Source organism: Paenarthrobacter sp. GQ52 (genome assembly GCF_059759005.1).
This window is the reverse complement of record NZ_JCAXEJ010000006.1, coordinates 56,285-111,684: the sequence shown is the minus strand read 5'-3', so window position 1 is coordinate 111,684 and position 55,400 is coordinate 56,285. Positions and strand designations below refer to the sequence as shown.

Annotated in this window: 56 protein-coding genes (2 of these 56 running past the window's edge); 31 read left to right on the top strand and 25 right to left on the bottom strand. The window is 62.1% G+C overall.

Annotation, left to right across the window (positions count from 1 at the left end):
• Positions 1-85: the start of a DoxX family protein gene (locus tag AC6CH8_RS10420; protein WP_178994563.1), read on the bottom strand. Its footprint begins 350 nt before the window's first position; 85 of the gene's 435 nt are visible here — the first part of the coding sequence; its start codon is at positions 83-85; its stop codon lies off the left edge, out of view.
• A gap of 77 nt (positions 86-162) precedes the next feature.
• On the bottom strand, positions 163-741 hold the full coding sequence (locus tag AC6CH8_RS10415) for an antibiotic biosynthesis monooxygenase (RefSeq protein WP_364308541.1): 579 nt from the start codon (positions 739-741) through the stop codon (positions 163-165).
• Between the two features lie 41 nt (positions 742-782).
• On the opposite strand from AC6CH8_RS10415, the gene AC6CH8_RS10410 reads away from it, so the two are divergent.
• The 3 genes from AC6CH8_RS10410 (at position 783) to AC6CH8_RS10400 (ending at position 3,130) form a co-directional block, all read left to right on the top strand.
• Positions 783-2,123 (top strand): MATE family efflux transporter, encoded by a 1,341-nt coding sequence (locus tag AC6CH8_RS10410; RefSeq protein ID WP_498190369.1) that lies wholly within the window; start codon positions 783-785, stop codon positions 2,121-2,123.
• Between the two features lie 9 nt (positions 2,124-2,132).
• The gene (locus AC6CH8_RS10405) at positions 2,133-2,717 is read left to right on the top strand and encodes a DUF308 domain-containing protein (protein ID WP_243836631.1); all 585 of its coding nucleotides are present in this window, start codon (positions 2,133-2,135) and stop codon (positions 2,715-2,717) included.
• 68 nt (positions 2,718-2,785) lie between these two features.
• Complete coding sequence (locus AC6CH8_RS10400; RefSeq protein ID WP_091464094.1) at positions 2,786-3,130, top strand: hypothetical protein; 345 nt, start codon at positions 2,786-2,788, stop codon at positions 3,128-3,130.
• A 57-nt stretch (positions 3,131-3,187) separates the two neighbouring features.
• Here AC6CH8_RS10400 and AC6CH8_RS10395 read toward each other — a convergent pair whose 3' ends face one another.
• Together AC6CH8_RS10395 and AC6CH8_RS10390 are read right to left on the bottom strand one after the other, a co-directional pair.
• Positions 3,188-4,693, bottom strand: coding sequence for a SpaH/EbpB family LPXTG-anchored major pilin (locus AC6CH8_RS10395; protein WP_498190366.1), 1,506 nt, complete (start codon positions 4,691-4,693; stop codon positions 3,188-3,190).
• A 178-nt stretch (positions 4,694-4,871) separates the two neighbouring features.
• Positions 4,872-5,420 (bottom strand): CGNR zinc finger domain-containing protein, encoded by a 549-nt coding sequence (locus tag AC6CH8_RS10390; RefSeq protein ID WP_091464089.1) that lies wholly within the window; start codon positions 5,418-5,420, stop codon positions 4,872-4,874.
• 71 nt (positions 5,421-5,491) lie between these two features.
• On the opposite strand from AC6CH8_RS10390, the gene AC6CH8_RS10385 reads away from it, so the two are divergent.
• Positions 5,492-6,532, top strand: a complete 1,041-nt coding sequence (locus AC6CH8_RS10385; protein ID WP_498190364.1) for an EamA family transporter — start codon at positions 5,492-5,494, stop codon at positions 6,530-6,532.
• 129 nt (positions 6,533-6,661) lie between these two features.
• Here AC6CH8_RS10385 and AC6CH8_RS10380 read toward each other — a convergent pair whose 3' ends face one another.
• On the bottom strand, positions 6,662-6,925 hold the full coding sequence (locus tag AC6CH8_RS10380; protein WP_011776688.1) for a WXG100 family type VII secretion target: 264 nt from the start codon (positions 6,923-6,925) through the stop codon (positions 6,662-6,664).
• A gap of 157 nt (positions 6,926-7,082) precedes the next feature.
• Here AC6CH8_RS10380 and AC6CH8_RS10375 point away from each other — a divergent pair, with 157 nt between their 5' ends.
• A complete protein-coding gene (locus tag AC6CH8_RS10375) occupies positions 7,083-7,355 on the top strand; it encodes a DUF2277 domain-containing protein (RefSeq protein WP_011776687.1) in 273 nt (90 codons plus the stop codon).
• 31 nt (positions 7,356-7,386) lie between these two features.
• On the opposite strand, the gene AC6CH8_RS10370 is transcribed toward AC6CH8_RS10375, so the two are convergent.
• From AC6CH8_RS10370 to AC6CH8_RS10360, 3 genes are read right to left on the bottom strand one after another with little or no spacing between them, the layout of a single operon-like run.
• Complete coding sequence (locus AC6CH8_RS10370; RefSeq protein ID WP_498190362.1) at positions 7,387-9,894, bottom strand: heavy metal translocating P-type ATPase; 2,508 nt, start codon at positions 9,892-9,894, stop codon at positions 7,387-7,389.
• Positions 9,895-9,902: 8 nt separating this feature from the next.
• Complete coding sequence (locus AC6CH8_RS10365; protein WP_043471595.1) at positions 9,903-10,136, bottom strand: heavy-metal-associated domain-containing protein; 234 nt, start codon at positions 10,134-10,136, stop codon at positions 9,903-9,905.
• A gap of 49 nt (positions 10,137-10,185) precedes the next feature.
• Positions 10,186-10,551: a metal-sensitive transcriptional regulator gene (locus tag AC6CH8_RS10360; protein WP_420179463.1), complete on the bottom strand. Its 366-nt coding sequence runs from the start codon at positions 10,549-10,551 to the stop codon at positions 10,186-10,188.
• Positions 10,552-10,831: 280 nt separating this feature from the next.
• On the opposite strand from AC6CH8_RS10360, the gene AC6CH8_RS10355 reads away from it, so the two are divergent.
• From AC6CH8_RS10355 to AC6CH8_RS10325, 7 genes are read left to right on the top strand one after another with little or no spacing between them, the layout of a single operon-like run.
• Positions 10,832-12,124 (top strand): extracellular solute-binding protein, encoded by a 1,293-nt coding sequence (locus AC6CH8_RS10355; protein ID WP_498190359.1) that lies wholly within the window; start codon positions 10,832-10,834, stop codon positions 12,122-12,124.
• A gap of 31 nt (positions 12,125-12,155) precedes the next feature.
• Positions 12,156-13,148, top strand: a complete 993-nt coding sequence (locus tag AC6CH8_RS10350) for a carbohydrate ABC transporter permease (RefSeq protein ID WP_420179461.1) — start codon at positions 12,156-12,158, stop codon at positions 13,146-13,148.
• Positions 13,145-14,056, top strand: coding sequence for a carbohydrate ABC transporter permease (locus AC6CH8_RS10345; protein ID WP_420179460.1), 912 nt, complete (start codon positions 13,145-13,147; stop codon positions 14,054-14,056). Before AC6CH8_RS10350 ends, AC6CH8_RS10345 begins: the two co-directional genes overlap by 4 nt.
• The gene (locus tag AC6CH8_RS10340) at positions 14,053-15,675 is read left to right on the top strand and encodes a beta-N-acetylhexosaminidase (RefSeq protein ID WP_498190357.1); all 1,623 of its coding nucleotides are present in this window, start codon (positions 14,053-14,055) and stop codon (positions 15,673-15,675) included. Before AC6CH8_RS10345 ends, AC6CH8_RS10340 begins: the two co-directional genes overlap by 4 nt.
• Entirely contained in the window at positions 15,676-16,491 is an 816-nt protein-coding gene (locus AC6CH8_RS10335; protein ID WP_420179458.1) for an IclR family transcriptional regulator, read from the top strand. It begins immediately after the preceding gene.
• Positions 16,488-16,898 (top strand): rhodanese-like domain-containing protein, encoded by a 411-nt coding sequence (locus AC6CH8_RS10330; RefSeq protein WP_498190355.1) that lies wholly within the window; start codon positions 16,488-16,490, stop codon positions 16,896-16,898. The genes AC6CH8_RS10335 and AC6CH8_RS10330 overlap by 4 nt, the downstream gene beginning before the upstream one ends.
• 16 nt (positions 16,899-16,914) lie before the next feature.
• The gene (locus AC6CH8_RS10325) at positions 16,915-17,565 is read left to right on the top strand and encodes an alpha/beta fold hydrolase (RefSeq protein WP_498190353.1); all 651 of its coding nucleotides are present in this window, start codon (positions 16,915-16,917) and stop codon (positions 17,563-17,565) included.
• A gap of 8 nt (positions 17,566-17,573) precedes the next feature.
• Here the strand turns inward: AC6CH8_RS10325 and AC6CH8_RS10320 are convergent, their stop codons facing one another.
• Both AC6CH8_RS10320 and AC6CH8_RS10315 read right to left on the bottom strand, forming a co-directional pair.
• Positions 17,574-18,236, bottom strand: coding sequence for a hypothetical protein (locus AC6CH8_RS10320; protein ID WP_498190351.1), 663 nt, complete (start codon positions 18,234-18,236; stop codon positions 17,574-17,576).
• A gap of 101 nt (positions 18,237-18,337) precedes the next feature.
• Positions 18,338-20,380 (bottom strand): beta-galactosidase, encoded by a 2,043-nt coding sequence (locus AC6CH8_RS10315; protein WP_498190349.1) that lies wholly within the window; start codon positions 20,378-20,380, stop codon positions 18,338-18,340.
• Positions 20,381-20,574: 194 nt separating this feature from the next.
• Between AC6CH8_RS10315 and AC6CH8_RS10310 the strand changes: the two genes are divergently transcribed.
• From AC6CH8_RS10310 to AC6CH8_RS10290, 5 genes are all read left to right on the top strand, one after another.
• The gene (locus AC6CH8_RS10310) at positions 20,575-21,900 is read left to right on the top strand and encodes an ABC transporter substrate-binding protein (RefSeq protein WP_498190347.1); all 1,326 of its coding nucleotides are present in this window, start codon (positions 20,575-20,577) and stop codon (positions 21,898-21,900) included.
• Between the two features lie 111 nt (positions 21,901-22,011).
• Positions 22,012-22,977, top strand: a complete 966-nt coding sequence (locus AC6CH8_RS10305; RefSeq protein ID WP_420181212.1) for a carbohydrate ABC transporter permease — start codon at positions 22,012-22,014, stop codon at positions 22,975-22,977.
• Positions 22,978-22,979: 2 nt separating this feature from the next.
• Positions 22,980-23,897 (top strand): carbohydrate ABC transporter permease, encoded by a 918-nt coding sequence (locus AC6CH8_RS10300; protein ID WP_420179452.1) that lies wholly within the window; start codon positions 22,980-22,982, stop codon positions 23,895-23,897.
• Positions 23,898-23,916: 19 nt separating this feature from the next.
• Complete coding sequence (locus AC6CH8_RS10295; protein ID WP_498190345.1) at positions 23,917-24,933, top strand: LacI family DNA-binding transcriptional regulator; 1,017 nt, start codon at positions 23,917-23,919, stop codon at positions 24,931-24,933.
• Positions 24,934-24,978: 45 nt separating this feature from the next.
• Positions 24,979-25,989 (top strand): YdcF family protein, encoded by a 1,011-nt coding sequence (locus AC6CH8_RS10290; RefSeq protein ID WP_498190343.1) that lies wholly within the window; start codon positions 24,979-24,981, stop codon positions 25,987-25,989.
• A gap of 6 nt (positions 25,990-25,995) precedes the next feature.
• On the opposite strand, the gene AC6CH8_RS10285 is transcribed toward AC6CH8_RS10290, so the two are convergent.
• Positions 25,996-28,038, bottom strand: coding sequence for a glycoside hydrolase family 3 protein (locus AC6CH8_RS10285; RefSeq protein ID WP_498190341.1), 2,043 nt, complete (start codon positions 28,036-28,038; stop codon positions 25,996-25,998).
• Positions 28,039-28,092: 54 nt separating this feature from the next.
• Positions 28,093-29,385 (bottom strand): exo-beta-N-acetylmuramidase NamZ family protein, encoded by a 1,293-nt coding sequence (locus tag AC6CH8_RS10280; RefSeq protein WP_474661868.1) that lies wholly within the window; start codon positions 29,383-29,385, stop codon positions 28,093-28,095.
• A 177-nt stretch (positions 29,386-29,562) separates the two neighbouring features.
• Between AC6CH8_RS10280 and AC6CH8_RS10275 the strand changes: the two genes are divergently transcribed.
• Positions 29,563-30,465, top strand: a complete 903-nt coding sequence (locus AC6CH8_RS10275; protein ID WP_498190340.1) for a MurR/RpiR family transcriptional regulator — start codon at positions 29,563-29,565, stop codon at positions 30,463-30,465.
• Between the two features lie 33 nt (positions 30,466-30,498).
• On the opposite strand, the gene AC6CH8_RS10270 is transcribed toward AC6CH8_RS10275, so the two are convergent.
• The 4 genes from AC6CH8_RS10270 to AC6CH8_RS10255 all read right to left on the bottom strand — a co-directional run bounded on the left by AC6CH8_RS10270 (position 30,499) and on the right by AC6CH8_RS10255 (position 34,035).
• Positions 30,499-31,722 (bottom strand): MFS transporter, encoded by a 1,224-nt coding sequence (locus AC6CH8_RS10270; protein ID WP_498190338.1) that lies wholly within the window; start codon positions 31,720-31,722, stop codon positions 30,499-30,501.
• Between the two features lies 1 nt (position 31,723).
• Entirely contained in the window at positions 31,724-32,557 is an 834-nt protein-coding gene (locus AC6CH8_RS10265) for a hypothetical protein (RefSeq protein WP_498190336.1), read from the bottom strand.
• A complete protein-coding gene (locus AC6CH8_RS10260) occupies positions 32,535-32,837 on the bottom strand; it encodes a hypothetical protein (RefSeq protein WP_498190334.1) in 303 nt (100 codons plus the stop codon). The genes AC6CH8_RS10265 and AC6CH8_RS10260 overlap by 23 nt, the downstream gene beginning before the upstream one ends.
• A 160-nt stretch (positions 32,838-32,997) precedes the next feature.
• Positions 32,998-34,035, bottom strand: a complete 1,038-nt coding sequence (locus tag AC6CH8_RS10255) for a TOMM precursor leader peptide-binding protein (protein WP_498190332.1) — start codon at positions 34,033-34,035, stop codon at positions 32,998-33,000.
• 267 nt (positions 34,036-34,302) lie between these two features.
• On the opposite strand from AC6CH8_RS10255, the gene AC6CH8_RS10250 reads away from it, so the two are divergent.
• The 4 genes from AC6CH8_RS10250 (at position 34,303) to ppk2 (ending at position 37,119) form a co-directional block, all read left to right on the top strand.
• Positions 34,303-34,854: a GNAT family N-acetyltransferase gene (locus AC6CH8_RS10250; RefSeq protein ID WP_498190330.1), complete on the top strand. Its 552-nt coding sequence runs from the start codon at positions 34,303-34,305 to the stop codon at positions 34,852-34,854.
• A gap of 53 nt (positions 34,855-34,907) precedes the next feature.
• Positions 34,908-35,366 (top strand): hypothetical protein, encoded by a 459-nt coding sequence (locus AC6CH8_RS10245; RefSeq protein WP_139025116.1) that lies wholly within the window; start codon positions 34,908-34,910, stop codon positions 35,364-35,366.
• Complete coding sequence (locus tag AC6CH8_RS10240; protein WP_091464040.1) at positions 35,363-36,040, top strand: hypothetical protein; 678 nt, start codon at positions 35,363-35,365, stop codon at positions 36,038-36,040. Before AC6CH8_RS10245 ends, AC6CH8_RS10240 begins: the two co-directional genes overlap by 4 nt.
• A 134-nt stretch (positions 36,041-36,174) precedes the next feature.
• Positions 36,175-37,119: a polyphosphate kinase 2 gene (ppk2, locus tag AC6CH8_RS10235; protein WP_091464038.1), complete on the top strand. Its 945-nt coding sequence runs from the start codon at positions 36,175-36,177 to the stop codon at positions 37,117-37,119.
• A 147-nt stretch (positions 37,120-37,266) separates the two neighbouring features.
• On the opposite strand, the gene treS is transcribed toward ppk2, so the two are convergent.
• Together treS and AC6CH8_RS10225 are read right to left on the bottom strand one after the other, a co-directional pair.
• Positions 37,267-39,558, bottom strand: coding sequence for a maltose alpha-D-glucosyltransferase (gene treS, locus AC6CH8_RS10230; protein ID WP_498190328.1), 2,292 nt, complete (start codon positions 39,556-39,558; stop codon positions 37,267-37,269).
• 261 nt (positions 39,559-39,819) lie between these two features.
• The gene (locus tag AC6CH8_RS10225; RefSeq protein WP_139025115.1) at positions 39,820-40,065 is read right to left on the bottom strand and encodes a hypothetical protein; all 246 of its coding nucleotides are present in this window, start codon (positions 40,063-40,065) and stop codon (positions 39,820-39,822) included.
• A 114-nt stretch (positions 40,066-40,179) separates the two neighbouring features.
• Between AC6CH8_RS10225 and AC6CH8_RS10220 the strand changes: the two genes are divergently transcribed.
• Both AC6CH8_RS10220 and AC6CH8_RS10215 read left to right on the top strand, forming a co-directional pair.
• Entirely contained in the window at positions 40,180-41,148 is a 969-nt protein-coding gene (locus tag AC6CH8_RS10220) for an NAD-dependent epimerase/dehydratase family protein (RefSeq protein ID WP_498190325.1), read from the top strand.
• A gap of 179 nt (positions 41,149-41,327) precedes the next feature.
• The gene (locus AC6CH8_RS10215; RefSeq protein ID WP_498190323.1) at positions 41,328-42,644 is read left to right on the top strand and encodes an LssY C-terminal domain-containing protein; all 1,317 of its coding nucleotides are present in this window, start codon (positions 41,328-41,330) and stop codon (positions 42,642-42,644) included.
• 131 nt (positions 42,645-42,775) lie between these two features.
• On the opposite strand, the gene AC6CH8_RS10210 is transcribed toward AC6CH8_RS10215, so the two are convergent.
• From AC6CH8_RS10210 to AC6CH8_RS10200, 3 genes are read right to left on the bottom strand one after another with little or no spacing between them, the layout of a single operon-like run.
• Positions 42,776-43,180, bottom strand: a complete 405-nt coding sequence (locus AC6CH8_RS10210; protein ID WP_024818727.1) for a RidA family protein — start codon at positions 43,178-43,180, stop codon at positions 42,776-42,778.
• Positions 43,177-43,983: an IclR family transcriptional regulator gene (locus tag AC6CH8_RS10205; RefSeq protein ID WP_474661878.1), complete on the bottom strand. Its 807-nt coding sequence runs from the start codon at positions 43,981-43,983 to the stop codon at positions 43,177-43,179. Before AC6CH8_RS10205 ends, AC6CH8_RS10210 begins: the two co-directional genes overlap by 4 nt.
• A complete protein-coding gene (locus AC6CH8_RS10200) occupies positions 43,943-44,950 on the bottom strand; it encodes a sugar kinase (protein ID WP_498190320.1) in 1,008 nt (335 codons plus the stop codon). Before AC6CH8_RS10200 ends, AC6CH8_RS10205 begins: the two co-directional genes overlap by 41 nt.
• A 176-nt stretch (positions 44,951-45,126) precedes the next feature.
• Here AC6CH8_RS10200 and AC6CH8_RS10195 point away from each other — a divergent pair, with 176 nt between their 5' ends.
• The 4 genes from AC6CH8_RS10195 to AC6CH8_RS10180 are packed head-to-tail and all read left to right on the top strand — an operon-like array spanning position 45,127 to position 50,156.
• Positions 45,127-46,449 carry an alanine racemase gene (locus AC6CH8_RS10195; RefSeq protein ID WP_498190318.1) on the top strand — a complete coding sequence of 441 codons (1,323 nt, stop codon included), beginning with the start codon at positions 45,127-45,129 and terminating at the stop codon, positions 46,447-46,449.
• 9 nt (positions 46,450-46,458) lie between these two features.
• Entirely contained in the window at positions 46,459-48,117 is a 1,659-nt protein-coding gene (locus AC6CH8_RS10190; RefSeq protein ID WP_498190316.1) for an N-acyl-D-amino-acid deacylase family protein, read from the top strand.
• Positions 48,107-48,742 carry a bifunctional 4-hydroxy-2-oxoglutarate aldolase/2-dehydro-3-deoxy-phosphogluconate aldolase gene (locus tag AC6CH8_RS10185; protein ID WP_498190314.1) on the top strand — a complete coding sequence of 212 codons (636 nt, stop codon included), beginning with the start codon at positions 48,107-48,109 and terminating at the stop codon, positions 48,740-48,742. Before AC6CH8_RS10190 ends, AC6CH8_RS10185 begins: the two co-directional genes overlap by 11 nt.
• Before the next feature lie 22 nt (positions 48,743-48,764).
• On the top strand, positions 48,765-50,156 hold the full coding sequence (locus AC6CH8_RS10180; RefSeq protein ID WP_498190312.1) for a GntP family permease: 1,392 nt from the start codon (positions 48,765-48,767) through the stop codon (positions 50,154-50,156).
• Between the two features lie 338 nt (positions 50,157-50,494).
• Here AC6CH8_RS10180 and AC6CH8_RS10175 read toward each other — a convergent pair whose 3' ends face one another.
• Positions 50,495-51,001 (bottom strand): universal stress protein, encoded by a 507-nt coding sequence (locus tag AC6CH8_RS10175; protein ID WP_498190310.1) that lies wholly within the window; start codon positions 50,999-51,001, stop codon positions 50,495-50,497.
• A 128-nt stretch (positions 51,002-51,129) separates the two neighbouring features.
• Here AC6CH8_RS10175 and AC6CH8_RS10170 point away from each other — a divergent pair, with 128 nt between their 5' ends.
• Positions 51,130-51,330 (top strand): hypothetical protein, encoded by a 201-nt coding sequence (locus AC6CH8_RS10170; RefSeq protein ID WP_011776649.1) that lies wholly within the window; start codon positions 51,130-51,132, stop codon positions 51,328-51,330.
• A gap of 59 nt (positions 51,331-51,389) precedes the next feature.
• Here the strand turns inward: AC6CH8_RS10170 and AC6CH8_RS10165 are convergent, their stop codons facing one another.
• Entirely contained in the window at positions 51,390-51,734 is a 345-nt protein-coding gene (locus AC6CH8_RS10165) for a CBU_0592 family membrane protein (RefSeq protein WP_420179433.1), read from the bottom strand.
• Positions 51,735-51,914: 180 nt separating this feature from the next.
• On the opposite strand from AC6CH8_RS10165, the gene AC6CH8_RS10160 reads away from it, so the two are divergent.
• Positions 51,915-52,838: a LysR family transcriptional regulator gene (locus tag AC6CH8_RS10160; protein WP_091464020.1), complete on the top strand. Its 924-nt coding sequence runs from the start codon at positions 51,915-51,917 to the stop codon at positions 52,836-52,838.
• Positions 52,839-52,906: 68 nt separating this feature from the next.
• Here the strand turns inward: AC6CH8_RS10160 and AC6CH8_RS10155 are convergent, their stop codons facing one another.
• Complete coding sequence (locus tag AC6CH8_RS10155) at positions 52,907-53,686, bottom strand: isocitrate lyase/PEP mutase family protein (protein ID WP_498190307.1); 780 nt, start codon at positions 53,684-53,686, stop codon at positions 52,907-52,909.
• A gap of 106 nt (positions 53,687-53,792) precedes the next feature.
• A complete protein-coding gene (locus tag AC6CH8_RS10150; protein ID WP_498190305.1) occupies positions 53,793-54,989 on the bottom strand; it encodes a GGDEF domain-containing protein in 1,197 nt (398 codons plus the stop codon).
• 306 nt (positions 54,990-55,295) lie between these two features.
• Between AC6CH8_RS10150 and AC6CH8_RS10145 the strand changes: the two genes are divergently transcribed.
• Positions 55,296-55,400 carry the 5' portion of a WD40/YVTN/BNR-like repeat-containing protein gene (locus AC6CH8_RS10145; protein ID WP_498190303.1) on the top strand. 1,044 nt of this gene lie beyond the right edge of the window, so only the first 105 of its 1,149 coding nucleotides appear in the window; the start codon lies at positions 55,296-55,298; its stop codon lies beyond the right edge, outside the window.

Below are 55,400 nucleotides of genomic sequence, written 5' to 3'. Positions count from 1 at the left end.
TCTGCCAACCGTGCGCGGCGAAGAGAAATCCCGCGATTACGCGCAGGATGGTCAGGGCTGTGGTGGTCAAGCTGGACTTGTTCATACCTTCAACCATTCCCGAGGAAACTTGAAGTGTCAACAAAATATGGCTCTTTATGACCTAAATCCCAGCTACCGGGCTTACGTCCGGCGTCTGCTGCGTGGCTTCGCCTGAAGCCAAGGCTGCAGCAGCCGGGTAGTGATCGGCAGGAAGATGTAGGTCATCAGCGGGGTCAGGATCACGATGTTCAGCAGCACCGCGAACACCAGCGGCCAGTCCTGAGTCAACGGGTGCAGCAGGAAGTTGGCCAACAGGCTGAGCGGGAAGAACGGCAGGAAGATGCTGATGGCCTGCTTCCAGCGGGGCGGCACAACTGTCTCGGGCACAACCACCGAAACGTCTCCGGGCCGGGAGAACCATCCTTCGATCCCCGTGTGGCGCTCCACCCGGGTGGTCTCCATCATGTCCCTGGCACTATCGATCCACCAGCGACGCTCCTCGGAGTCCTCCCACTCCTGCAGCGAATCGGCGTCTGCGAAGCGGTAAAGCATGTGCCATTCAGTGGAATTCACCCCATTGCGTACCCATCCGGATCCCAGATATCCAGGCCATTCGCGGGCGAGTTCCTGTCCGGCGTGGGCCCAGGCATTGGCCTGCCGGGTATAGCCGGGAAGGATAGTGCGGGCGACGGAAACGGTGACGGGATGCTCATGTGACACGGCCCAAATGTACCCGGCCCGCGGCGGACTAGGCTTGTTTAGTGCCTCAAACCACAACTGCCCCCGCCCGCTCCAACGCCCGCGAGATCCTGCGGCTGGCCGTCCCGGCTTTCGGTGCGCTCATCGCCGAGCCACTGTTCCTGCTGGCTGACTCGGCCATCGTGGGGCACCTGGGCGTCGAGCAGCTCGCCGGTGTGGGACTCGCGTCCACCATCCTGCACACCGCCGTGGGGCTGATGGTCTTCCTGGCATATTCGACGACGCCAGCGGTCGCCCGAGCGATCGGTGACGGTAAGTTGGGGAAGGCTTTGGCAGCAGGGCGCGACGGCGTCTGGCTGGCTCTGCTGCTTGGGCTGGCGCTCGCTGTGGTTGGTTTTGTAGCGGCCGAACCGTTGGTTGGCTTCATGGGGGCTACCGGAGACGTCCAGCAATTTGCCGTCGATTATCTGCGATGGTCCATGCCTGGCTTGGCCGCGATGCTCCTCATCTTCGCCGGCACGGGTGTCCTTCGGGGGCTCCAGGACACCCGGACGCCGCTTGTCGTGGCAACAGCGGGCTTCGCCGTGAACATCGTCCTCAACCTGTTCTTCGTCTATGGGTTGAACATGTCCGTGACGGGTTCCGCCATCGGCACAAGCATCGCGCAGTGGGCCATGGCTGCCGTGTATTTGGTAATGGTCAGCCGGAATGCGCGGCAACACGGGGTGTCCTTGAAGCCCGACTGGCACGGTATCCGAGCCATGACCAAGGTGGGTTCGTGGCTCATGCTGCGTACGCTGAGCCTCCGCCTCGCCATCCTTGCGACTGTATTGGTGGTGACTGCGCAGGGTGCCGTAAATCTGGCTGCGCACCAGTTGGCCATGACCATCTTCTCCTTCCTGGCCTTTGCCCTGGATGCGCTGGCGATCGCCGCGCAAGCCCTGATCGGCAAGGAACTTGGCGCCCGGAACGCCCAACGCGCCCGTGAATTGACCCGCACTATGATTCGCTGGGGCCTCGGATTCGGCGTGATCACCGGCGTTCTCCTGGCGATCGTGGCCCCGTGGGCCGGCTACCTCTTCACGTCCGACTCCGGTGTCCGATCAGCCCTGACCATCGCGCTCTGGGTCCTCGCGGTGGGACAGCCACTCGCCGGTTATGTCTTCGTCCTGGACGGTGTCCTTATCGGTGCAGGCGACGCACGCTACCTGGCGATTGCCGGCGTCGTAAATTTGGTGGTCTACTTGCCGTTGCTGGTGGCAATCCACCAGACAAGGCCCGACGGCGAGGCGGGGCTGCTGTGGTTGTGGGCCGCGTTTGCGCTGGGCTACATGCTGGCCCGAGGTGTGACTTTGGGGCTGCGCGCGCGGACCGATCGGTGGATGGTGCTGGGTTCGCACTAAACTGGACGGGTGACTCTCCCAGCGATTCCTGCCCAGACTCCTTCTGCTCCCGCGGACGTACTCTGGAAACCCGTGCTGATCCGTGCCACGGTTGCACTGCTGTTCGGCGCGGTCACCATCTTCTGGGCTTCGCCGTCCGTGCACGTCCTGGCGTGGGCTGTGGGGCTGTATTTGCTCGCGACGGCGGGGGCTGTGTGGATGTCCCGGGCTTTGCCTGTGGCGGTTCCGCTGGTTGTTGCGCTCGGAGGCGCCGGCGCGTTGGTCACGCAGTCTGACGAGGGTGTTGCCCTCTCGGCCATGTTTGCACTGCTGGTGCTGGGCCTCCTTGAGTTCGTCCACGGTCTCCGGAAGCGGGACGAGTTGGCGCGTGATTGGCTCATTTCGGGCGTTATTGCAGTGGGCACCGCTGTGATGCTGCCGTTCTTTACTTCGCTGGGCGCACATGCGCTGCTGGGCGTGGCCGGTGGTGGGGCCATCATTTCCGGCGTGCTGTGGATCCTCTCAGGGTTGACGCTGAGGCACGATGCCAAGTCCGGGGCCGGCGGCCCTTCCCGAACCGCTGCGCCCGGCGCTTCGCCCGAGGCCGTAAACTAGTAGCTGGACGTTCTACTCTTTGTAGAACTTTTGCTGACCGGCGGATACGAACCGCCATCATTGGAGGAATGACCGTGGCAGACCAGACACCAGGAGAACCGCGCAAGATGCGGACCTCGGTCAAGGGACCCCTCATGTTCTCCGCGTTCTTCGCAGTACTGGCCTTCGTTGCCGTGCTCATTTTCGCTTCCGGCGGCAGCGCACGCGCGCCACGTTTTGACCTCGCCTTCACCGGAGCCGGCATCGCGTTCATCGTGAGCCTCGTTGTGGCGGCCATGCTGTCCATGAGCCACAAGGAGAACGCCGACCACCTCGGCAAAGGCTCCGGCGTCAACCTCAGCTCCAAGCGGCCCGGCCACGGCGGCCCGGGTGCCCCGGATTCCGAGACTGAAACGCCCGACGCCGGCCACTGACCTCCAGGGTTGAGCGCTCCACTTCCGTAGAGCTGGCTTTGAGCGGACGGATGCCGACTAGTTCCTGTTGTTGCGACGGTTCCGTACGAACAGGAGTCCTGCGCCTACGACCAGGAGTGTTCCGGCTGCGTAGAGCAGGCCGGTTCCGACACCACCGGTGAGGGGCAGTTCGAAGCCGCCGTTGGACGGGATGTTCTTGACGCTCAGGTCAACACCGACTGTGGTGCTGGCGGAGTTGATCAGGAAGGAGATCGGCTCGGCGAGCAGTTCGTGTCCGGCCGGGGCGGTGGTCTCCACCAGGTAGTAGGTGCGGTAGTCAGCCGAGCCCGGTGCAACAGCTGCGCCGTCGGCCCAGTCCGAGTAACGCAGACCGGAGATGGTCAGGGTGCCGTCGGCAGCGACGGCGAAGACGCTTTGACCGTTCAGTGCGATCGGGTTGGTGCCGGCCAGGGCGTCAGCTTCGTTGGTGTAGACGGAGAAGGCAGCGCCGGCAAGGGCTGTGCCGTTCTCGTTGACCTTCTCCAGGGTCATTTCGCCCCACTTGGTCACGACCGGAGGCGTAACCACCGGTCCTCCGGGCCCACCGGCAACTGTAGTAAAGCTGCCCAGGTTCGGGTAAACGAGAGCTTCGTTTTCGATTTCACCGATGGCGTTGACCGTGGTGTTAACAACGACCTGAACGCGGGTGGCGTTGCGTGCGGCAAGAACGTCACGGCCGGCCTCCGTGAAGACGATGGAGACCGTGTTGGTTGCGGCGTCGAAGACGACGTTGTAGTGGGTGCCTTCGGTGATGACGGTGCCATCGACCAGGGTGGCGGTGGCGCCGACGTAGCTCAACTTGGGATCGAGTGCGTCCACGATCTTGTAACCATCGATGACGGCTTCGTTGGGGATGTCACCGGTGATGGTGAAGTCGATCTGGTCGCCCAACTTCACGTCGGGGGCATCCGTGACGGTCTTTTCTGCACCGGCAATGGAGTTCTTCGGGTAGACGTGAACGTCGTAGATCCAGTTGTCCTGGTTGTCCGGGTCGGTCAAGGGAACCGATACCAGGAACGGAGCTGCAGGAGTCACACCGGCGGGGTAGTTGGTCTCGGTGACCAGGTACAGGCCGACGGGGAGGTTGGCGAACGCTGCGGTGCCGTCAGCAGCGGTGGTCTGGGCCTGCCCTGCACCCAGGGTGTATCCGGCGCCGGTAATGGAGCCTTCAGGATCGGCGGGGGCGAAGACGCTGCTCAGGTTATGGGCCGCGTCCCAACCGGCATTGGTCGACAGGTCAATGGTATTGACCTGCTGAATCGTGAACTCAATGCCACCCAACGGCGTCAACCCGGAGGTGTCGGGTGCTGCCATGGAGACAGCGTCCCCGGCCCCAAAGTTGTTCCCGCCGCCATTGATCGGGGGTCGCGGTGGTTTTTCAAATTTGTGGATAGTAATGGAACCCGTCTGGCCCCCGTCAACCACGGGGGCGGCAGACGCCGGGGCAACGGAGAAAGACATTGCCAAGACCGCTCCGGCAATCGCTGTGGTGACGGTGCGTGTACGCTCGAACTTTTTCCGCATGGAATTCCTATCCCTGACGCGCTGGCGGGCCGCCCTCGTCGAGGGTTGCCCGAATGTCCTTGCTTAGGGATAGGTGACGTCAATACGGGATTCGTGATGCAAAACGAGGCGTGAATCTAGTCACACTGGGATTGAGCGTGCGACGTTGCCGCCAGAGTAAGCGGCGCGCCGGCCTTTATCACTCGCCCTCAGCGGCCTTCCGCGCGCGATACGCAGCAACGTGGGCGCGGTTAGCGCAGTTCCCTGTATCGCAGTAGAGCTTGGAGCGGTTGCGGCTGAGGTCCAGCACGACGGCGTCGCAGTCGTCCGCCGCGCACACGCGCATGCGGTCCATTTCCTTGCTGCGGATGACGTCGATGATGGCCATGGCAGCTTCGGTTCCCATTCGGACTGCCAGCGGTGCTTCCGGGGTGGTGGCGTGGAGGTGCCAGTCCCAGTGGTCATGTTTCACCAGTTGCGGGAGTGCCTTTGCGTCGGCAAGCAGTTTGTTGACGGACTTGGCTGCCGTGTCCTCGTCAGCGCTCCAAAGTGCCGCCAGTTCGCTGCGGAGGCGCTTGATGCTGCTCAGTTCCGCAGGAGTGTTCACCCGTGATCCGGTGAACTCTTCAGCTTCCAGGAAGGAATCGAGGTCTTCCATTGTGACCAGCGATTCCGCGCCGTTGGCGGCCGTATTGATCAGATTGACGACGCTACGAAGGGCTACCTCGGTGTCAGGCGCAAAAAGCACTTTGACTCCTTACATGATTCGAGAGTACTGTCATGACCATAAGCCCACTTTACTCCTGACAGGAGGCTGCTGTGTCAGCTCCAACGACGAAGGCTGATGCAAAGAGTTTCCTGGCATCAGGACTCGGCATCGCACTCTTTTCTTCCGCCGTTTTCGGCACGTCCGGCTCGTTTGCCAAGTCGATGCTTGAAACCGGCTGGTCACCCGGCGCCGCTGTTGCCGTGCGCCTCACTGGTGCCGCACTGATATTGGTGATCCCCGGCGTCGTGGTTCTCCGCGGCCGGTGGCACCAACTCAAGGACAACTGGCTCACCATCCTGCTGTTCGGGCTCATCGGAGTTGCGGGGTGCCAGCTCTTTTACTTCAATGCCGTGGCCCGATTGTCCGTGGGCGTCGCGCTGCTGCTTGAGTATCTGGCTCCGGTGATGATTGTCCTCTGGCTCTGGATCGCCAGCCGACGGCGGCCCCGTGCGCTCACTGCTTCCGGCGCCCTGTTGTCCCTGGGCGGACTGGTCCTGGTGCTTGATCTGACGGGTGCCGTGAAGGTGGACTTCATTGGTGTCCTTTGGGGTATGGCTGCCGCAGTCTGCCTGGTGATCTACTTCTTCATTACAGCCAAGGAGAATGACAGCCTCCCTCCGCTGGTGCTCGCTTCCGGAGGTCTCTTAGTAGGCGCGCTGGTCATGTGGCTCGTCGGATTGCTGGGACTGCTGCCCATGACTTTCAGTGTCGAGGACACAACGTTGGGGCCGTGGACCACTCCGTGGTGGGTTTCCGTCGTCGGACTCATCATCCTGGCCACAGTTCTCGCGTACGTTTCCGGCATCATGGCTGCCCGCAGCCTGGGCTCGAAGGTAGCGTCCTTCGTGTCCCTCACCGAAGTGCTGTTCGCCGTGATCTGGGCATGGCTGCTCCTGGGGGAACTCCCCGGCCCCATTCAGCTGCTGGGCGGCCTCCTCATTGTGGGCGGCGTGGTCCTGGTCCGGATCGATGAGCTGCGGGGAGATCGCAGGGCGGCCGTTACTGCCCAAGAAGCGGCCCGCGTTCTTGATCACCCGAACGACGTGGAACCCGTCCCCTCCGGTCATGTCACCAAGGCGCCCCGCAGCTAAGCCACGGAACTCCCGGGTTTATTCGAAGTCCCCGCCATACAACGGCGGTGCGGGCGAACAACACCGGGAGCCATGCCTTTAACAGCGAAAACCCCGGACGCTGATGCGTCCGGGGTTTTCCCAACTGTCTTAGTTGGAAGCCTGCTGCTGCTGCTCAGCGTTCTTCTGAGCGCGATCGCCGGCTTCGCGAAGTGCGTCGGCAACCTTCTTCAGGTTGGAAGCGTGCTGGCTGTCCCACTCGCCGCGGAACTTGTCAGCGTCCGGGCCCTTCCAGTCGGTGCCGTCAAGTGCGCCCTTGAGCTGTGAACGCTGCTGCTCGATGTTCTCAGCACCGGCCTTCAGCTTGTTACCGAGCTGACGAAGCTGATCAACATCTGCACCCCAAATAGCCATGAGATTCTCCTTCATTTTTCGGACCCGAGCTCTTCGGCATCCCCAACGGCCTCCGGCTCATCCGGAAGATCCAATAACTAAAACCTATCCCGGGAATCCAAAAACCGTCGATGGGCACCCCTCCCCATGTAGCACTGCCCATAGCTAGCATGGGGTTATGTGCCGCAATATCAGGACCCTGCATAACTTCGAACCGCACGCTACGAGCGCCGAAGTGGAGGCCGCTGCCCTGCAATATGTGCGCAAGATCAGCGGATCCACCAAGCCCTCCAAGGCCAACGAGGAAGCCTTCGCGGAGGCTGTGCACGAGATCGCGCACATTACGCAGCATCTCTTGGACTCCTTGGTGAGCCACGGCCCGGCGAAGAACCGTGACGAAGAAGCCGCGAAAGCGAAGGCCCGGGCTGCGGTCCGGTTCGGAACCGCGTAGCCCAGGCCACTTATGTAGACGGCAGTTGCGTCTACTTCCCGAACGAGCGCAGCCTCAGCGAGTTCGCAACTACCAGCACGGAGCTGGCTGCCATGGCTGCGCCGGCGATCATCGGGTTCAGGAATCCAAGTGCTGCCACCGGGATGCCGATCGCGTTGTAGAAGAACGCCCAGAACAGGTTGGTCTTGATGGTGGACAGTGTCTTGCGGGACAGCTCGATTGCCTGCACCAGCTGACCCAGATCACTGCCCATCACGGTCAGGTCAGAAGCTTCGATGGCAACGTCCGTTCCCGAACCCATCGCGATACCGAGGTCCGACTGTGCCAAAGCCGCGGCGTCGTTGACGCCATCACCTGCCATGGCCACCGTGGCACCGGACGCCTGGAGCTTCCTGACCGCCTCAACTTTCCCTTCCGGCAGTACACCGGCGAACACGTCGTCCGGTGAAATCCCGACGGCGGCAGCCACTTGGGCGGCTACTGCAGCGTTATCGCCGGTCAGGAGGATGGGGCGGATTCCCATGTCCTTCAACTTTTGTATCGCCGCTGCGGAACCGGGCTTGATGGTGTCCCTCAGGCTGACGATTCCTGCAGCCTGACCGTCCACTGCAACCCAGATAGCTGTAGCGCCGCCGTTTTCTTCTGACGCCAAGGCTTCCCGTTGGCTTGAATCGAGCGCGATGCCGTTCTCCTCGAGCCAGCCCGAGCGTCCGACAACCACAGTCCTTGAGACGCCGTCTACTGCAACGGTTCCCCTCACGCCGCCGCCGGGAGCGGAACTGAAACCGGCAACACCAGGCAGGGTGCCGGCGTCGGACATGGCATCCTTTGCCGCGGCAGCAATCGCGTGGGCGATCGGATGCTCAGAGGCCGATTCAACAGCTCCCGCCAGTGTTAGGACGGCGGCCGGGGCGTAGCCGTTGAGGCCCACAGTGTGGTCCACAGCGAGCTTGCCGCTGGTGACGGTGCCCGTCTTGTCCAGCAGGATGGTGTCCACATGGCGGGTGTCCTCAAGAACCTGGGGGCCTTTGATGAGGATGCCCAGTTGAGCTCCGCGGCCCGTCCCTGTCAGCAGCCCGACGGGAGTTGCCAGGCCCAAGGCGCAGGGGCAGGCGATCACCAGCACGGCAACGGCTGCCGTGAAGGCCGCGTTGAGGTCGCCCGAGATAAACAGCCAAAGGATAAACGTGAGCACGGCAATAACCAGCACGATCGGAACGAAGACGGAGCTGATCCTGTCCGCGAGCCGCGCAATGGGTGCCTTGCCCGTCTGTGCCTGGCTGACCAAGCGCCCCATCTGAGCGAGCGTCGTGTCGGAACCCACGCGGGTGGCCCGGACCAGCAGGCGACCGGAGGTGTTGATCGTAGCGCCCGTCACCAGGCTGCCCGGCCCAACCTCCACCGGCACCGATTCGCCGGTGACCAGTGAGGCGTCGACGGCGGAAGCACCGTCCGTGACAACGCCGTCAGTGGCAATTTTCTCCCCCGGGCGGACAACAATGACGTCATCTACGAGGAGTTGATCGGCAGGAATCTTCTGCTCCACGCCCTCCACGAGGATCGTTGCATCTTTGGCACCCAGGTTGAGCAGCGCCTTGAGCGCGTTGCCGGCTTTGGCCTTCGCGTTCGCTTCAAGGTAACGGCCCAGAAGCAGGAACGTTGTGACCACTGCGGCAACCTCGAAGTACAGGCCGCCCCCGGACATGTTTTCCATACCGGGGTGTTCAGTCATGCGTGGATCCCCAAAGAGTTGCCACGCCGAGTAAAGGTAAGCAGCGATGACGCCAAGGGAAACGAGCGTGTCCATGGTGGAGGCGAAGTGCCGGGCATTGATTGCGGCTGCCCTGTGGAAGGGCCAGGCCGCCCAGCTCACCACGGGTAGGGCCATCGCGCCCACAACCCATCCCCAGTTGGCGAACTGCAGGGCCGGGATCATCGAGATCGCGAACACCGGAATGGTTAGCAGTGCTGCGACGATCAGGCGTGGGCGCAGGGTTGATGCAGCAGGGCCGTGGGACATGTGGTCTGTGTGCGCGGAGTGCTCCGTGTGGTCGGCTGTCGCGGCGCCTTGTGTGGCGCCTTCGGCGCCGTGCTCTGCATGCTCGGTCGTTCCTCCCTTAGACGCATGCTGCCGCACGCCGCCGAAGGCTTTACTTGGGACCCTTCCGGACCCAACGACTGCGGCACTGTGTTCCTGGTTTTGTTCTGTGGAAGAGTGTCCGTGGCCCTCGTGATCCGAGGGTTCGTGGGTGGTTTGGGGTTCGGGGGAGTGGGGCTTGCGGGTGTGCGGCGCGGGGGCTTGGCGGACGGTGGCTTTGTATCCCGTCGCGTTGACGGTGTCCACAATCTGCTGATCTGTCACGGTTGCCGGGACGGTGACGTGGGCTGATTCGAGGGGCAGGTTGACGCTGGCCTCCACGCCCTCGAGCTTGCCCAGTTTTCGTTCCACTCGATTGACGCACGAGGCGCAGGTCATGCCCTCGATGTCCAGCTCGATGACCCTGTGTGCGGGTTGGTTGAAAGTCTCCTGGCTACTCAAGAGGACTCCTAAGCTTCGTTGGCTACCACCAGGTAGCCGGCTTCTGCCACGGCCTCGCCGATTTCAGACGGCGAGAGCTCCTTGGTTGATGTGATGGTCACAGTGGACAGGCCACCTGGGTTGAGGTCCACGGCCACGTTTTCGACGCCGCTGAGCGACTCAATTTCTTCGCTGACACTGGAGACGCAGTGGCCGCAGGTCATACCCGAAACGTTGACGTTGGTCTGGATGGTCTGGCTCATGGCGCTCTCCTTGGTGATGAGTTGAATGGTGTGGTGGTTGTTGGCGGAATTACCGCAGCAGGCGCCCGATGGCATCGGTGGCCTCCTTTACTTTGGCGTCGATCTGTTCGGCGCGGGCTTCGGGGTTGGGCTCGGAGGCGGCACCCACGACGCAGTGGCCGATGTGCTCCTCCACGAGTCCCAAGCTGACTGCATGGAGGGCCTTGGTGGCAGCTGCTACCTGGGTGAGGATGTCGATGCAGTATTTGTCGTCCTCCACCATCCGCGCGATACCGCGGACTTGCCCTTCAATCCGTTTCAAGCGTTTGAGGTAGGCATCCTTGTTGCTGGTGTAGCCGTGGGGTGCGGCGTGCTCCAGATCCACCTCGATGATGGGTGCATCCGGATTGCTCATGCTCAGGTCTGGCGTGCTCATAACTCGAAGCTATACCCATAGGGGGTATCGCGTCAAGTACCCCCTGGGGGTATAAAAACAATCAGGAGTCCACGAGCCCTGGTAGTCATCACGCCAGTAAAGGACTAGACCAACCAAGGAGGTAGGTATAGACCAAAAGATCCAAAATCTGGATTCTTGTTTTGCAATGCAAACCTTTTGGTAAATGTGCTTCCGCCCACACCCGCACGTTCATAGTGTTTGGTCTCATAGCCGCGGAGGGGGAAATCCCGCGGAACCCAACTTTCTCCTTGGAGGACACTTGAAACTCGCACGCTCCGCAGCGGCCATAGCCATCGCAGCGCTCGCCTTGACCGCTTGCGCTCCGCCCACCTCAAACAACGCAGCCTCCAGCTCGGACGAGCAGACGGGCACCGTCCGCGTCTGGCTCTTCTCCGAGGTCAATCAGGATCCCAAGGCCGCAGTGGTCAAGGAAGCCATTGCTGAATTCGAAGCGGCACACAGCGGTGCCAAGATCGATGTCCAGTACATTCCCGTCGACAGCCGCGCCGAGCGATTCAAGGCGGCATTCAACGATCCTTCCAGCGCGCCGGACGTGGCTGAGTTCGGTAACACCGACCTCGCTAGTTACGTTGCATCCGGCGGACTGGCCGACGTAACCGAGGACATCAAGTCCTGGGATGAGGCCAAGGACCTGGACGAGAAAATCCTGGACACCACTGAGATCGACGGCAAGAACTACGGTGTTCCGTGGTTCGTTGGCGTTCGCGCCCTCTACTACCGCACGGACCTCCTGCAGCAGATGGGCCTTGAGGTCCCCAAGACCTTGGATGAGGTAGAAACCGTTGCCCGTGCTGTCCGTGCAGCGAAACCGGACCTGCTGGGCATTTCCGTGGGTGGCGCCGCGCAGTTCTCGGCCATGCCGTATCTGTGGGCCAACGGCGGCGAGATAGCCACGAAGGAAGGCGACGCGTTCGTTTCCGGACTGGACTCCGCTGAGTCGCGGGAAGGCGTCGCCGCCTACACGCGACTCCTCAAGGACGATATCTGCCCGGCCCAAACCTGCGCCGAGTTCGGTGGAAACGCCAGTGTCCAGCAGTTCATTGCAGGTAAATCGGCCATGACCATCGGCGGCGACTTCAACTACAAGGCTGTCGCAGCCAGTGCCATCAAGGACAAGTTCGCCGTGGTTCCCGTTCCCGGCAAGACGGCCGGTTCCATCGCACCGGCCTTTGCTGGCGGTAACAACCTGGGTGTCTTCAACAGCAGCGAACGCCGCACCCTCGCAGCCGACTTCGTAAAGACGCTGGCCAGCAAGAAGTACCAGCAGAAGATGTTCGATTCCATGGGCAACCTCCCCACCTTCAGCGACGTGCAGAAGTCCGTAGCGGAGAACAACAAGCAGGTGGAACCGTTCATCAACACCCTCGGCGCCGGCACCAAGTTCGTCCCGGTCACTGAAAGCTGGTCAACCATCGACGCCCAGGGTGTGTTCACCGGCATGTACCAGAAGGTGGTCACAGGGAAGGCTGACGTCAACGCCGCAACTACCGAGGCTGCAACGGCCATGAACACGGCATTCGGCTCCAAGTGATGCGCTGCAGTACATCATTTAGGGACGCATCATGACAGCGCTCACCCCGGTTCTGCCGGATGTCCCGGAAAGTGGCAGGCCGGACAGTGGATCCACGACGGCGGCCCGCAAGTCCCGGCGTTTCTCCAACGGAAAGCGCCGGCTGGAGCCATGGCTCTACCTGGCCCCGGCGTTCATCGTCCTGATCGCGCTGCTTGGCTACCCGATCTTCCAGCTGATCAACGTCTCGCTGTACGACTACCGCCAGGCACAGGTCAGCGGCAAGGCGCCCCTGAACTTCGTGGGCCTCGAGAACTACCAGAAGCTTTTCGCTGACCCACAGTTCTGGACTGTCCTTGGCAATACGGTGGTGTTTGCCACCGCCTGCGTGGTCTTCACCTTGCTGGTGGGCAGCTCCCTCGCAGTGCTCGCAACCAGGCTGCGCCCGTGGGTCCGTTCGATGCTGTTCGTCGTCTCGCTCGGCGCGTGGGCTACCCCTGCGGTCACGGGCAGTGCCGTTTGGCTTTTCCTGTTCGAGCCAACCTTGGGCCTGGTCAACAAGACGCTGGTGGCCATCGGGCTGACCCAGTTTGAGGGCTACTCCTGGACCTACGACAAATGGTCGGCGTTTGGGCTCGTTGCCAGCGAAGTGGTGTGGTGCTCGTTCCCGTTCGTGCTGGTCACGGTCTACGCCGGCATCCAGGCGATCCCCACGGAGGTCATTGAAGCGGCCAGGATTGACGGTGCTTCCATGCCCAGGATTGCGCGCAGCATCATGCTCCCGATGCTCAGGCCAATCGTGATCGTGGTGACCATCCAATCCATCATTTGGAACTTCAAGATCTTCTCGCAGATCTACATCATGACCAACGGCGGTGGGATCGCGGGCCAGAACCTGGTGCTCAACGTGTACGGCTACCAGCAGGCATTCGCCGCCAGCCTCTATGGCCTCGGTTCTGCGCTCGGCGTCATCATGACGGCCCTCCTCATGGTCATCACCCTGGTCTACCTCCGGATACTCAAGAGAACAGGCGAAGCCCTATGACCGCCGTCGACGTTTCCTCAGTCCCTCGCAGAAAGACGCAAGCGGAGGCTCCGCAGAAGCTGCGCAAGCAAGGCAAGCGCCGCTTCGGAGCCGATGCCGCGGCGATTGTCATCGCCCTGATCGTTGCCTTCCCACTGTTTTGGATGGTGCTGTCCGCGCTGAAACCCAAAACTGCGCTCGACGCCGGTGATGCTGCACCGTACACGCTGGAACCGTCGCTGGACTCGTTCGGGCGCGTCCTGGGTGTGAACAATTTTGGCCAGTACTTCCTCAACAGCGTGATCGTGGCTCTGGTGGTGGTGGTGCTATCCACCGTCCTGGCGTTCCTCGCAGCCGTGGCCCTGACGCGCTACAACTTCAAGATGCGCACCAAACTGCTGATCATCATCCTGGTCTCGCAAATGGTGCCTGTTGAAGCACTGACCATTCCGCTGTTCTTCCTCCTGCGCAATGCCGGGGAGGCCGTCCCGTTGGTGGGGCTGAACCAATTGGGCTCTCTAGTTCTGGTCCACGTCGGATTCAGCATTCCGTTCGCTATTTGGATGCTGCGTGGTTTCGTGGCCGCTGTACCGCTGGAGGTTGAGGAAGCCGCCCGCTTGGACGGCGCCAGCAGCTTCCGGTTTGTCCGTTCCATCCTGTTCCCGCTGGTGGCACCCGGAGTGGTGGCATGTTCGGTGTTCTCCTTCATTTCCACTTGGAACGACTTCCTGTTTGCCAAAACATTCATCATCTCCGCCCAGGAGAACCAGACGCTGCCCATGGCACTGCTGACGTTCTTCAAGCCTGACCAAAACGATTGGGGAGCCATCATGGCCGGCTCGGTCATCATGACCATTCCTGTGCTGATCTTCTTCGTATCAGTTCAGCGCAAGCTCGTGTCCGGACTGGCTGGGGCGGTGAAGGGATGAGTGCGGCTCACCAGTTGGTCCCGGCGCCGTGGTCCTTCTCCGCGGGCTCGGGCGAGTTGGAGCTCGACGCCGGCACAACCTTGGGCGCCGATCCTGAACTGCGCGGGCCTCGCCGCTGGCTCGCCAGGGCTCTTGGTGCAGCGACGGGTTGGGACCTGGCCCCCGTGCCGTCTGAGGAAGCGGACATTCGCCTCCGGCTGGACCCCACGCTCGACGCCGAGGCCTACCGCCTGGAGGTGAGCGACGTCGTCGTGATTTCTGCGGGTGGTGCTGCCGGTGCCTTCTACGGTGCGCAGACACTGTTGCAGCTGATGGGGCCAGCGGCCCTACGGCAAGCTCCCCTTGCTTCGATACGAACCTGGCCAGTACCGCGCGTTTCTGTGGAGGACAAGCCACGCTTTGGCTACCGCGGGACCATGCTGGATGTCGCGCGGCACTATATGCCCAAGGACAACGTGCTCCGGTTCATCGAGGTGATGGCCATGCACAAGCTCAACGTCCTGCACCTGCACCTCACGGATGATCAGGGGTGGCGAATCCAGATCAACCGGTATCCCAAGCTGACGGAGGTCGGGGCGTGGCGACGTGAATCATCGCTGGGTTCCTGGCGCGCAGGCGTCTTCGATGGCCGCCCGCATGGCGGCTTCTATACGCAGGACGACCTCCGGGAGATTGTGGCCTTCGCAGCTGACCGGCACATCACCGTCATCCCGGAGATCGACGTTCCCGGGCACAGCCAGGCTGCCATCGCTGCCTATCCGGAGCTGGGCGCACCCCCGGTCGGCGGTTCAACGCCTGTGGAGGTGTGGACGCGGTGGGGTATCAGTGAAACGGTCCTGGAAGTGTCCGATACCTCGCTCGAGTTCTACCGGAACGTGCTGGACGAAGTGGTGAAGATCTTCCCCTCCCCGTGGATAAGTCTCGGCGGCGACGAAGTGCCACTCACGCAATGGCAAGCCAGTGCGCAGGCGCAAGCGAAGGCCAATGAGCTGGGCTTGGACGATGTTTCCGGCTTGCACAGTTGGTTCGTGGGGCAGTTGGCGTTGCATCTGAAACGCCACGGCCGCGCCACATCCGTGTGGGATGAAATCGGCGACGGCGGCCTCCCGGACAGTGCCCTCGTGGCGTCTTGGCGCGGATACGAGGGCGGGATAGATGCCCTGAGGAACGGGTACGACGTTGTGATGTGCCCTGAGCACAAGCTGTACCTCGACCATCGCCAAGCCGACGGCGACGACGAGCCTGTGCCCGTGGGCTTCGTGACAACTCTGCGGGCGGTCTACGAGTTTGAGCCACTGCCAGGTGTAGACGGCACGGAAGTCCCCGGCCGTCTCCTGGGAGCGCAGGCCAACATCTGGAGCGAGCACTTGGATTCGCCCCGCCGCGTGCAGTTCGCAGCGTTCCCGCGCCTCAGCGCCATCTCTGAAGTGTTCTGGTCCAAGCCGGAGGGCCGGGACTACGATGAGTTCCTGACCCGACTTACAGGTGCACATCTGGCGCGCCTTGAGGCTATGGGCGTGGAGTACCGTCCCCTTGCAGGGCCTGCACCATGGCAGCAGCGGCCGGGTGTGGAGGGTTGGAAACGAGATTACGACGCCGAGCAGCTCGTGAGGAACTGAGTGACTACTGAAGGCAAGGATGTCCGTAATTCCTCGGCATCGCTTCGCAAGGCGCTGGCTTTGTTGACTGTGGTGGCCGAGGAGCCTGGTAATGGAGATGGGCTGGCGCTCGTGGAGCTTTCCCGGCTGTCCGGTTTGAACAAGAGCACGCTGTTGCGTTTAGCTGCACCTTTGCTGGAGGAAAATCTTCTGGAGCGCGACCACGAGACAGGCAAGTTCCGCCTGGGCCACGGCTGTTTGCGGCTGGGCCAGTCATACCTTGACCGGGTGGATCTGCGCAGTGTAGCCAACGGCGAGCTCCGGAGCCTCATGCGCGCCACGGAAAGCACCTGCCACTTGGTGGTGCTTTCCGGGCACGACGTCGTCTACCTGGACAAGGTGGAGGACGAGGCCACGGTGCGGATGGCTTCCCGCGTCGGCGCCACCATGCCGGCATACTGCACTGCCGTGGGCAAGGCCATGCTGGCGTTCAGCCCGGAGGAAGTGGTAGGACCGATCCTCGCGGCGGAGCTCCACCCGCTGACGGAGAAGACCATTACGGACCCTTCCCTGCTTCGCGCTGATTTTGAGGCCATCCGCCGGCGCGGCTATTCCATAGACGATCGTGAGAATGAACCGGAAGTACGCTGCGTGGCCGCTCCGATCTTCGGCCACGACGATCACGTGGTTGCCGCACTATCCGTATCGTCGTTGTCCTCCCGGATGACTGCTAAGCGTGTCCGGGAGGTTGGGCCCATGGCAGCTGAGACCAGCCTCCGGATCTCCGCCAAGCTGGGCTCGCGGCGAGCAAGCGCGAAACTGGCGAAGCTCGCATGAGTATCAGCGCAGCGGACTACTTTCGCGCCAAGCTGCAGTGCGAGATCGATGTCATGGAAGTGGCTGAGTCCCAATCCGGCTCATTGGTTGTGGTGGACACACGCCGGCAGTCCTCGTGGGATCACGGACATATTCCCGATGCCGTACATATTCCAACGGCGGATATTCCGGCCTTGGCACAAGAACTCATCCCAGCCGGTTCCCAAGTAGTGGTCTATTCCTGGGGCCCGGGGTGCAACGGAAGCACCTTCGCTGCGCTCGCCTTCGCTGAACTCGGCTACTCCGTGAAGGAAATGATCGGTGGCATTGAGTACTGGATCCGGAACGGGCTTCCCTTGGCAACAGCAACAGCCACGGGGACCGTGCAAAGCAAGCCGGATTCGTTGGTGACAGCACATACGTCCTGAAGTGAAACGGGGAAAGATGGCGGTTTTCGTACTGATTCACGGTGGTGGTTCCACCGCGTGGGACTGGCATTTGGTCAGCCCGCTGCTTGAAGCATCCGGGCATGGCGTCGTGGCAGTTGACCTGCCCATCGAAGACATCGACGCTGGACTTGAGGACTATACCCACGCGGTGACGGAAGCAGTTGGCGATGCTGAGCACACCATCGTGGTGGGCCACTCGCTGGGAGGCTTCACGGCACCGTTGGTGTGCGACGAACTCCACTCCGACGGTCTGGTGTATCTCTCGGCAATGATTCCCATGCCGGGTGAGACCTTCGGGGACTGGTGGGCCAACACCGGGCATGACCGGGAGACGATCCCCGATGACGCTTTCTTCAATCTTGTGCCTGATGAGTTGGCTCGCGAAGCCACTGAGAGGGAACGGGACCAGCAAGGCGCTTGGATGTCAGGGCCGTGGCCCGGCCGTCATCCGGAAGTTCCCACCTTGGCGATTTTGTGCCGGGATGACCAGTTTTTCCCAGCGCCCTTCATGAGGAGGCAGGTGCAACAGCGGCTTGGAATTGAACCGGTCGAGATCCCAGGGGGCCACTACGTTACCCTGAGCCATCCGGACGCTGTGGCGGCGGTACTCACCGATTTTGCTGAAAGGACCGCCAGGGAACGCTGAGGAACCGGTTAGGCAGGATCGATGTCGGTTCGCTTTGCCCGGACAACGTCCTTTGCGTCGGTGACATCCGACGGCTGGGGAGCAGGCACGAACAATGCAAGGGGCGGTGCGGCGGCACTGCAGTCCAGATCCGGAAGTGTAACGACGCTGCTGATCCGTTGTTGCCCTCCCTGGAGTTGTTCCATCCGGAACATCACGCCGGAGGCACTCAGTTCATCCGGCACGTCACCAGTTTCGGATGCCCAACGCACCAAGCAACCGTGCACCTCGGCGGTGCCGGGAACCGGGCCCGGCTGGACCTTCATAGGGAGGAAAGGATCAGGTCCCGGTCGGATGTCCGGGCGACGTTTCTGTGCGATGTCGTTCAACGGAGGCCTGGAAATGCGGACGCGGACTTCCAGGCCAGTGGTCTCCACCAGCTCGGGCAGGGTGAAGTCCGTAATATTCTGTGCCACAGCCTGCGCCTCGAGGGATTTGCGGGCCGCCATGACCCACGGGTCAGCCTCTATGGGCTCGCTCGGCGGAGCGCCTTGCCATTCGACCGCCGGATAAGGGGGTGCAGGTTTCTTCTCCTCCCCGCACGCCGAGAGTCCGCCGGAGACGGTAACCAGCAACAGCGATGCAGCCACAGCCTTGAAATACCGCGGCCGGGATGTCCTCGCGTCGCCCATGGTCAACCACCTTTGTTTGCGTTTTTTCGCCTGTCGAATCTATCACGGGCCTCTCAAGGGATAGTCAGCGTCTGGTTTCAACGGCAGCCTGGTTCAGTGGGTCAGTGCTGGTCCGCCGGGGTGTGGACGACGCAGATGGTACCGGCGGGAACGTGCGCTATTCCGCTGACCTTCTCACCGGAGAGCAGGTTGAGTCCGGTAGCGGGGTATTCGGCATCGGCGTCCGTGTGGTTGATGAGGAAGGTGAACGTGCCTTCGTCGGAGCCGCGTGAAGCTACCTCCAGCCCGGCGACCGGTTGAACTCCAAGCTCAATTCCTGCAGCCCCCACTGCGTCCAGTACAACGTCGGCGAGGTGGCCGCCGTCGAGCTTTGTGGAAACGTACCAAGCGGTGCCGTTGCCGAACTCGTTCCGGGTGATGGCCGGGCCGGAGGCCGCGGGACCGGACGTGTAGCGGCTCAACACGCTGGCAGTGACGGGATGGATTTCCTCGGACCACACTGTGCCGGTGGCGCCGTTGCCCAGTGTGATGATCTCGTCCTCGCGCAAGGGCAGGAATTCGTGGATCTCCAAGCCGAGAACGTCGCGGAGGCCGCCCGGGGAGGCACCTGCGGGAACGGTGTCGTTGACGTCCACGATGCCGGAGAAATAGGACACCATCAGATGCCCGCCGGCGTGGACATAGCGGCTGATGTTCGCCGCTGCCTTGTCGCCCACCAGATAGAGGGCCGGGGCGAGAACCAGGCCGTACCCGGAGAGGTCGGCCTCGGGGTGGGCGAAGTCCACGCTGATGCCGTGGTTCCAGAGGACGGAGTAGAAGGACTCGATCCGTTCGCGATGGTCAAGGTCGCTGCTGGGCCGCCATTCCAGATCCTGCGCCCAGAACGACTCCACATCCCAGAGGATGGCCACCCGCGACTGCACGGTTGAGCCCTTCACCGGAGCGAGCTTCCTGAGGTCGTCACCCAAGTCCAGGACCTCCCGCCAGATGCGCGTGCCGGTGCCGGCGTGGGGGAGCATTGCGGAGTGAAACTTTTCCGCGCCGTAGCGGGACGCCCGGAACTGGAAGAACATGATGGCATCGGCCCCGCGTGCCAGGTGTGACAGGCTGTTGCGGGCCAGCTCGCCGGGTCGCTTGGCGATGTTCCGCCCCTGCCAGTTCACGGCGCCCGTGGAGTGTTCCATCAGCATCCAAGGGCGGTTGCCTGCCAAGGACCGCGTGAGGTCGGCGTCCATGGAGAGCAGAACGTGGTTGTCGGTGCGCTGGGCAACCAGATAGTGGTCGTTGGCCACGATGTCCACCTCCTTGGCCCATGCCCAGTAGTCAGCAGAAAGGCAGTTTGTGGCCATGAAATTAGTGGTCACCGGAAGGTGGGGCGTGTACTTCTTGATGACGTCGCGTTCGGCAATGAAACACTGCAGCATGGCGTCCGAGGTGAACCGCCGGAAGTCGAGCCGCTGGGCTTGGTTGCTGACGCTGGCCGAAAGCCTGGGTGCGTCGATCTCGTCCCATTCGCCGTACTTCTGGCCCCAGAAGAGGGTGCCCCAGGCCTGGTTAAGGGCGTCCAGGGTGCCATAGCGTGATCGAAGCCAGTCGCGGAACGCCACCACGGAATTCCGGTCGTAGGACTCACTGACCGGAGCGCCGTATTCATTGTGGACATGCCAAAGAACCAGCGCGGGGTGGGTGCCGTAGCGGCGTGCGAGCTGCTCCGTGATGTTGGTGGCGGCCCGTCGGTATTCCGGCGAGCTGGGGCTGACCATGCCACGCGATCCGTTGCCCAGAGTGACGCCCTCGCGGGTCACGGGACACGCTTGGGGGTACTTCTTCCAGAACCAGGCAGGTGGTGCCGCGGTAGGTGTTCCGAGGTCCACACTGATGCCGGCATCGGCGAGCAGGTCCATCAAGGCATCAAGCCATTCGAAGTCGTATTCACCTTCGCGCGGTTCGAGCAACACCCAGGAGAAGATGCCGATGCTGACCAGGTTGATCCCGGCCTCCTTCATCAGCGCGATGTCTTCCACCCAGACCTCACGGGGCCATTGCTCGGGGTTGTAGTCCCCGCCATAGCAAAGGCCGGCCGGTCGCTGTACCCAAGGCGCGGGTGCGCGTTGGGTGGCGGGGGCCTGCAGGACGTCTGTCATCGAATGATCTCCTTAGAACTGTGTGCGCTCCCAGTATTATCACAGCAATAGTTGCGCTGCCTAGATCAAATTGAGTGTTGACATGGATCACATGGCTGTGACTAACTGGAACCGCTCACAGTCATACCGACTTCCGCTCGGATGAGCGATGAATCCCAGACAGCACCATTCAGCTTTTCGACAAGGAGGACGAAATGCGAAAGTCATTTCGTGCAGGCGCCGTAGCCATGCTCGCCGCGGCCACAATGCTCGCCGCAGGTTGTTCAGGAGGATCCACGGCAGGCAGCCAAAGCGCGGCCACCAGTGATCCCAACCAAAAAGTGGAACTGACCTACTGGGCTTGGGCCCCCAACCTGGAGAAGGTGGTGGAACTCTGGAACGAGAAAAATCCCACCATCCACGTCACCGTCAACAAGCAGGACGGTGGAGACCCGGCCGTGACAAAGCTGCTCACCGCAGTCAAAGCCGGCAGCGGCGCCCCGGACCTGATCCAAGCCGAGTACCAGAAGATCCCAACACTCGTTGCAGCCGATGCGCTCGCCGACCTCTCCGGCACCGTGGCCAACGAAACCAAGAGCCACTTTCCCGATGGCGTCTGGAACGATGTGACGCTGGGCGGCGACGCACTGTACTCCGTTCCCCAGGACACCGGCCCCATGGTCTTCTACTACCGTGCCGACATCTTCGAGAAACTGGGCATCGCTGTTCCGAAAACCTGGGAAGAGTATGCGGCCGCAGCAAAGACTGTTCACGCAGCAGACCCCGAGGCCTACCTCGGAACGTTCTCCTCCAACGATGCCGGATGGTTTACAGGCATGGCCCAGCAGGCCGGAGCTTCCTGGTGGGGCGTTGATGGCGACGCCTGGAATGTGAAGATCGCAGAAGAGCCAACGGAAAAGGTGGCTGGATTCTGGGGCGGCCTCGTAGAAGAGGGCGTCATCGACAACAAGCCCATGTACACCCCGGAGTGGAACACTGCACTGAACACCGGTAAGCAGGTTGGCTGGCTCAGCGCAGCTTGGGGCCCGGGCGTTCTCGAGGGTAACGCCGGAGCCACAGCCGGCATGTGGAAAGTGGCACCCATGCCGCAGTGGGATGCTTCCAAGCCCTCCACCGGCAACTGGGGCGGATCTTCCACTGCCGTGACGTCTCAGTCCAAGAACCTCGACGCCGCAGCCAAGTTCGCCACGTGGCTGAACACCGACCCTGAAGCAGTCAAGGCCCTGGTCAAGGAAGCAGGCATCTACCCCGCAGACACCGCAGGTGCGGAATCGTCCCTGACTGAGGCTCCTGCCTTCTTCTCAAACCAGCCCGATTTCTACAAGGTTGTTGGTGAGGCTGCGCAGAACGTGGGCTCCTTCACCTACGGCCCCAACGTCAACGTGGCTTACAACGCCTACAACGATCAGTTCGCGAAGGCCGCGCAGTCCAAGCAGAAGAGTGCCTTCCTGGACGCAGTCAGCAACATGCAGCAGGTCACCGTAGATGACCTGAAGAAGACCGGTTTCACGGTCAAGTAGCCGATCCAACTAAGTGCTTCAGCTGCGGGAGGCTGGTACCCCATCCTCCCGCAGCGTTTCCCACCCAGAGTCTTACCTTCGACCCACCACAAGGAAGTGCACCCCGTGGCAATGACCGTAACCAGGCCCGGTCCGGCGGCCGGAAGAACAGCCGATGCCCCGAGGCGGGCCAAGAACTTCAAATCCCGGGTGCTCATTCCCTATGTGATGCTTGCGCCCGGCATCATCCTTTTCCTCGTCTTCATGGCAGCGCCCATCATCTACACGTTGGTGCTCAGCTTCCAGAAGAAGAAGGTCAGCGGACTGGGCCTCGGCAAAGGCTCACAGAGCACTGCGTTCGCCGGTTTGGATAACTACGTCAGCGCGCTGACGGACCCGGAATTCCTGGGTAGCGTCCTGCGTGTCCTGACCTACGGACTCATTCTCATTCCGCTGATGCTCGGCTTCGCCCTGTTGTTTGCACTCCTGCTGGATTCCCGGCGTACCCGGGCCGGTACTTTCTCCCGCACTGCCATCTTCCTGCCGTACGCGGTGCCGGCAGTGATCAGCTCGCTCCTGTGGGGTTTCCTGTACCTTCCCGGCGTTAGCCCGTTCCACTTCCTGGCCCGGCAGTTCGGCATGGAACTGCCCTCGCTCCTGGATCCCAACCTGGTGACGTTCGCCATCTGCAACATCGCGCTGTGGGGTGGGGTGGGCTTCAACATGATCGTCATGTACACCTCGCTGAAAGCCGTTCCCAGTGAAATCTACGAGGCCGCCAAGCTGGATGGCTGCTCCGAGATTCAAACAGCCATCAGGATCAAGATCCCCATCATCGCTCCGTCGCTGGTGATGACCGCCCTCTTCTCGATGATCGCCACTTTGCAGGTCTTCGCCGAACCCACCACCCTGCGCCCCTTGGCCAACAGCCTTTCCACCAGCTGGTCGCCGCTCATGCTGGTGTACCGAGACGCTTTCACACGCAACGACGTCTACTCTGCGGCCGCCACAAGCATCGTGATTGCCCTGGCAACCTTCATCATTTCGTTCCTGTTCCTGCGCATCGTGCAGAAGCGGGCCTTCGGACAGGAGAACTGACCGTGACTGCCCTCGCCACGCCCCCGAAAAACCGCCCTGAAAACCCCAAGGCAACCAAGACCGGCCGGGCAAGCAAAGCCGAGTACGTCAAGGAGAAGCCCAGCTACCTCTCCACCGGAATCCTGATCCTCGGTGCGCTCTATTGCCTCTTCCCAGTGATCTGGGTTGTGGCTGCCGCGAGCAAGGACGGCACTGAGCTGTTTTCCACCTTTACCTTGGCTCCCAGCACGCATCTCTGGGACAACATCGTGGAGCTCACGGAATATCGCGATGGCCTGTTCTGGCGTTGGATGCTTAACACTGCCCTGTACGCGGGGGTCGGAGCCATTGTGTCCACCTGGGTATCCGCCCTCTCCGGCTATGTTCTGGCGAAGTTTGATTTTCCGGGCAAGTCCGGTGTCTTCAAGGTCCTGCTGATGGGCGTCCTGGTTCCCGGCGTTATTCTCGCTATCCCGCAGTACTTGATGCTCGCCCAGGCTGGCCTCACCAACACCTACTGGTCAGTCCTGTTGCCCCAGATCATCAGCCCCTATGGCATTTACCTGGCCCGCATTTACGCTGCTGCGTCCGTTCCGGGTGACGTTATTGAGGCTGCCCGCACCGAGGGCGCCAAGGAGATGTACATTTTCAACCGCATCGCCGCTCCCATGATGCTGCCGGGCCTGGTGACCATCTTCCTCTTCCAGTTCGTGGCCATCTGGAATAACTTCATGCTCCCGTACATCATGCTCGGCGACGACCAGCTGTTCCCCATTACCGTGGGCCTCAACGGTCTGCTCAACCAGGGTGCCTCAGCACCGGCCCTCTACACATTGGTCCTCGCGGGCGCGCTGCTCTCCATCGTTCCGTTGGTCATCATGTTCCTCCTGCTGCAGCGCTATTGGCGGGTCGATCTGGCTGCCGGCGCCGTGAAGGCATAGTCCTAGGTAGGCTTTGGTCATGACTCAACCCACCCCCCGGCCAAGGCCCAAAATCGACGATGTTGCCGCGGAAGCCGGCGTATCGCGAGGTACGGTCTCGCGGGTTCTCAATGGGGGCCACTGGGTTAGCCCGTCCGCGCTGGCCGCTGTTAACGCGGCCATCAAGAAGACCGGCTATCGCGTCAACCCGCACGCAAGGAACCTGGCCACCAACCGGGCCAACTCTGTGGCGTTCCTGCTCACGGAGACGCAGGAAAGGTTGTTCGAGGACCCCAACTTTGCTGTCCTCATGCGCGGGGCAGCGGATGCCCTGGCCGTGCACGACATCCCATTGGTCTTGATCATGGCCGGGACCGATGATGAACAACGGCGTGCCACGGACTTCCTCACTGCGGGCCATGTTGACGGTGTCCTTCTTATCTCCTCCCATGGGAGTCGGAAGGGCATCATCGCGGACATTATTGCTGCGGGCGTCCCTGCCATTGCGTGTGGTGTCCCCCTGGGCTTCGAAAAGAAGATGGGCTACGTTGCGGCCGACGACTACGAGGGTGCGCGTGACGTTTTGCGGTACATGCGCGACGGCGGACGGCAGCGGATTGCCCACATCGCCGGCCCTGCGGACACCTCGGGCGGTACGCGCCGACTCGAAGCGTACCGGGACGATCAGGGCGCGGACATCGATGAGGAACTCATTGCCCACGGCGATTACAGCCGCGACAGCGGGGCCAAAGCAATGCGCGAACTCCTCAACCGAAGCAGGAACATCGACGCCGTTTTCGCCGCGAACGACCTCATGGCGCTCGGTGCCATGGACGTGTTGCGGGCGGCAGGCCTGACAACGCCAGGTGACGTCGCCGTCGTCGGCTTCGACGACATCAAGGTCTCCCAGGAGGCGACGCCGCCGCTCACCACGGTCCGGCAGCCGTTCGATCGAATCAGCGAGGAGATGGTACGCCTGCTTTTGGACGTCATCAGCGGCAAGCGCCCGGCGGCCGTCACCATCCCCACCGAGTTGGTCATCCGCGAATCGGCCTGACCGGCGCAGCGCGAGGGCACCAGCCCCAGCGCATAGGCTTGGATCATGCTGAACCTGGTCCTTGGACTTCTCTTTGCGGGGCTCTTCCTGGCCTCGTTCCAGTCCGACCGGCGTCGGCTCCGAAACGGTGTGTTCCTGCTGGTGGCGGCATGGTTCCTCCTGCAGGCCCTTCTGGAGTTCCTGGTAGACCTGAACCCGTGGTTCGAATGGTTGAACCTGGTGGTCTTGGTAGTCCCGGTAGTGAGCATTTTCGTGTTCGCCGGCTTCCTGATAGCCAACGGCATCACGATGGTCCGCAGGGAAGGCCCCGGCATCACCAGCTTCCTGCCGATCGTGGTGGGACTCGCAGTGTTCCTCGCCCCGGTAGTCGCCTTCCTTTTTGTGCTGAGCGGGCAGCCGGTGTTGGCCGGAATTGCTGCTCTGGCCTTCTTCCTCTGCTCGTACCTCGGCTGCGCCTTCGTGGTGTTCCTGGGATACGCGGTGGTGTATTCGCGGATGCGTTTCAGCCCGAACCCGGCGGCCGTCATCGTCCTCGGCTCCGGCCTGATCAACGGCAAGGTCCCGCCGTTGCTCGCCGCCCGCTTGAACAAGGCCCTGGAAATTTACGACGGCGACACCCCGGCCAAGCCTGTCCTGGTACCTTCCGGGGGCCAAGGCCCGGATGAACCCCGGCCGGAGTCCACAGCGATGAAGGAGTACCTGGTGGCCAAAGGCGCGGCTGCCACGGACGTGTTGGAGGAGAACCAGGCCACCACCACCCGCGAGAACCTTGTGTACTCGGTTGCCCTATTGGCAGATAGGGGCATTCAAGGGCCCTTGCTTGTGTGCACCAACAACTACCACGTACTGCGTGCAGCGCTCCTTTCCCGGCGCCAGAGGATCAACGCCGAGGTTGTGGGTGCTCCCACGGCCAGATACTTCGTGCCCAGTGCCTTCCTCCGGGAGTTCGTGGCCGTGATGAGGGACAACCGCCTAACCAACATCATTCTTTGCCTGCCGATGTTCGGGATTGCCCTGCTCATCACGGTCGCACTGATGAACTCTCCAGTGGTGTGACTCTTCCTAGGACTTGGGTAGCCCGGTGGTGAACGCGTGGCTCCAATCGGTGACGGAGCCAGCGGTGAAGACGTATCCCGGCTTGGGTTCCGCTGTGACGGTCACCGTGCCGGCAGGTTTCCTGTAGCTCCCGGCCGCGACTACCTTCCCGTCAACCAGGTACGACACACCCGCGACGGAGGGGATGGTGTAGCCATCCTGCCCATGGCCGGGTCGGTCGGTAAAGGTGACGGCCGCCGGCGTCGCCGTTTCGTAGCTCAGGCCGAAGCCCAGCGGCAACAGGACGCCGTCGCCGTCGGCTTCGGGAATGTTGACCGGCAGCTTGCCGCTCGGGTTGATGGCGCCCGAAATGGCGCGGACGGCGCCGTGGAAGTTAACCTCCTTGACCCCATAACTGTTGAGCACGGCGTCGGCACCGGGGAAGACACTGATGTCGTAGGGATTTCGCGTGGCCACAACGATGACCGGCGTCCCCGTGGCTGCGAGTTCCGCTACCATCTGTTGCTGCGCAGCGTTGCTGGTCGCGTTGTAAGAAGCGAAGACGACGGCGTCGACGTTGCCGGCGGCGGCTACGGCACGCGCGCGGTAGGCCGCGGACGGTGAGGCCCCATCCTCGTAGTCTTCCCTCACCGCAAATCCCTGGTCCTTAAGCATTGGACCGACGAGCTCCGGCCATGCTGAACCGGCTCCCACCATGAGGACCGAGCTGCCCGAAGCGAGTGGCAAAACCTGGCCTTCGTTGCGGAGCAGCGTGACGGCACGCTCGGAGATCAGCTTGGCCGTGGCCAGGTTCTCTGCGCTGCCCACGAGGGTGTCCACAGCGGCGGGATCGGCCAAGGGTTGCTCGAAGACCCCGCGCTTGACCTTCCATTCAAGGATCCTTCGGACTGACTCGTCCAGGCGGGCCTCGGTGATCTCGCCGGATCCGACGGCGGCGCGAACCCCAGCGAACGACGCATCCACATCGGGGGAGTTGAGGAGGATGTCAGAGCCGGCCTGGATTGCCTTCACTGCGATCTCTTCCTGAGGCCATTCGGCAGCCATTGCCGCCATATCCAGGGCATCCGTTGTCACCAAACCCTTGAAGCCCATTTCATCCCGAAGCAAGCCCGTGAGTACCTTGTGGGACAGGGTGCCGGGCATCTCCGGGTCAATTGCCTCCACAATGATGTGTGCCGTCATGACCATATCCACGCCGCCATCGATTGCGGCTTTGAATGGCTTCAGATGCTGGTTGAGGGTCTCGCGATCGTAGGTAACGGTGGGCAGGCCGTAGTGGGAATCCACTGAGGTGTCGCCGTGGCCGGGGAAGTGCTTGGCGGCCGCACCTACGTTGTGCGCCTGAATGCCCGCTATCTGGGCGACCCCGAGTGCACTGACCAGCGCAGGGTCCTCACCCATGGAACGGATGCCAATGACGGGGTTGTCCGGGTTGGAGTTGAGATCCAGGACCGGTGCGAAGTCTACGTTGATACCCATGGCACGCATTTCGGAGCCCAGGATTTCACCTTGCGCCTTGGCAAGATTCGCGTCAGCGGTGGCGCCGAGGGCCATATTGCCCGGGAGAACCGTGGCGGGTGGCCCGATGCGGGCAACCAAACCACCTTCCTGGTCGATGGTGACCGCCAGTGGGATGCCGTTTCCGTCCTCCCGCATTGCCGTTTGCTGCAGGCCGTTGGAGAGGCCGGCAACCTGCTGGGGGTTGGCGGTGTTTCCGGACCATGCGAAGTAGAGGACGCCTCCGAGGTTGTACTTTTCCACCACCTCCGCGGGTGTGTTGACGCCGTACCGCTCTTGATTTTTTGCTGCCATGGAGGTGTCGTCCGCTGATGATCCGTAGACGTGCGTCCAGGTCATCTGGCCGATCTTTTCGTCCAGCGTCATGCCGGCGATCATCGCCTCGATGTCAGGCGAGGCGGAGACCGTCGTCGTGTTTTCCGTGGTGGGTACGGCCGCAAGTGCAGTGCCCGTGCCAGCCAACACCCCTGCGCCCGTCATTAACAGCGCGGTGGCCGCCGCCGTCATGAGTGAAGTTCGTTGTCTTTGCATGTGAATCCCAATCCCATCGTCCTTGTTGCGGTTGAGGTTTGTGTGTCTGAAGGACTAGCGCTTGCCGTTGTAGAGGAGGTACTCGCGGGTGTCGCGCACGAATTGGTCCAGTTCGGACCGCCAGCTGTCCATGATCGTCTTGGCGCCAGCACCGGCGTCGAGCTGTTCAGCAAAGCGGGCCGAACCGCTGAGCAGGCCCATCCACCGTCCGCCGTCGCCGCGCCAACCGAAACCGGGATACAGGCGCTTGGCTTCGACCAGCATGTGGGTGCCCACTTCCAGGGCTTCAACGCGGGTGGCGTCGGTGATGTGAACTTGGACGCCACCACAAATGAGGCCCTGGTTCTTGGAAAGTGTCGGCTGGAAGTAGGCCTCGCGGAAGGTGACACCCGCAAGGCCCTTGCTGTTCAGGGCCTCCGCCCAGCGATAGTCCACGTAGGGTGCGCCGATGAGTTCGAACGGCCGGGTGGTTCCGCGCCCTTCTGACATGTTGGTGGCCTCGAACAAGGCCGTGCCGGGGTACAGGGTGGCGGTTTCGGGTGTTGGCATGTTGGGGCTCGGCAGGATCCACGCCGCCCGGTTGTCCGGTCCCGTCATGTCGCGACGCCATCCCTGGACCTCCACCACCTGAAGGTCCTGGATGGACTTGAGGCCGGCGGCCGGAAGGTGAACTGCGTTGAAGTATTTGGCGAGCTCGCCCACCGTCATGCCATGTTGGAGCGCAATGCCCAGTTGGCCGACGCCGGATTCGAACCCCTTCTGCAGGACCGGTCCGCGTGCCTGGCCGCCGATGGGGTTCGGGCGATCCAGGACAACAAATGTGGCACCGGTCCTGGATGCCGCCTGCATGGCTCCCCACATGGTCCAGATGTAGGTGTAGAAGCGTGCGCCGACATCCTGAATGTCGAAGCAGATGGTGTCCACCCCGGAGGCTTCGAAGAAGCCCACATAGTCGGCAACGGTGGCCCCGTAGGAGTCGTAGACCGTGATGCCGGTCCGCGGGTCCACGGATGTTCCTTCGCTGGCGCCATCCTGGGCGGTCCCCCTGAAGCCGTGCTCGGGTCCGAAGACCGCTCCGACCTCGACACCTTTGGCCGCCATGTCATCCACAATTGAGCGGAAGTTCGCCAGGACGCCGGTGGGGTTGGTAATAACTCCCACTTTGCGGCCGGCGAAGATGCTCCAGCCGTTGGCGGCGGCTACATCGGCGCCGCTGACTGGAGATGACGGCTTCCCCGGCCGGGTCTGGTTCGTGCTGGCGGTTGCGCTGGGGGCAAAGGGCGCGACGACGGCGGCAGCGGCCGCCAGCCCCGAAGCATGGAGCAGTTTTCTACGGTCGAGAGCCATGAAGAAGCCTTTCGAAGGAGAGCGAGGAGCATGACAAGTTTTGTGACTTTCCTTACGCCGACCGTATTCGCTTGCCGGTGGCGCGTCAATGACTTACCTTCGCGTCCATGCTTGTGTAACTTAATGACAAGACTCGGGTGGAACCCTGGATCCGGTTCGACCCTTCGGAAGGAAACCATGCTGGAAGCGTCGGTAAGCGCACAGTTGTCCCGCACTGTTTTGGTGCGGATTCGCTCTGTCCTGCCAGCGTTACGCCCATCGGAGCGTGCCGTGGCTGAGTTGGTCCTGTCAGACCCATCGCGGTCTGCCACCATGTCCATCGGCGATTTGGCTGAGGAGTGCGGAACGTCCACCACCTCGGTGGTCCGGTTCTACAAAAAGGTGGGCTACGGCGGCTACTCGGATCTCCGCCTGGATCTTGCGCGTGAAACTGCCCGTGAGAGTGTGGCCCATGGCGTTCCGGCCGAGGTCTACGAGGACATCAACACTGCCGACTCGCTGCAAGACATCGTCTCTAAAATCGCATTCAACGAAACCATGTCCATCGCCGATACTGCCCAGGTGCTGGATGTCGAACAGCTGGCTCGAGCCATTGACGTGGTGGCCAGCTCCCGGAAGATCGACATCTTCGGCGTGGGAGCGGGAGGTTTGGTGGGTCAGGACCTGCAGCAAAAGCTGCATAGGATAGGCCTGGTCTCCTTCGTCTGGCCAGAAGTGCATGCCGCCCTCACCTCAGCGGTACTGCTCGACGCAGAATGTGTCGCCGTTGCCATCTCGCACTCAGGCGCGACCGACGACACTGTCGATTACCTGAAAGCGGGCAAAGCGGCCGGAGCCGTCACCATCGCCATCACCAACCATGCAGACTCACCCCTTGGGCTGGCGGCGGACATTGTATTGACCACGGCAGCACGGGAGACCCCATTCCGCCCTGGGGCCATGGGTAGCCGGATAGCGCAGATGATGCTCGTTGACTGCCTGTTCGTGGGCGTCGCCCAGCAGTCATATGAGGCTTCCATTGATGCGCTGCGCAAAACGCATGCAGTTGTCCAAAGCCGGAAGTTGCGCCGGGGCAACTGACAAACGCAGCTGCCTGTCCGGGACAGCGTGAAACTACTGGACAGGTTCCGCCTGCTTGACCTCTCCTTTCACTTCACGTGGCTTCAGCATGGAGTCTGAATTGATCGCAAGCACCCCCGAAAGCAAGGCTGCCAGGAGGATGGAGCCAAAGGCCATGAATGACGAGACGCCCATAAGAAACGTGGCAACTGCAAGGCTGAGGGGACTGGATACAGTTTCAAGAAACTGGACTGCCGTCATGGTCTTGCCCAGGTCAGACGAGGGAATCTGTTGATGGATGAGGGATGTGCGTCCCACCGTCCATGCAATGCCGCCCGTACAGACGATGAAAAGGGCACTAGCCACGGCAATCCACGACGGGATGAAGAAGAGCAAGGCTCCTGCTGCCATAAGCCATGAGGAGCGTTGCATCAGTACGTTTGGGCGCCAATCGGAGAACAATCCTGACAGAATCGAACCGCAGAAGAGGCCCGCAGCGGCCGCTGCGCCCACGATTCCTACTTCCGTGGTGGAACCCTTGAGGCCAACGGAGGTCTGGAAGATCGCCAGAGTTGACAGTGGGGCTGACAGGAAGCCGACGAGGACAACTGTCCCGGCAAAACGCCACCAACCATGGATTTGGGTAAGTCTCCGGTACCCGGCAGACAGTTCCTTGTAGAAACCTGGCCGGTCCGGCAGGCTGCTGGGGCGCTCCGGCCACGGCAGGAAATTCATGATCAAGGCAATAACCGTAAACGACACTGCGTCAACGGCCAGCAACCACCACGGACCCCAGACGGCGCTCAAGGCTCCACCAATTGCCGGCCCCACGATGGAAGCTGAGGTCCACGCGGTGGAAACTGCTGCGTTGAATTTCGCAGTGCCGTCACCGTACATCTTCGGGATGGCCACGAAGGTGGCTGTCCGGGCGAACATGTCGAGGCTGCCGCGTAGGAAGGCGCCTAGTACGAGGACCCAAAAGGGAGTGTGCCAAGGGCCTATTAGCAGCGCCATTGCAGCAACAACCAGTGCTTGACCCCAATAGCCGATGTGGGTCATGGCGCGGGGGGACATCCGATCTGCGACTCCTCCGATGAGCACTCCGGGGAAAGCCTTCGGAAGTTGTGATGCCACGGCAACAATGGACATCTGGGCAAGGCTGCCGCTTGTCTGCAGAACTATGAGCGGCAGGGCGATGTTGTAGGCACCGCCACCCAACGAATTCACCCACATGCCCGTGAGGTGCAAACGTCGCTGCCATGGCTTTGCTAATGACACGTCATTTACCTCGGGATGATTGGAGAATGGTGACAAGGTCGGGCTGCTTTTCCACTGAAGTGAGAAGCCATTGCATTACGGGAGCCTGCCAAAAGCTGATATTCCACGTGCGGGCAATGACCATGTGAAAGATGGTGGTGCAGCAGGGAACTACAATCCGCCACTTGCCGGGAAGAATGAGCGCAAGGGGGAGTGCGACTAATTCAAGAAAGGGAATTGTGCGGGTCAGGGCACGAACCGGCACTCTGTATCGCTCTTGGGCAAACGGGTGAGTATCCGAGGCCAACAGGTGCGAGTGATAAATATGGTTGGCATCGCCGCGCCTGACCCAAGCGTCATAGCCGTGGAGGAGTTTGGACAAACCGGCCTGCGTGTAGGGCAGGTATAGCGCAACCCGTGAGACCGAAAGCGGCAGGTTCGGGGACTGGCCACTGCCCGGCTTGGACATCTGACTGATGACGAGTACCGCTTCAATGAATGTGTCATACGGCCAGCGGCCCGGTAGGGAGCGGGCATCCAAAGCCCGTGTTCCCAAAAACAATCCCAGCGCGGCCCGCCGAATCCAAGAAGAGGGCTTTGCCCCGGCGTCTCCACAAACCTCGCTGGCCGCCGCGGCGGCCATCAGCAGTCCGGCTGCCGTGCGTCGGCTCTTCCAGGCGATCCCGTCATCAGGCCTGCGATCGGCCGCTGACTCCTGTGCAGAAACTGCAGCTCGATAGTCCCGGGCTGTAGCCGGGCCGGGGCGGAGCGTCAGCGCCAGGGCGGCAACAGCCCACACTGCCGCATTGCGTACCCGACGGAGTTGGACTGGTTTACTGCGAAGTTGTCGGAACATAGCTGTACACAATTTCCTTTTCCTCAGGCATTCCCCGAACAGTAGTTGCCACCAGGATGTCCATCCTCAAGGGAGGGTCGGGCAGGTGAGCGGGGGCACGAACCTCGTCAAACGGTCGCCACGCGTTGCTGCGAAGCCTCCGGACGATTCTCCGGCAGAGGACGTTCTTCGGTTGCTCATCCTCACCCATGAAGATGCTGGCGAACACTGCTCCGGCCCGGAAGAACTGAGTTGGAAGGCAGTTCGCCGGGCCGCAGGCAACCGTTGTTCCATCATGCATGTGGAATTCAACTGCGAATCTTGAGACGCGGTCCCTGAACTTGGCATTGAACATATTGTTTGACGCGATGGGCCAGAAATTTCTGTTGGCCACCGTTGCGGCCATCGAGGCGACTACGTAGGCTCCCGTCAAAACAACTAGCACCGTGCCCTTTTTACGGTCAGGCGCACGCAGCACAGTGGCCATTCCTGGCGAAATCCTCGAACTCCGACGCCAACTCCAGGGAGTCAAACACCAATCGCCTGCCGTCAAGGTTGGTGGATCCGGTCAGCAGGTAGCGGAACACTTCCATGGCTGCAATGGATGCCACGATGGAGTTGAGGGGTCCAAAGCTTGGAGCCTGGTACGAGCTATTGAGGTTTGTGGTGGAGAGCGATGCCTTTGAGTTGGTCCTGCCGTCGTTATCTGTTGCTGCACATTGCAGGCAAGGGGTGACGCCTGGCCGTACTACCGGGCCTACCACTCCACGCGTGTCTTGATACCCGGCGCAAGTGAAAGGCGTGCCGGTGGCGATGGACGCTTGGTTAGACCACTCGAGCACTTCCTGGGGCGTGTCGGCGGAGACCACAACGAAGTCTGAGTCCTGAAAAACAGGCAGGAGATCTTCCACTCCGGAGATCATGGAGGCGACTTCCACCGTGTTGATGTCGGGGGCCCTGAGGTGAAGGTTCCGTGCAGCGGCTTGGATTTTGGGGGTACCAATATCTTGCGCCGTGAAGAGGTACTGCCGGGTCAGGTTGCTTTCTTCCACAGTGTCCCCGTCGACCAAGACAATGGAACCCACGCCGGCTGTTGCGAGCTGCATGGCTACGTTCGTCCCGATCCCGCCCACACCGATCAGCGTGACCTTTCGGCTGCGCAGCAGATCGCTGGCTCCGGGCCCGGTGCTGTGCGCAAGTTCAAAGTACAGGTCATGACGGCTGTACCGGCCGGAGAGGTCGAACCTGTACGGCACCAGAATCTCGGCGTCGATAAGTTCCTCGACGATCTCTCCGGAGCCTTCACCCAGCAGGAGTTCGGCCTTGCCTCCCAGATCGTCGAGTGTCCGTGGCTGTGAAGCGAAGCTGAGTAGTTCAGCCAGCCCGTCTGGAGCGTCCTCGATTTCGATTGCGTTGGGCGGTGCCAATCCGATCTGCACGGCCGTTTCCGTGGTGATGACCGGTAGCGACTGCTTGAGGGAGTAGGTTACGGCTGCCAATTCTTGCCTCCAATGATGAGTGGGGACCACGCGATGCGTGGCCCCCACTATTTATTCTTGGGTTAGTTGAACACGAAGTTCAGCTTGGAACGGCGCTTGGCCAGTCGCTTGAGCTTAAGCACTTGAATCACTCCTTTGTGTTTATAAACTTGTTGGACGGAATGAATCTACGACACATGTCATGGATATGACAAGTTTGTCGATAACTTTTCTGCGTGTCGCTTTGTCGGGTCCACGTCAAGGCGTGTGCGGTATAGAGTCGAGGGCATGTTTGAACTCGTACCGCCGAACGCCGCCTTCCACAGGTCCTTCCTCGAGTCCCACCGTGAGTGGGCCGGCGTCCATCAGGATGGCGCCGCCGTCTTCATGGCGGAAGACGTCACCAGCCCCGAGGGCTTCGCTGATTGGGTTGGCAAGTTGCTGGACGCTGAAAGCGCGACGGAGAAGGACGGCATTGTTCCGTGCACCTACCTCTGGATCACGGAAGGTCCACGCTACGTGGGGGCGATTGCGTTCCGGCACCATTTGACCCAGGCTCTCCTGAACTCGGGCGGGCACATTGGCTACGGGATTCGACCCTCGGATCGCAGGAGGGGGGCGGCAACCTGGGCGCTGAGGGAACTGCTGGCCCGTTTGGCTGCGCAGGAGTTGGGTGGGGTTCTGCCCGATCGCGTTCTGCTGACCTGTGACGACGACAATTCGGCGTCAATCAGGACTATCGAACGTTGCGATGGGTGGCTCGAAGATGTGCGCACGGGTGAAGGCGGGCGGCTTTTCCGCCGGTACTGGATTGACTTGGGAAAACCTGCCGCAGATTAGATTTGTCACCCGGGGGTTGACGCCGCAGCCATAGGCGGCGCACGATGGACGACATGAGCAGTCAACCCCGGGGTGACATCCCCGCGTCCAGCCCCTCGGATTCACGGTGGCAGCAGGTCCTTACTCACCGTCCCGTGGACGACGGAACCAGGGAAACCGCAGCCGCAAGGTTCGCTGAACGCGGCATCACCCCGGAACAGCTCAAGGCTGTCCTCGCCGATGGTGGGGATGCCCTTTATGCGGCTGCCGCCGGGGGCCAGCCAGGCTGGGCAGATCCATTCGGCGGCCCCCTCGCCGTTGCACTCCTCTCAGCCGAGGTGAGCATCTTTGCTGCGCATTTGAACTCGAGGGCGTCCGGAGTCAGGTCGGCAGCTGTTGCCGAACTGCTGGACGAATACAGCGCGGTAACCGTAGCTGCTGAGCTCGGTGTGGCGCGCCAGAAGGTATACGAAATCGCCAGAGCGGGCCTGCGCCCGCCCTACATCGAGCAGGTCCCTTGGAGGACGTCATGAATCCCATCGAAGAAAAGGTCCAACTACCGGACCCGGAAACCCAGTTCCTGGTCCATCCTGTTGACCTCCCCGGAGCCCGCAAGGAATTCCTGACAGGCTGGTGGTTGGGAATCATTGCCACCCCTCAGGTTTACACGGCGCTTTTGGCTTTCTTTTGGGCCGTCAGCAACAACTACGTGACGCCCGTGCTGGTCCCGCTGGCCCTGGTGCTTGTTGCCGGATGGATCAGCTCCAAGCTCACCCGAGGCGCATGGGACTACATTCCACGGAAGCGCCACGACAAGGAGCGGAGAATTCCGGTCTTGCTCATTGGTGGGGCGCTCATCAAGTCCTCGGCGCTCTTGGTGGGCTTGATTGTCTTCATGGTGTGGAGCACCAGCCAGGACTTCGTCCCCGGCTTCAGCGCCTACCCGCTGGGAATGGGAGCAGCCATCGTGGTGATCATGCTTGGGGAGTTGGTGGCTAAGCTGCTCCGACGCAGGACTTTGGACCTGGTTCCAGAGGCACTGAGCATCGTTGTGGTGGTCGCGGCTGTGTGGATGGGCTTTGCGCTTCTCCCCGCAGGACGCGAACTTGCTCCCGTTGACCTGCTTCCTGGTGTTGCGATCCTTGTGGGTGTCTGGTTGACCTGGCTGCTTTTCACGCAGATAGAGGCCCGCCGCAACCACGGCTGACCGCTGAATTGCCCGTTCACGTTCCCGTCACCAAGCACTGCTAGGCTGCCGCGCACTACCCGGCAGACCAGGAGGACCGTATGACGGAGGCAACTCCACCCACCGCGCACTACCCGGCAGACCAGGAGGACCGTATGACGGAGGCAACCCCACCCACCGCGCAAGCCACATCTTTGGACGATTGGTGGGTCAGGGACAACCTGCGTGAAACCATCGACCACCTGGTGGAGCTCGGCTACACCATCAGCGGAGGGCAGGGCGAAGACCCGGACCTCATCGATCCCGGTGGATCAGCGGTGGAAACGTGGAACGAGGATTATCCGTACGAACAGCGGATGACCCGCGACGAGTACGAGATCGAGAAGTACCGCCTGCAAATCGAGCTGTTGAAGTTCCAGTACTGGGGGCAGGACCTCGGACTGAAGCACGTCATTGTCTTCGAGGGACGCGACGCCGCCGGCAAGGGTGGCACCATCAAACGTTTTACCGAGCATCTGGATCCCCGCTCTGCCCGGACGGTAGCGCTCGCCAAGCCCTCTGACCGTGAGCAAGGCCAGTGGTATTTCCAGCGCTACATTCAGCACCTTCCCACTGCGGGTGAAATCGTCATGTTCGACCGCTCCTGGTACAACCGCGCCAATGTGGAACGCGTCATGGGGTTCTGCACGGACGACGAATACGACACCTTCATGGGTCAGGCGCCCGTTTTCGAGAAGATGCTGGTTGACGCCGGCATCCACGTCACCAAGTTCTGGTTCTCCGTGACCCGGCAGGAACAGCGCACCCGCTTCGCCATCCGCCAGATCGACCCCGTCCGCCGTTGGAAGCTCTCGCCCATGGACCTGGCGTCGCTGGATCGCTGGGACGAATACACGGACGCGAAAGAACGAACGTTCCTGCATACGGACTCCGACCACGCACCGTGGATCACCATCAAGTCCAACGACAAGAAGCGCGCCCGGATCAACGCCATGCGCTACTTCCTCAACCAGTTCGACTATGAGGACAAGGACACCTCAGTGGTTTACGACGCCGATCCGCTCATCCTCCGCCGCGGCCGCGACGCCGTCGGCGATTAACCCTCCGCGAGTTGGCACTTAGTGCCGATGTTTCCCAAAAACATCGGCACTAAGTGCCAACTCGCGGGAATGTTAGGGGTTATGGGGGTGCGGACGGAACAGGAGCCTCGACGTCGGCACCCACCGTAAGTGCCGACGTCGAACTCTCTATTCGGTAACGTCGTCCTCGATGACCGGGTCCTTCAGCAGAAGCGCCGTGCCTTGGAAGGCAGGCAGTTCGAGGAAGAAGCTGTGGAGGTCGTCTACCTGGCCGACGTCTTCGCCCGAGAACAAATCATGGACGGTGGAGCCCGGAACAAGGTGAGAGGACTGAATACTGCCGGCGATGTCCTGGTCCGAGAAGTTCAGGACCGTAACCTGCAGTGCTTCGTCGGCGAGCTGGTTGACCAGCACCAGCAGCCCTCGGTGGGAAACGTCGGGCACGTCCAGCAGCGTGCTGGTGGCGATCCCCGACTCCTCCCGCACAGTAAGGATCTGCTGCAGCCGCCGGGCGTAAGAGTTCGGATCCTTCAGCTGATCGGGCAGCGGACCGTAGAGGCTCCGGGCGCGGGGCATTCCGGCAAGGGAGGTTTTGGCGTCCGGGCTGGTGCCCATGAGATCGTGTGCGCCACGGTTGATCCAGCGGGTGTCACCCTGCGAGGTGAGCTCGCGGACCGTCTCGCGGTCAAGCGCTGTGATGCCCGTGAGGTCCCAACCGGAAAGCGCGAAAACCCCAGGCTGCAAAGCGTTGTACATGGACAGCAGCACGTGGGCATCCAGGACCTGCGCTTCCTGCTCCTCGGTGATGGCGTCCTGATCCTTGATGCCAAGGGCCGCCATGATGAAGCTGACCGTGGTGCAGGCGATGCCATTGGTGGTGAAGACTGCGTTGTACGGCCCGTTCTCCCCCGTAAGCCGTTCCCGCATGGTGTTCTGAACCTTCTCCGCCACCTCTGCGCCGGTGAGCTCCTCACCGGCAAGTTCGAAGACGTCATCCCTGTGCCCCGCGGCGAAGTGGAGCAACTCGTAGGTCAGTTCATCGTGGTTCTGGAGGGCATGTACCAGCGATGCCTGGTCCACGCCGATCTCCATGGAAAGCCGCAAGGTCAGGCGCAGGAACTCGGTATCCCCGATGACCAAGGCGTAGTGATAAGCGGGCCGGGTGATGAAGTCGTAGGAGAGATCCGGGCCGGACTCGGACTGCGTCTTGATGTCATCGATGGTGAGGTTGAGCTCCTGGAAGGAGAACCCGCCCACCTTGCGGATCATGGAACCAATCAGCTGGTTGGCGGCCTCGGACAGTGGGTGGCCCTCCGACCAGCCCGGTTCTTCTTCAGCACTCTTCTCGACGCCCAGGAACCCGTTGGCATCAAGCCGGAGGGCGCCGGTCCCCAAATCCAGCAATGAGTGCAGGGCGTCGCCAACCACCAGGCGCATCCCGGCGAACGTTGGGTCCAGCCAGTTGATGGAAGGCTGGCCGGACTTAAAGTAGTGGAGATAGACCCACCGTCGGGTTTTGCCGGTGGTGTCGATGATGGGCTTGGTGGCGCTCCAGTTGGTTTCCTTGACGCCGGGTTCGTAGAAAATCACCCGTTGGAGCCGACCAATAATGTAACCGGCCTGCTGCAGAGCTTCCTCGGCCGCCGGGCTGATGTTCACCGAGTCTTCGCCCTCGGGAACGTCCGGCAGCAGATGCCAGTCCTCTTCGGGGATGTCCACCATGTGATAGATGCCGGGGTAGTCCCGGAAGTTCATTTCGGCGAGTCGGAAGTCCGCCCCCTTGCCTGTGTGCCCGGGAACGATGTCGTCAATGACGGTGCCGCCATGGTCATTGGCCACCTCGCACATCTGACGGAACTCTTCTTCGGTGCCGAATGCGGGGTCGATCGCCATGCTGATCCGGTCAAAGTGGCCGTCCACGCTGGGTGTCTGGGACCAGCCGCGGATACCACCGGCCAGCTTGACCGGTCCAGTGTGCAGTCCCCGGATTCCGATCTCGCTGAACGCGTCCCAGAGTGCGGGATCGCCCAACGCGGAAAGGAAGGACTGCCCGTCTTTGGTGATGAAGGACAGGGGGTAGGCCGTGAACCAGACGGGTGAACGCTCAACGGCTGCGCGCGGATTCGGCCTGGCGTACGAGTTCTGCCACATGCTGGCCTGCCCGGACAATTGCCGGGCCATGGTGTTGGCGTCACCCAGCATGGACTGGTTCCTGAGCCAGTCCACGTAGGTGGAGTTCAGGCCGTCGAATTCCAAGGAGGGCCGGGCGGCGAAGAACTGCCGCCTCCGGGCGATCGGCCGCAACGCCTTGGGCCGAGCTGGATAAAACTGTTCGTCAAAGGTGATTTCCGCCGGTTCGCTTGCGGTTTCATCGGGCGTTTCCTGTGGCGTCTCCTCCGGATTTTCTTCCGGAGTTTCGCTGATTTCTGACACGCTCTCGTTGACTGCAGGCTCCCGCACAGTTTTCTCCTTTACGTGGTCGCCGCGTCAACGCCGACCGTCCGAGGGGGTCGTTCAAGAGGTCACGTACCCGGGCTTGCCCGGACTATTCATGCTAGTCCGGGGAGCCTGCCGTTTGTCTAACCCGGGAACAAGTAAGTCTCGTTATTATGTGGTGGGTTGACGTTGGCGGCACTGCGGTGGCCACGATAAAGCCCGACGTCGGCACTCAGGTGGGTGCCGACGTCGGGCTTGGAAATTTGCGGGCTGGGTGTGGGGCTGTCAGTACCGCCACACCACCGTGTAGGCGTAGCCGTTGCCGTTCCGGACACACCCCTCGACCAGGCGCACGTAGGAACCGAATCCGGGCCTGGCGGCATCCAGGTTCGACTCGCACGTCGCCTTCGTATGAAACCAATAGACGTAGGTGCTGGCCGCCTCGGCCGGGGCAGCCAGAGCAATTCCACCGCCAGCCAGGATAGAGGTTGCCGCGAATACGGACGCAATCTTCTTCTTCACGTTAGTCATTTCGATAGAGTAAGCATCTGGCCGAAGACAGTCAACGGTCCGCGAAAGCCCTATCCGGCCCTACGGGTGGGCCCCGAACAGTCATTACCGTGACTGGTGAAGATCGGAGGACACATGAAAATTGTTGTTATCGGCGGAAGCGGCCATATTGGCTCATTCCTGGTCCCCCGGCTCGTCCGGGGCGGACACGACGTCATCAATATCAGCCGCGGGACCAGCGCGGCATACGTTGATGCGCCCGAGTGGCAGCAGGTCCGGCAGGTCACCGCGGACCGCCACCTCGAAGATCGGGAGGGCACCTTCGGCGACCGGGTCGCCGGACTGGGAGCCGACGTCGTAATTGACCTGGTGTGCTTCACGCTCGACTCCGCCACGGCGCTGGTGAACCGTCTGCGCGGCGAGACGGGGCATCTGCTGCATTGCGGGTCGATCTGGCGTTATGGTGCCAGTCGGAAGTTGCCCATCTCAGAGGGGTCGGACTCCACCGCGGAGCCGCTGGATGAATACGGCATCCAGAAACGCGATATTGCCGGGATGCTGAAGGATGAGACGGCCTCCGGAGGGCTCATTACTACGTCACTGCACCCTGGACACATTGTCGGTCCGGGATGGCATCCCGTGGGTCCGCTCGGAAATTTCGATCCCTCCGTGTGGCAAAAGATCGCGGCCGGACAGCCACTTCAGATTCCGGGAGGTGGCACCGAACTGATGCACCACGTCCACGCGGACGACCTCGCGCAGGCCTTCGAGCAAGCAATGCAGAGCCGGGAATCGGCCGCCGGCGAGGACTTCAACATTGTTGCTCCGTCCGCCCTGACAGTTCGTGGCTACCTGGAGATCGCGGCATCGTGGTTCGGGCGGGAGCCACACTCGGAGATGGTCAGCTGGGAGGACTTTCGCGAAACCACCACGCCCGAACATGCCGACACGAGCTGGGCCCACCTCTCCCGCAACCACTGCCTCACCATCGAAAAAGCCAGGTCCCTCCTGGGCTACGCCCCCCGCTACGAGCCGGAACAGGCCGTTCGTGAGGCGCTGCAGTGGCTTATCGGTAACAACAAGCTTCAGGTTCAGAGCACTTGATACCACGGCCAAACGCTCGACGCCGGGACTCGCCTCAGTGCTGAAAGACACTGAACCTTGGCCTTCAGTGCCTCCATGCGTTCGGTGACGAAGCCGCTTGGGTTCCGGCGCTGTATGTATTGGTGTCTGTACAACAGCCGCCCCAACGCCGAAGCTTAAGGAGCGGAGGGGGAGCATCCATGTTCAAAGCGGCCAACAAAGGAGTGACAGACACCCGGCTCGACCACGGCTTCTTCGTCCTGGGCGGAGTCGCCGCAGTATGGCTTGCCTTCTTGTTGGTGGGCGAGAGCTTCCAGCTGGGGTGGGGGCAGGTGTGGTTCTACGTGGTGTTCTGGGCGTTCCTTGCCTATTTGCTGCTCCCGCGGCTCCACCGGATCCTGACCACCATCTATGTGCCGGGCTATTTCATTGGCCGGGCAAGGACCAGCGACGGGCTCTTGGGTGACCCGGTCAACGTTGCGTTGCTGGGCGCCGAGCCCCAGATCCACGCCATCATGGAATCTGCTGGATGGACCAAGGCCGACGACGTCACTTTCGACAGCAGCCGGCGCATCATCAGCTCAACTCTTTTCCGGCGTAGCTACTCCGAGGCGCCCGTCAGTCCGTTGTATCTCTTTGATCGACAGCAAGACTTCGCGTACCAGCAGGAAGTGGACAACAGCCCGGGCAAACGCCACCACGTCCGCTTCTGGCGTTGCCCCGAAGGCTGGCTCCTACCGGGTGGACACAAAGTGGATTGGCTTGCCGCCGGAACCTACGACCGCAGCGTTGGCTTCTCCCTGTTCACCCTGCAGATCACGCACAAGATTGAGCAGAACACGGACGTGGAGCGGGACCACATCGTTTCAACCGTTTCGGCTGCGGAACCAGCTGTCTCAGTCCAAGTCATCAAGGACTTCTCCACCGGGTACCACTCACGCAACGGCGGCGGGGATTCAATCTCTACTGACGGCGACTTGCCGATCGTCGACGCTGGCGGCGTCCTGGTTCCCTCAGATCAGCCGCCCAGCCGCACCGATAGCAGGGACAGGCGGCCCGCCCCCATCTTGATGGGGGCTGCTTTGGTGGTGGCCAGGGCGGTGGCGGCTTTGGTTCTGGCGATCACGTTATTCACCTCCGGCGGTGAAATTTCCGGGCTCACCTTCGACGACGATTCGTCAGACCCGCAAAGCACGACGGCGGCAATCGCCTTGATAGCAGCTGTGGTCCTGGTATTCGGGCTGGGTGAAGTTTTCCTTGCCTGGCGCATCTTCCTTGGCAGCAATGGCGCCCGCGTGATTGCCATGGGCTTGAGCTCCATCTCGATCCTGGTCCAGGCAATCGACTACTTCACGGGCAGCGCAAACATCACCCTCGAAGCTGGCCTCTCCGGTTTGGCCACTGACATTCTGGTGCTCCTGGCCCTGTCCAGCCAACGTGCCCGTGTGTACGCAAAGCGGCAGCGCGTTCCGGCGGTTCCGGCGTCGGTAGTTGGCCGGGGCGGGGTCAGCTCATAACGGAATCTCGCGGTACGGCCGTCAAATATGCCGCCCAAATTCGGGGGAGACGCAGCAACGGGCTGGCGACACCCGAATATGGGTGTCGCCAGCCCGTTGGAGTGGCGCTAACGCATCTGTGTGGCGGGGGGTTACGCAGTAACCGCCAGGGCATCGATCTCCACAAGCATGACCTCGTGCGGCAGATCAACGAACACGGTGGTGCGGCTCGGCAGCAAACCGCTGGGAACGTTCTCCCGGATGAACTCGCCGTAGACCTCATTCATGGCGGCGAAGTCGTCGCGGGTGGTGAGGTAGACGCGGAACATGAGGACGTCTTCAACGGAAGATCCGCCGGCTTCGAGGATGGCCTTGACGTTCTCCAGGGTGCGACGGGTCTGGACGCGGACGTCGCCCTCGCCGATGTACTGGTTGGTGGCGGGGTCCATCGGGCCTTGGCCGGAGACCTGGAACATGCCGCCCTTCTTGATGCCCTGCGAGAATACGTGCGCCGGGGCGGGGGCGTTTTCGGTCAGTACTACGGTTTTTTCACTCATGCTGAGTTCCTTTCGTGGCTGATCCAGCCGAGGTCGTTGGAGATGGCCTCGGTGCTGGCTTTGAGGTCGGGCAGCAGCTCAAGCAATCCTTCATAGCTGAGCATCACTACCGGTACCGAACAAGAGGCTGCGGCAACAACGGCGCCGCTGGCGTCGCGGATGGGGGCCGCGATGCAGTGCACGAACGCTTCGTGCTCAGCGTTGTCGTGGGCCCAGCCCTGTTCCTTGACCTGCTCGAGTTCGGCCAGCAAGGCCTCCGGCGAGGTCAGGGTGTTCTCGGTAACTTTCACGTAGTCCAACCCCGCGGCGATTTTTTCCTGCCGACTGCGCGGCATATCGGAGAGGAGGACTTTGGACACAGCGGCCGAGTGCAGCGATGCAGTCAGGCCGATGCGCGAGTACATGCGGACGGGATGGTGCGACTCGAACTTGTCGATGTACACCACCTCATTCCCTTCAAATGCGGCGAGGTGCACAGTGTGCCCGGTTCGGCCGTTGAGTTCGGCCAGGTGCGGATGCGCCACTTTGCGGATGTCCCGCTGTTCCAAAGCCAGCGATGACAGTTCAAAGAGCTTGGAGCCGAGCATAAACCGTTGGTCTTCGTCCCGCACCACGAAGCGCTTTTCTTCCATGGCGTGCAGGAGCCGCATCACGGTGGTCTTGTGCACGGCGGCCTTGGACGCGAGCTCGTCCAGGGTTGCTGGCTTTGCGGCGAGTTCGCCGAGCAGGTCTATGGCTCGCATGAGGCTCTGGCTCACGATGTCACGCTCCGGTTCTGGTGTTGAATTGTCCGTCTTCAACATGGATAGCAGCCCACGCGTCATCCGAAGAATCGAGAATGGCTGCGAGCTCGGCGGCGTCGGGCAGCGGACCGCGATCACCGTGGACAGTCAGGGTGCACGCTGCGGCTACATGTCCGCGCCGGAGGCTTTCCTTTTGGCCCAGACCGAACAGCATGCCGCTGAGGTAGCCGGCGGCGAACGAGTCGCCGGCGCCAACAGGTTCGACGACGGCGACGGACAGTGCGGGCACCTCTTCTCGGGTGCCGGTCTGGTCCAAGGAGATGGCGCTGATCGCCTCGTTCTTGATGACCAGCACCTTCGGATCCGGCATCATGCGGCGAAGTTCTGCTTCATCGGTGGTCCCGAAGGCGTGTTCGGCTTCGTCTTTCCCAACGAGTACGACGTCGGCCAGGTTCGCCAGCCGCTGCAGGACGGAGCGGTCCTGGCCTGCCCAGAGGGCTCCGCGCCAGTTGACGTCGAAGCTGATGATCCGGCCATTGCGAGGTGTGGTGAGGATTGCTTCCAACAGGGAAAGGCACTCGGGGGAGAGGGCTGCGGTGATTCCACTCAGGTGGATGAGTGCAGCGTTCTCAAGCAACGACGAAACGGCGGGATTGGAAAGTGTGTCCCGTCCCATGGCCGACGCCGCGGATCCTTGCCGGTAGTACAAAACCGAACTGCCGCCGTCGGGGTCCGTATCCTGCGCCGGGACCTTGACGTAAAGGCCCGTGGGCAAGGACTCGTCCACTTCCACGCCGGAGATTCCCACGCCGTGATCCTGGAGCTCGTGCAGGATTCGGGTGCCGAAGCCATCGTGGCCCACCCGACTGACCCAGTGCGCGTCCAGGCCCATGGCTGCCAAACCCATAGCGACGTTGGATTCCGCGCCGCCGATGCCGAAGTGGAGCTCCGTTGCCAGGTGCAGGGGGACGGCGTGGACAGGGGTAAGCATGGCCATGGTTTCGCCCACGCATACAGCTGAAAGCATCGTTCTCCCACTAGTTCGTGCGCTTCTCAGCGGCCTTGACTCTCGATCCACCACCATGTTAGACATATCACCAGCAGGTTTGCAACCAGCGTTGCAAAATACGCAACGCATCAAAATTGCCCAACGACCCCACAACGCAGCTTCAAGAACGCAGCATCGCGAAGGGAATGAAACGCGTGAACACCTCCGAAGCCATCTCGGCATCTGCCGTGTCAGGCCTGGCTGAACGCCGTCTCGACTGGCGCCACAAAGCTGTGCCCGCATCCGCGAACGGCACCACCCACGCGGGCTTCCTCGCCGCCAAACACACGCTCGCTGATCTCCAGACGCCGCTGCTCACCCTCGACGTCGGAGCGCTCCGCGCCAACGCCGACCGGCTGGCCGACTGGTGCAGAGACCACGGCGTCCTGCTCGCCCCGCACGGGAAGACCACCATGTCTCCCCAACTCTGGACCGAGCAGCTCAGCCGGGGTGCCTGGGGCATTACGCTGGCGAACTTCGCACAGCTCCGCGTGGCCCGCGAGTTCGGCGTGAGGAACCTGCAGCTCGCCAACAGCCTCACGGATCCGCACGCCATTCAGTGGGTTGCCCGCGTTGCCACGCCGGACGCGCCCATCCTTTCCTGGATCGACTCCCTGGGGACCGTGGAAGTCATCAATCGAACGCTCGCCGGCAGTGATGCTGTGCTGGACGTACTGGTGGAGCTGGGCGCGCATGGTGGCCGGACCGGCGCCCGCTCTGTGGAGGCTGCCATGGAGATTGCCCGCGCTATCTCCGAGTCACCCAACCTGCGCCTGGTGGGCGTCAGCGGCTATGAAGGCTCACTCGCGCACACAGCGGACGACGCCGGATTGGCTGCCGTTCGCGGCTACCTCGCCAAGATGCGGCTGCTTCACGAGGAACTGCTCGCCGCAGGGCTGTATGGGGCCAGCAAAGTGATCATCACTGCCGGGGGCAGCGCCTACTTCGACGACGTCGTCACGGTCCTCGCACCCACCATCAGCACCGGCGCCGAACTTGGCGGACCTGCCGTGGACCTCATGATCCGCAGCGGTGCATACATCATCCACGACGACGGTTTCTACCGCGCAATTTCGCCGTTTTCCCGCGAGGGCGACCAACCCTTCAAAGCCGGGATGTACGGCTGGGCACGGGTTGTGTCGCAGACTGAACCCGGCCTCGCCATCCTCGACGCCGGGAAACGCGACCTCCCGTTCGACGAAGGCCTGCCCGAACCGCAGTTCATTGGACCTGATCTGGGCGGGGCAATGGAGCCGCTACTTGGCGCCCGGATCACCTCGGTCAACGATCAACACAGCTTCATGACCTATGACGCCAACTCCACCACGGTCCGTCCCGGCGACGTCGTCCGGCTGGGCCTCTCCCACCCGTGCACCGCGTTCGACAAGTGGACCGTCATCCCGGTGCTCGCGGACAGCGGGTCCGTCGAAGGTCCAGGTAACCAGACCGTCGTCGACCTCATCCATACCTTCTTCTAGGACCATGCCATGAAGACCCTCATCAGCAATGCCACCTTGGTGGATGGAACGGGAACAGACCGGCGCCGTGCGCACGTCCTGCTGGACGGCGCGGTGATTGCCGCCGTCGTCGACGCCGGAACGCTCGACGCCGGTTCCCTCACCGAGAGCGGCGCGGACCGCGTCATCGATGCCACCGGCCTGGTCCTGAGTCCAGGCTTCATCGACATGCACGCACACTCGGACCTGCAGCTCCTGGTGAACAGGGACCACTACGCCAAGCTCAGCCAAGGTGTCACCACCGAACTGCTGGGCCAGGATGGCTTGTCCTACGCGCCCGTGGATGATGCCACCCTCGCAGGTGTCCGCGAGAAGATCGCCGGCTGGAACGACAATCCGGCCGACTTTGACTGGAATTGGCGGACCGTACGGGAGTACCTCGACCGGCTCGACGCGGAAGAAAACGGTGGCCGCATCGCCACCAACGCCGCATACCTCGTTCCCCAAGGAACCGTCCGGGCCATGGTGATGGGTTTCGCCGAAGGTGACCCCACGCCGGAGCAGCAGCGGCAGATGCAGGACATCATTCGCGCGGCGATGGAGGAAGGTGCGGTGGGAATGTCCTCGGGGCTGACCTACACGCCGGGCATGTATGCGCAGACCGAGGAACTGGCTGGACTCTGCCGGACCGTGGGCGAGCTCGGGGGTTTCTACGCGCCGCACCATCGCTCCTACGGCAAGGGTGCGCTGGGTGCCTACGCCGAGATGATCGGGCTGAGCCGCGACACGGGCTGCGCACTCCACCTCTCCCACGCCACCATGAACTTCGCGGAAAACAAGGGCCGTGCCGGGGAACTGCTGGACTTGATCGACGAAGCCCTGGACCACGGCGTTGACATCACCCTGGACACCTACCCATATCTCCCTGGTGCCACCACGTTGAGCGCGATCCTGCCGAGCTGGGCGTCATCGGGTGGGACAGAGGCAACGCTGGCGCGGCTGGCCGACACGACAACCCGAGCACGCATCCGGGAAGCCGTGGAGATCTACGGCTCCGACGGCTGCCACGGCGTGGTGGCCGAGTGGGACACCTTGGAAATCAGCGGCGTGCAGAACCCGGCGCTCGCGGGCTACGTCGGCAGAACCATCAGGGACATCGCCTCAGGGAGCGGCCAGGAGCCGTTCGACGTGTTCGCGCAGATCCTCACAGAAGACCGTCTCGGCACAGGCATCCTCCAGCACGTGGGCCACGAGGAAAACGTCCAGGCCATCATGAAGCACCGAACCCACACCGGCGGCAGCGACGGACTCCTGGTCGGGGCCAAGCCACACCCGCGAGCCTGGGGCACGTTCCCGCGCTACCTTGGCCACTACTCACGGGACCTCGGACTCTTGAGCCTCGAGGAAATGGTCCATCACCTCACGGGCCGGCCCGCCGCACGACTCAAGCTCCACAACAGGGGACTCATCCGGGAAGGCTATGCGGCCGACGTCGTGCTTTTCGATCCGGAAACCGTCCGCGATGAAGCCACTTTTGAGAATCCACGCCAGGCCGCCAGCGGCATCCAGTACGTCTTCGTCAACGGCACGGCAGCGATCGACGGCGGCAAAGCCACCGGTGCCCGCGCCGGCCGGGCCCTCCGTCGCAGCAGCGACGGCCTCACCAGAGAAGGACAGCATGACTCCTGAACAATTCCTCCAGCAGCTCGAAGCCGACCGAACCCTGGCCGTGGTCCGCGCCCCGTCCATCACGGACGCCGCCGATCTTTGCCGTGCACTGTCCGGCGGCGGCATCCGCAGCGTCGAACTCACGTACACCACCCCGGATGTGCTCAAGCACGTCCAGCGTGCGGCGGAGACTGTGGCGGAGCATGGTGCCGCCGTCGGAATCGGCACTGTGATGACCGCCGACCAAGCGCGTGCAGCCATCGACGCCGGTGCGCAGTTCCTGGTGACGCCCGGCCTTCGCCCCGAGGTCGCCGCCGTCGCAGTCGCCGCCGGGATCCCGTTCAGCCTCGGCGCCATGACCCCCACGGAGGTGGCGCAGGCCCTGGACCTGGGCTCGGCCGCCGTCAAAATTTTCCCCGCCCGCCAGCTCGGCCCGGCGTATTTGAAGGATCTGCAAGGCCCGTACCCGGGCATCCGCTTGCTGCCTTCGGGGGGCATCGACGCCTCCAACGCCAAGAGCTACCTCGACGCCGGTGCTGCCGCAGTCTGCTGCGGCACCAGCGTAGTCCCGCCCGCAGCCGTTGCTGCAGGTGACTGGGCAGACATCGCGGCACGTGCCGCAGCCTTCACCGGCACCCTCAAGTAGGACTTACCCAGAAAGACTCGTCATGACTGAATTCCTTGAATGGCTGCGGCACGACACCGCCGGCCTGCTCCTCCTGGCAGGTGCCGGCATCGCCCTGCTGCTGTTCCTGATCATCAAGGTCAAGCTCGAACCGTTCATCGCCTTGGTGGGAACCGGTGTGATCGTGGCTCTGGTGGGCGGGATTTCCGTGGAGGCCCTCGTCGGTTCGGCCACCAAAAGCAGCGACGCCCTGATTGAAAAGGGTTTTGCCGGCATCCTTGGCCACATCACGGTAATCATCGGCCTCGGCACCGTCCTCGGTGCCATTCTTGAGCGGTCCGGCGGTGCTGAGGTGCTGCTCGGAAGGCTGGTGAAGATCTTCGGCGAAAAGGGCACTCCGTTGGCCATGGGTATCACCGGCTTCGTGCTGGGTATCCCCGTGTTCTTCGACATCGGCATCTTTGTCCTTGCTCCGCTTGTTTACGTCGCCGCAATCCGTGGCGGCAAATCGCTGGCCCTTTACGCACTGCCGTTGCTCGCAGGACTCTCCGTGACGCACGCCTTCCTTCCTCCGCACCCCGGCCCCGTTGCTGCAGCCGGACTGTTCGGCGTGGACCTCGGCTGGATCATCCTCATGGGCCTCATCTGCGGTATTCCTGCATGGTTCGCTTCGGGCATCCTGTGGGGTACCTGGATCGGCAAGCGCGTCATGGTTTCGGTCCCGGAGGATCGGATCGTCCCCGAGTCCGACGCCGCCAAGGGTCACGAACCGTCCATCGGGCTGGTCCTGCTGGCCATCGGCTTGCCCATGATCCTCATTCTCGGCGGTACGTTCGGCAACATCTTCGCTCCCGCAGGCACATTCCGCGATATCCTCCAGTTCTTCGGCAACCCTGCCATCGCGCTGACCGTCGCCGTGCTCCTGGCCATGTGGCTCCTGGGAATCCGCCGCGGCATGACCTCCTCCGAACTCAGCGAAATCACGGGTTCCTCGTTGCGTCCCGTGGGCATGATCCTGCTGGTTGTTGGCGCGGGTGCCTTCTTCGGTGCCGTCCTCTCCGCCACAGGTGTTGGCAAGGCTGTGGCGGATACGTTGTCCCAGGCCGGGCTTCCCATCATCCTGTCCGCGTTCGTGATCAGCGCCGGCATGCGCATCGCCCAGGGCTCGGCCACTGTTGCAATCGTGACCACCGGCGGCATCCTGGCTCCAAGCCTCGCTTCGGGGTACTCGCAGCCGCAGCTCGCGTTGATCGTGGTGGCCATCTCGTCGGGCTCCATCATCGCCAGCCACGTGAATGACGGCGGATTCTGGATCATCTCCAAGTACTTCAACATGTCAGTCAAGGACACCCTGAAGACGTGGACCGTGTTGGAGACGGTGCTCTCCATAGTGGGGTTCGGGATGGCGGCGCTGCTGTACACGTTCGTCAGGTGAGCTGGCGGCAGCCGGACTTCCGTCAGGTGAGCTGGCGGCACCCAAGCCAAGTGGCGGCGTCGTGCGCTTATCCCCGCGAGCTGTACCGTCACCACCCACTTTGAAATGACAACGGCCTCGACACGCCTAAGAAAGGGTGTGTCGGGGCCGTTTTTGCGTCAAAGAAGGTGGTGGCCGCACGCGGGGTAAACCGTCGCTTAAACAAAGAGCTCCGGAGTGCGTTATTGGGGGATACGCACTCCGGAGCGGTCTTTGAGCAGGGGCTCTCGCCGTCCTGCAGTAATTACTCTACGTGCCGTGCGACGCCTTCGCCACCACCTCGAATAAGTACTTTCGCTTTAGTTTTTATGGGCAGCTTCATGCCTCTTCTTTTGCGGCACAATCAGCACCGGCCGCCGTTGGTGATGACTCAGCCAGGCTGCCACCGAGCCGTTCAGGGCTTCGGAAATCCGGTGCCCCAATCCAGGTTCAGGGGTCCCTACGATGATCATCGACGCATCAATATCCGAGGCCAAGCGGCCCAGGGCACGGGCAGGATCCCCGGCGAGCAAGCGCAAAGTCCAATCCGCCGTGCCGCCGTCCATGGCCTCCGCGATGGCCTTTCCTAGATCACCACGGACGGCTTCGACGTCCTCGTCATCCTTTTCGGGATGCAGCGACATCCGGTGTGTCTCGCGCGAGGGGTCCCACTCCACCAGATAGCTGGCCTCATCCACATAGGCGCAAACCAGCGGCACCCCCATTTGCTCGGCGAGGGTCCTGGCAGTTTGGAGGACCTCCACATGCTGATCCGGCAGCACTCCGACCACCAAGGGGATCCGTCCGTTGAAACCTTCCGCAGCCATACCCTTATTGTTGCGCTGCGGCGCGTGCTTGAACAGCTACTTGGGCTCACACGCACCCTTGTAGACGTTCCTGACGGGGCCTACGGTTAATTCGGGTCCACGGCTCATCCGAAGGAAGGCGGTCCGCGATGGAAATCTACATGTGGTGGCTCGATCTGCACTTGGACAGCAAGGAATGGCTGCGCGAAAACCTGCGCGCCGAAGAACTGCCGCTGCAGGTGCTGCAGCACATTGCCGAGGCCGGCGGGCCTCATCCGGACAAGGTCAGTGGTGTGTTGACCGTTGCGGATTGGGACTTCATCGAGACCCAGTCGGAATTCGTGGACTGACGGAGTTCGTGGAGTTACGGGGCCTGTCCCCAGCGGGGCGGCAGTTCCCTGCGAACCCGCTAGGCGCAGCTGGCGGCTGGCCGAGCGGCCGTGACGATGACCTGGGCGGCAGTGTCCGGACCAAGCGAGGGGCTCTCTTGAGCTTGGGCCGCAGCCCGCGCAGGCCGCTCCTTGGCCCTCATGCGGAGAAGTGCCACCGCTGAAATCAAGAACCAAGCCACGTTGGTTACCACGGAGGGCCAGGCTCCGTGGAGCGTGCCATTGACGATAAAGGCGCACGAACCAAAGAGATTTACGGTCTGGAAGGTGCTGCCCGCCTGCAACCAGCCCATGGATACCGCCATGTAGCCGCCGAGCATCGCCACTGCGCCGGCCCAACCGGCAATTTCGAACAGCAGTTCCATGGGAGTCCTTTCAGGATTTGGGCATCCGAATGAAGCCGACGGGCGGCGTTCGATCCGGGGTGGGGCTTGATTCGGTAGTCGGTGTTGGGCGACTGAATCGTGCTTTTGAGTCAATATTGAGTGAGGAAGCCATTTAGTTCAATTGCAATATTCTGAAGCCGGTGTTTAGGAGTACTTAACATGGAGATGGATCCGCGCCGGTTGCTCGTGCTTCTTGCGGTCGCGCGCACTGGAGGCGTCCTTGCGGCAGCTGATGAATTGCGGATTACGGCGTCCGCAGTGTCGCAGCAGCTGAGCAAACTCGAGAACGAGGCAGGGCAGGCGCTACTCCTCCGCACCCCCAAAGGCTCAGTGCTTACACCTGCAGGTTTGGCCATGGCCGAGGCAGGGGAAGAGATAGAACGGGCACTCAACGTGGCCCGGGCCCGGATGCAAAGCGAAGTCAATATTGCGGGGGTGGTGCGGGTTGGCGGATTCACCAGCTTCATGCGCACCGTGGTGATCCCGCGACTTCCCGAATGGCGCAGCCAATACCCCCAGTTGCAGATTCAGATCGTTGAGGACGGCTTTCCGGCTCTGATGCGGCTGCTCCGGCAGCGACAGCTCGATGCTGTGGTGATCGAACAGGATTCGACGGCGGCAGAGCAGCGTCCGATGGCGGCCGGAATGGTCCAGGAACCCCTGCTTGACGAGCCGTGGAAGCTCGTGGTGCCCGCAGGAACCTTGCTGGGAACGGACAACATTGACCTGAGCCGGTTGCACTTGCCGTGGCTGGGAGTCGAGCCATCAGCGGCCAACACTGCAGTTCTTGGGCGCCTCCGTCACTCGACAGGTGCCCGGATTGAGACTGTTCATCAGTATCACGACACACTTACCGCGCTGGCACTCGTCGCTGCTGGTGAGGGGGTTGCGATTGTGCCCACCCTGGCGCTGACGGGAGTTGTCCATGACCAAGTGGACATCCTGGATGTTCCCGGCCTGGGGACCCGGCACATCGCCTTGCGGAGGTTCGACCGGAGAAAGGCCGCCAGCCTGCCCTTGGACACGGTGGCCCGCCTGCTTCGGGAATCGGCGGCCGCGTTCGACACCCGTTCAGGGTCCTGACCTGTCCCGCCACGAAAGGCGGGACAGGTCAGGACCGGTCAGGCAGACTGCACCCGGGCAGGCGTCAGTTAGTTCAGCGCAGGCGTGTCAGTAGGGACCACGCCCGAACCATAGAGGTCCGTGGCCAGGTCCCGAAGTGCCCGCAGAGCCACCCGCTGGGTAAAGGGCCCATAGGAAACACGGGCCACGCCAAGTTCCTGGAGCTCGGCTGCCGGAAGGGCTCCGGGTGCGCCAATCACGGAGAGCTTCCCGTGTCCCAGGCCTTCAACCAGAGGCTCGATGACCTCGCGGGTCATGGCGCCGGGCACGAAGACCAGCGAAGCACCGGCGTCGAGGAAGGCGCGGCCCCTGGCAATGGCGTCCTCGATGCTGTCGTTGATAGGACGATCCCCACCCCGGGCGATAGCGTCAGTGCGTGCGTTCAGCTGGAAGGCGACGCCTTCGTCCGCGGCGGCCGAAATGATGGCCTGCACACGGGCAACGGCTTCGTCGAAGGGCCGCAAGCGGTCCTCAACATTCGCCCCAACGACGCCGATCCCAATCGCCCGGCGGATGGTCTCGGCAGGGTTCTCGTACCCGTCGTCCAAGTCGGCAGTGACCGGGAGGTCCACGGCGTCGACAATTCGCTTGACCCCATCCAGCGCGACGTCCAACGGCATGGTTCCGTCGGCATAGCCGAAGGCTGCAGCAATGGAATGCCCTGCAGTGGCGATGGCCTTGGTTTCAGGGAGTTCTGCAACAGTGCGGGCACTGACGGCGTCCCACACATTAACCACGCTCAGGATTTCCGGTGCCTCGTGCAGGGCTTTCAGCTGTTGTGCACGTGCGTTGGTGTTTGCTTCAGTCATCGTTGATCTCCATCATCGTTGTTTTCAGTCATCCACGGGTGGGAACTCTCGCTTGCCACCCACAGCCTAGGCATAACGTCGCACAACGCGATACCAAGCGCTTGCACTACGGCCCTTGGTGAAACTCGGGCAGTGAAATTTCCGCGGGGTCTGCGCCCACGACTCTGTTACGTCCCTGGGCCTTGGCGCTATATAGCGCGGCGTCTGCCACGTTGATCATGAAATCCAGGTCTGGAGCTTCAGTACCAGTGGACGTGACGCCATAGCTGACGGTGGGAAAAGGCAAACCATCCGGATCTTCCATTGCGGATAGGCGATGGCTGATCTCTGAGGCGATGGCTTCGGCCCGCTGTTGCGTCGCTCCCGGCAGGAACAGGATGAATTCTTCTCCGCCGTACCGTCCAACAAGGTCGGTTGACCGAACCGAAGCGGTGCAGGCCTCGGCGAAGGCACACAAGGCGGCGTCCCCCGCCGCATGTCCGTGTTCATCGTTGACGGCTTTGAAGTAGTCGAGGTCCGCCAGGATCAAGGCCCCTCCTCGTTGGCCTGCCAGCTCATTGGCAGCCAGGCCAAGGAAGGCGCCCCTGTTCAGCAGGCCGGTGAGATGGTCCCGTTCGGCGCGTTCCCTGAGTTTTCTGATCAGGTGGTTATTGCTGAGCGCGTTCATGGTGAATGACAGCGACACCAGGAAAATTAGGTGTACCAGGGCCGCCGGCGCATAGCCGAAGACGGTTTGGAACAAGTTCCCATCATGCCCTTCCAGCACAAACGTGATTGCCCGGCCCAGGTAGTACAGGGAGGTAAGTGCGGCGGTGAGGGCCAGGAACTTGGTCGCCCGGGTATGGGTTGATTTCGCGAACCACATTTCTGCCGCGGACATACCAAGGCCTGCCGCTGTCAGGCCCAGATAGACCAAACCACCGGACCAGAGACTGGATTCCGCTGTGTCCAGCACCGACGCAACGTAGGTGATCAGGGGTGCCGGTGCCAGCTGCCAAGCGCTGATTTTACGGTCCCGAAGTTTTCGTGCTCCTGCCCAGACGCTGAATGCTCCGGCGACCACTAGCGCTTTGCCGGGCGGATTGGCCCACGCCAGTAAGGAAGTTCCGTTGAGCAGGAAGGCGCAATTTCCGGCAAAGAAAAGGCACAGGGACGCCCGCCACCAATCGGTGAACGGTGACCGGAGGCGCCGGGAGGAGACACAGGAGAGAACTATCAGGGTTAGGATGACGGCCGCGAGGACCATTCTTACGGAGAACGGGTCCAGGACTATCGTTCCCTCTTGCATGGAGGCTGCAATCATGGCGTGGTCCTGCTACCGGCCGACCACCGCGGAATTCCCTTTTGTTGGTCTCATGGCTCTTTGACCTCGCAAAACATGTATTCCCCCAGTAAGTTGCTGCGGCCTTTTGACCGCGAACCACAGTCAAGCACGTTTCTTCCAATCAGTGGACAACGGCCGCCACATCACGGGAAAAAGTTTTTCTCGATTTTCGCGTCACGATTCTGAGGTTGGCCACACTGTAACCGTAAGGAGGGTTTTGCCCGGAAATCGGACTATCCACATAAGAGCAAAAAACCGTTGCCACCCATACGCCCTGATGGTTCGATGGGGATCATGGCTACTGCAGAGAGTTACGTCATCGCGATCGGGACCAAGAAAGGCCTGTGGCTGGCAACCAGCCCGGACCGCAAAGAATGGTCCCTCTCCGGC

Coding starts and splice junctions, on each gene's coding strand:
- AC6CH8_RS10210 (WP_024818727.1), bottom strand. CDS start 43,180: ATGAGTGAAAAAACCGTAGTACTGACCGAAAACGCCCCCGCCCCGGCG.
- AC6CH8_RS10305 (WP_420181212.1), top strand. CDS start 22,012: ATGACCGTAACCAGGCCCGGTCCGGCGGCCGGAAGAACAGCCGATGCC.
- AC6CH8_RS10280 (WP_474661868.1), bottom strand. CDS start 29,385: ATGGCTCTCGACCGTAGAAAACTGCTCCATGCTTCGGGGCTGGCGGCC.
- AC6CH8_RS10320 (WP_498190351.1), bottom strand. CDS start 18,236: ATGGGCGACGCGAGGACATCCCGGCCGCGGTATTTCAAGGCTGTGGCT.
- AC6CH8_RS10160 (WP_091464020.1), top strand. CDS start 51,915: ATGGAGATGGATCCGCGCCGGTTGCTCGTGCTTCTTGCGGTCGCGCGC.
- AC6CH8_RS10260 (WP_498190334.1), bottom strand. CDS start 32,837: ATGCATGATGGAACAACGGTTGCCTGCGGCCCGGCGAACTGCCTTCCA.
- AC6CH8_RS10295 (WP_498190345.1), top strand. CDS start 23,917: ATGACTCAACCCACCCCCCGGCCAAGGCCCAAAATCGACGATGTTGCC.
- AC6CH8_RS10220 (WP_498190325.1), top strand. CDS start 40,180: ATGAAAATTGTTGTTATCGGCGGAAGCGGCCATATTGGCTCATTCCTG.
- ppk2 (WP_091464038.1), top strand. CDS start 36,175: ATGACGGAGGCAACCCCACCCACCGCGCAAGCCACATCTTTGGACGAT.
- AC6CH8_RS10180 (WP_498190312.1), top strand. CDS start 48,765: ATGACTGAATTCCTTGAATGGCTGCGGCACGACACCGCCGGCCTGCTC.
- AC6CH8_RS10165 (WP_420179433.1), bottom strand. CDS start 51,734: ATGGAACTGCTGTTCGAAATTGCCGGTTGGGCCGGCGCAGTGGCGATG.
- AC6CH8_RS10190 (WP_498190316.1), top strand. CDS start 46,459: ATGAAGACCCTCATCAGCAATGCCACCTTGGTGGATGGAACGGGAACA.
- AC6CH8_RS10375 (WP_011776687.1), top strand. CDS start 7,083: ATGTGCCGCAATATCAGGACCCTGCATAACTTCGAACCGCACGCTACG.
- AC6CH8_RS10290 (WP_498190343.1), top strand. CDS start 24,979: ATGCTGAACCTGGTCCTTGGACTTCTCTTTGCGGGGCTCTTCCTGGCC.
- AC6CH8_RS10285 (WP_498190341.1), bottom strand. CDS start 28,038: ATGCAAAGACAACGAACTTCACTCATGACGGCGGCGGCCACCGCGCTG.
- AC6CH8_RS10250 (WP_498190330.1), top strand. CDS start 34,303: ATGTTTGAACTCGTACCGCCGAACGCCGCCTTCCACAGGTCCTTCCTC.
- AC6CH8_RS10400 (WP_091464094.1), top strand. CDS start 2,786: ATGACCGTGGCAGACCAGACACCAGGAGAACCGCGCAAGATGCGGACC.
- AC6CH8_RS10325 (WP_498190353.1), top strand. CDS start 16,915: ATGGCGGTTTTCGTACTGATTCACGGTGGTGGTTCCACCGCGTGGGAC.
- AC6CH8_RS10200 (WP_498190320.1), bottom strand. CDS start 44,950: ATGCTTTCAGCTGTATGCGTGGGCGAAACCATGGCCATGCTTACCCCT.
- AC6CH8_RS10245 (WP_139025116.1), top strand. CDS start 34,908: ATGAGCAGTCAACCCCGGGGTGACATCCCCGCGTCCAGCCCCTCGGAT.
- AC6CH8_RS10225 (WP_139025115.1), bottom strand. CDS start 40,065: ATGACTAACGTGAAGAAGAAGATTGCGTCCGTATTCGCGGCAACCTCT.
- AC6CH8_RS10315 (WP_498190349.1), bottom strand. CDS start 20,380: ATGACAGACGTCCTGCAGGCCCCCGCCACCCAACGCGCACCCGCGCCT.
- AC6CH8_RS10240 (WP_091464040.1), top strand. CDS start 35,363: ATGAATCCCATCGAAGAAAAGGTCCAACTACCGGACCCGGAAACCCAG.
- AC6CH8_RS10175 (WP_498190310.1), bottom strand. CDS start 51,001: ATGGCTGCGGAAGGTTTCAACGGACGGATCCCCTTGGTGGTCGGAGTG.
- AC6CH8_RS10395 (WP_498190366.1), bottom strand. CDS start 4,693: ATGCGGAAAAAGTTCGAGCGTACACGCACCGTCACCACAGCGATTGCC.
- AC6CH8_RS10215 (WP_498190323.1), top strand. CDS start 41,328: ATGTTCAAAGCGGCCAACAAAGGAGTGACAGACACCCGGCTCGACCAC.
- AC6CH8_RS10330 (WP_498190355.1), top strand. CDS start 16,488: ATGAGTATCAGCGCAGCGGACTACTTTCGCGCCAAGCTGCAGTGCGAG.
- AC6CH8_RS10380 (WP_011776688.1), bottom strand. CDS start 6,925: ATGGCTATTTGGGGTGCAGATGTTGATCAGCTTCGTCAGCTCGGTAAC.
- AC6CH8_RS10170 (WP_011776649.1), top strand. CDS start 51,130: ATGGAAATCTACATGTGGTGGCTCGATCTGCACTTGGACAGCAAGGAA.
- AC6CH8_RS10350 (WP_420179461.1), top strand. CDS start 12,156: ATGACAGCGCTCACCCCGGTTCTGCCGGATGTCCCGGAAAGTGGCAGG.
- AC6CH8_RS10310 (WP_498190347.1), top strand. CDS start 20,575: ATGCGAAAGTCATTTCGTGCAGGCGCCGTAGCCATGCTCGCCGCGGCC.
- AC6CH8_RS10265 (WP_498190336.1), bottom strand. CDS start 32,557: ATGTTCCGACAACTTCGCAGTAAACCAGTCCAACTCCGTCGGGTACGC.
- AC6CH8_RS10360 (WP_420179463.1), bottom strand. CDS start 10,551: ATGAGCACGCCAGACCTGAGCATGAGCAATCCGGATGCACCCATCATC.
- AC6CH8_RS10150 (WP_498190305.1), bottom strand. CDS start 54,989: ATGATTGCAGCCTCCATGCAAGAGGGAACGATAGTCCTGGACCCGTTC.
- AC6CH8_RS10205 (WP_474661878.1), bottom strand. CDS start 43,983: ATGTTGAAGACGGACAATTCAACACCAGAACCGGAGCGTGACATCGTG.
- AC6CH8_RS10275 (WP_498190340.1), top strand. CDS start 29,563: ATGCTGGAAGCGTCGGTAAGCGCACAGTTGTCCCGCACTGTTTTGGTG.
- AC6CH8_RS10340 (WP_498190357.1), top strand. CDS start 14,053: ATGAGTGCGGCTCACCAGTTGGTCCCGGCGCCGTGGTCCTTCTCCGCG.
- AC6CH8_RS10345 (WP_420179460.1), top strand. CDS start 13,145: ATGACCGCCGTCGACGTTTCCTCAGTCCCTCGCAGAAAGACGCAAGCG.
- AC6CH8_RS10155 (WP_498190307.1), bottom strand. CDS start 53,686: ATGACTGAAGCAAACACCAACGCACGTGCACAACAGCTGAAAGCCCTG.
- AC6CH8_RS10365 (WP_043471595.1), bottom strand. CDS start 10,136: ATGAGCCAGACCATCCAGACCAACGTCAACGTTTCGGGTATGACCTGC.
- AC6CH8_RS10185 (WP_498190314.1), top strand. CDS start 48,107: ATGACTCCTGAACAATTCCTCCAGCAGCTCGAAGCCGACCGAACCCTG.